At 40.0% G+C, this 57,671-nt stretch carries 46 protein-coding genes and 1 other RNA gene (1 of these 47 running past the window's edge); 29 read left to right on the top strand and 18 right to left on the bottom strand.

The features are described 5' to 3' along the window. On the bottom strand, positions 1 to 555 hold a 555-nt coding region (locus PHY14_03490; GenBank protein ID MDD2693971.1), incomplete at its 3' end, for a hypothetical protein. 153 nt (positions 556 to 708) lie between these two features. Between PHY14_03490 and lgt the strand changes: the two genes are divergently transcribed. Beyond that, the gene (gene lgt / locus PHY14_03495; GenBank protein ID MDD2693972.1) at positions 709 to 1,473 is read left to right on the top strand and encodes a prolipoprotein diacylglyceryl transferase; all 765 of its coding nucleotides are present in this window, start codon (positions 709 to 711) and stop codon (positions 1,471 to 1,473) included. 2 nt (positions 1,474 to 1,475) lie between these two features. Here lgt and PHY14_03500 read toward each other — a convergent pair whose 3' ends face one another. Further along, positions 1,476 to 1,973 (bottom strand): hypothetical protein, encoded by a 498-nt coding sequence (locus PHY14_03500; GenBank protein ID MDD2693973.1) that lies wholly within the window; start codon positions 1,971 to 1,973, stop codon positions 1,476 to 1,478. 255 nt (positions 1,974 to 2,228) lie between these two features. Between PHY14_03500 and PHY14_03505 the strand changes: the two genes are divergently transcribed. After that, complete coding sequence (locus PHY14_03505; GenBank protein MDD2693974.1) at positions 2,229 to 3,662, top strand: exopolysaccharide biosynthesis polyprenyl glycosylphosphotransferase; 1,434 nt, start codon at positions 2,229 to 2,231, stop codon at positions 3,660 to 3,662. Between the two features lie 187 nt (positions 3,663 to 3,849). Continuing rightward, on the top strand, positions 3,850 to 6,654 hold the full coding sequence (locus PHY14_03510; protein ID MDD2693975.1) for a valine--tRNA ligase: 2,805 nt from the start codon (positions 3,850 to 3,852) through the stop codon (positions 6,652 to 6,654). Between the two features lie 39 nt (positions 6,655 to 6,693). Here PHY14_03510 and PHY14_03515 read toward each other — a convergent pair whose 3' ends face one another. Both PHY14_03515 and PHY14_03520 read right to left on the bottom strand, forming a co-directional pair. Beyond that, positions 6,694 to 8,673 carry a peptidoglycan DD-metalloendopeptidase family protein gene (locus PHY14_03515; protein ID MDD2693976.1) on the bottom strand — a complete coding sequence of 660 codons (1,980 nt, stop codon included), beginning with the start codon at positions 8,671 to 8,673 and terminating at the stop codon, positions 6,694 to 6,696. Between the two features lie 98 nt (positions 8,674 to 8,771). Then, positions 8,772 to 10,052, bottom strand: coding sequence for a Mur ligase family protein (locus PHY14_03520; protein MDD2693977.1), 1,281 nt, complete (start codon positions 10,050 to 10,052; stop codon positions 8,772 to 8,774). Between the two features lie 201 nt (positions 10,053 to 10,253). Here PHY14_03520 and PHY14_03525 point away from each other — a divergent pair, with 201 nt between their 5' ends. The 12 genes from PHY14_03525 to PHY14_03580 all read left to right on the top strand — a co-directional run bounded on the left by PHY14_03525 (position 10,254) and on the right by PHY14_03580 (position 27,857). After that, positions 10,254 to 10,631: a hypothetical protein gene (locus tag PHY14_03525; GenBank protein ID MDD2693978.1), complete on the top strand. Its 378-nt coding sequence runs from the start codon at positions 10,254 to 10,256 to the stop codon at positions 10,629 to 10,631. Between the two features lie 31 nt (positions 10,632 to 10,662). Next, positions 10,663 to 12,585 (top strand): hypothetical protein, encoded by a 1,923-nt coding sequence (locus PHY14_03530; protein MDD2693979.1) that lies wholly within the window; start codon positions 10,663 to 10,665, stop codon positions 12,583 to 12,585. A gap of 2 nt (positions 12,586 to 12,587) precedes the next feature. Next, positions 12,588 to 13,193, top strand: coding sequence for a hypothetical protein (locus tag PHY14_03535; GenBank protein ID MDD2693980.1), 606 nt, complete (start codon positions 12,588 to 12,590; stop codon positions 13,191 to 13,193). Positions 13,194 to 13,199: 6 nt separating this feature from the next. Beyond that, positions 13,200 to 14,153, top strand: a complete 954-nt coding sequence (locus tag PHY14_03540; protein MDD2693981.1) for a prepilin peptidase — start codon at positions 13,200 to 13,202, stop codon at positions 14,151 to 14,153. A gap of 136 nt (positions 14,154 to 14,289) precedes the next feature. Beyond that, positions 14,290 to 14,820 (top strand): hypothetical protein, encoded by a 531-nt coding sequence (locus tag PHY14_03545; GenBank protein MDD2693982.1) that lies wholly within the window; start codon positions 14,290 to 14,292, stop codon positions 14,818 to 14,820. Positions 14,821 to 14,845: 25 nt separating this feature from the next. After that, positions 14,846 to 16,255 carry a hypothetical protein gene (locus PHY14_03550; protein MDD2693983.1) on the top strand — a complete coding sequence of 470 codons (1,410 nt, stop codon included), beginning with the start codon at positions 14,846 to 14,848 and terminating at the stop codon, positions 16,253 to 16,255. A 38-nt stretch (positions 16,256 to 16,293) separates the two neighbouring features. Next, on the top strand, positions 16,294 to 16,932 hold the full coding sequence (locus PHY14_03555) for a type II secretion system protein (protein MDD2693984.1): 639 nt from the start codon (positions 16,294 to 16,296) through the stop codon (positions 16,930 to 16,932). 65 nt (positions 16,933 to 16,997) lie between these two features. After that, on the top strand, positions 16,998 to 18,476 hold the full coding sequence (locus PHY14_03560) for a M23 family metallopeptidase (protein ID MDD2693985.1): 1,479 nt from the start codon (positions 16,998 to 17,000) through the stop codon (positions 18,474 to 18,476). Positions 18,477 to 18,532: 56 nt separating this feature from the next. Next, the gene (locus tag PHY14_03565) at positions 18,533 to 19,888 is read left to right on the top strand and encodes an extracellular solute-binding protein (GenBank protein ID MDD2693986.1); all 1,356 of its coding nucleotides are present in this window, start codon (positions 18,533 to 18,535) and stop codon (positions 19,886 to 19,888) included. Positions 19,889 to 19,960: 72 nt separating this feature from the next. After that, positions 19,961 to 20,401, top strand: a complete 441-nt coding sequence (locus PHY14_03570) for a hypothetical protein (protein MDD2693987.1) — start codon at positions 19,961 to 19,963, stop codon at positions 20,399 to 20,401. Between the two features lie 47 nt (positions 20,402 to 20,448). Beyond that, complete coding sequence (locus PHY14_03575; protein MDD2693988.1) at positions 20,449 to 25,419, top strand: PKD domain-containing protein; 4,971 nt, start codon at positions 20,449 to 20,451, stop codon at positions 25,417 to 25,419. 92 nt (positions 25,420 to 25,511) lie between these two features. Then, a complete protein-coding gene (locus tag PHY14_03580; protein MDD2693989.1) occupies positions 25,512 to 27,857 on the top strand; it encodes a PKD domain-containing protein in 2,346 nt (781 codons plus the stop codon). Positions 27,858 to 27,894: 37 nt separating this feature from the next. Here the strand turns inward: PHY14_03580 and pyrH are convergent, their stop codons facing one another. The 8 genes from pyrH to PHY14_03620 form a co-directional block, all read right to left on the bottom strand. Continuing rightward, positions 27,895 to 28,626: a UMP kinase gene (gene pyrH / locus PHY14_03585; GenBank protein ID MDD2693990.1), complete on the bottom strand. Its 732-nt coding sequence runs from the start codon at positions 28,624 to 28,626 to the stop codon at positions 27,895 to 27,897. A gap of 8 nt (positions 28,627 to 28,634) precedes the next feature. Beyond that, positions 28,635 to 29,240, bottom strand: coding sequence for a hypothetical protein (locus PHY14_03590; GenBank protein MDD2693991.1), 606 nt, complete (start codon positions 29,238 to 29,240; stop codon positions 28,635 to 28,637). A gap of 74 nt (positions 29,241 to 29,314) precedes the next feature. Continuing rightward, on the bottom strand, positions 29,315 to 30,304 hold the full coding sequence (locus PHY14_03595) for a sodium:calcium antiporter (GenBank protein MDD2693992.1): 990 nt from the start codon (positions 30,302 to 30,304) through the stop codon (positions 29,315 to 29,317). A 12-nt stretch (positions 30,305 to 30,316) separates the two neighbouring features. After that, a complete protein-coding gene (locus tag PHY14_03600) occupies positions 30,317 to 31,297 on the bottom strand; it encodes an ATP-grasp domain-containing protein (GenBank protein ID MDD2693993.1) in 981 nt (326 codons plus the stop codon). 18 nt (positions 31,298 to 31,315) lie between these two features. Then, entirely contained in the window at positions 31,316 to 32,806 is a 1,491-nt protein-coding gene (locus tag PHY14_03605; GenBank protein MDD2693994.1) for a 7TM domain-containing protein, read from the bottom strand. Between the two features lie 10 nt (positions 32,807 to 32,816). Further along, a complete protein-coding gene (locus tag PHY14_03610; GenBank protein MDD2693995.1) occupies positions 32,817 to 35,141 on the bottom strand; it encodes a DUF1704 domain-containing protein in 2,325 nt (774 codons plus the stop codon). A 128-nt stretch (positions 35,142 to 35,269) separates the two neighbouring features. Next, positions 35,270 to 35,691, bottom strand: a transfer-messenger RNA (tmRNA) gene (ssrA, locus tag PHY14_03615). Between the two features lie 132 nt (positions 35,692 to 35,823). Further along, positions 35,824 to 36,297, bottom strand: a complete 474-nt coding sequence (locus PHY14_03620; protein ID MDD2693996.1) for a hypothetical protein — start codon at positions 36,295 to 36,297, stop codon at positions 35,824 to 35,826. Between the two features lie 288 nt (positions 36,298 to 36,585). Between PHY14_03620 and PHY14_03625 the strand changes: the two genes are divergently transcribed. The 11 genes from PHY14_03625 (at position 36,586) to PHY14_03675 (ending at position 47,716) form a co-directional block, all read left to right on the top strand. Continuing rightward, positions 36,586 to 38,217: a cysteine--tRNA ligase gene (locus PHY14_03625; GenBank protein MDD2693997.1), complete on the top strand. Its 1,632-nt coding sequence runs from the start codon at positions 36,586 to 36,588 to the stop codon at positions 38,215 to 38,217. A 7-nt stretch (positions 38,218 to 38,224) separates the two neighbouring features. Continuing rightward, positions 38,225 to 38,788 carry a class IV adenylate cyclase gene (locus PHY14_03630; protein ID MDD2693998.1) on the top strand — a complete coding sequence of 188 codons (564 nt, stop codon included), beginning with the start codon at positions 38,225 to 38,227 and terminating at the stop codon, positions 38,786 to 38,788. Between the two features lie 8 nt (positions 38,789 to 38,796). Continuing rightward, positions 38,797 to 40,575 (top strand): arginine--tRNA ligase, encoded by a 1,779-nt coding sequence (gene argS / locus PHY14_03635; protein ID MDD2693999.1) that lies wholly within the window; start codon positions 38,797 to 38,799, stop codon positions 40,573 to 40,575. A gap of 58 nt (positions 40,576 to 40,633) precedes the next feature. Then, positions 40,634 to 41,800, top strand: a complete 1,167-nt coding sequence (locus PHY14_03640; protein MDD2694000.1) for an S-layer homology domain-containing protein — start codon at positions 40,634 to 40,636, stop codon at positions 41,798 to 41,800. Positions 41,801 to 41,802: 2 nt separating this feature from the next. Next, the gene (locus PHY14_03645) at positions 41,803 to 42,489 is read left to right on the top strand and encodes a DUF58 domain-containing protein (protein ID MDD2694001.1); all 687 of its coding nucleotides are present in this window, start codon (positions 41,803 to 41,805) and stop codon (positions 42,487 to 42,489) included. Further along, the gene (dprA, locus tag PHY14_03650; protein MDD2694002.1) at positions 42,482 to 43,585 is read left to right on the top strand and encodes a DNA-processing protein DprA; all 1,104 of its coding nucleotides are present in this window, start codon (positions 42,482 to 42,484) and stop codon (positions 43,583 to 43,585) included. Before PHY14_03645 ends, dprA begins: the two co-directional genes overlap by 8 nt. A gap of 65 nt (positions 43,586 to 43,650) precedes the next feature. After that, positions 43,651 to 44,133, top strand: a complete 483-nt coding sequence (locus PHY14_03655) for an NUDIX hydrolase (protein MDD2694003.1) — start codon at positions 43,651 to 43,653, stop codon at positions 44,131 to 44,133. 5 nt (positions 44,134 to 44,138) lie between these two features. Then, positions 44,139 to 45,200, top strand: a complete 1,062-nt coding sequence (locus PHY14_03660) for a UDP-N-acetylglucosamine--N-acetylmuramyl-(pentapeptide) pyrophosphoryl-undecaprenol N-acetylglucosamine transferase (protein MDD2694004.1) — start codon at positions 44,139 to 44,141, stop codon at positions 45,198 to 45,200. Next, a complete protein-coding gene (locus PHY14_03665; protein MDD2694005.1) occupies positions 45,193 to 46,968 on the top strand; it encodes an ABC transporter ATP-binding protein in 1,776 nt (591 codons plus the stop codon). The genes PHY14_03660 and PHY14_03665 overlap by 8 nt, the downstream gene beginning before the upstream one ends. Positions 46,969 to 46,980: 12 nt before the next feature. Further along, on the top strand, positions 46,981 to 47,403 hold the full coding sequence (locus tag PHY14_03670; GenBank protein MDD2694006.1) for an NUDIX hydrolase: 423 nt from the start codon (positions 46,981 to 46,983) through the stop codon (positions 47,401 to 47,403). Then, complete coding sequence (locus PHY14_03675; GenBank protein ID MDD2694007.1) at positions 47,390 to 47,716, top strand: TfoX/Sxy family protein; 327 nt, start codon at positions 47,390 to 47,392, stop codon at positions 47,714 to 47,716. Before PHY14_03670 ends, PHY14_03675 begins: the two co-directional genes overlap by 14 nt. On the opposite strand, the gene PHY14_03680 is transcribed toward PHY14_03675, so the two are convergent. The 5 genes from PHY14_03680 to PHY14_03700 form a co-directional block, all read right to left on the bottom strand. Continuing rightward, positions 47,713 to 49,032: a deoxyribodipyrimidine photo-lyase gene (locus PHY14_03680; GenBank protein MDD2694008.1), complete on the bottom strand. Its 1,320-nt coding sequence runs from the start codon at positions 49,030 to 49,032 to the stop codon at positions 47,713 to 47,715. The genes PHY14_03675 and PHY14_03680 overlap by 4 nt on opposite strands. Positions 49,033 to 49,073: 41 nt before the next feature. Further along, complete coding sequence (locus tag PHY14_03685; protein MDD2694009.1) at positions 49,074 to 49,547, bottom strand: peptidylprolyl isomerase; 474 nt, start codon at positions 49,545 to 49,547, stop codon at positions 49,074 to 49,076. A gap of 332 nt (positions 49,548 to 49,879) precedes the next feature. Further along, positions 49,880 to 50,179: a YbaB/EbfC family nucleoid-associated protein gene (locus tag PHY14_03690; protein MDD2694010.1), complete on the bottom strand. Its 300-nt coding sequence runs from the start codon at positions 50,177 to 50,179 to the stop codon at positions 49,880 to 49,882. Positions 50,180 to 50,244: 65 nt separating this feature from the next. Then, positions 50,245 to 50,952, bottom strand: coding sequence for a tryptophan-rich sensory protein (locus tag PHY14_03695; GenBank protein ID MDD2694011.1), 708 nt, complete (start codon positions 50,950 to 50,952; stop codon positions 50,245 to 50,247). A gap of 27 nt (positions 50,953 to 50,979) precedes the next feature. After that, positions 50,980 to 52,473 (bottom strand): MiaB/RimO family radical SAM methylthiotransferase, encoded by a 1,494-nt coding sequence (locus PHY14_03700; GenBank protein MDD2694012.1) that lies wholly within the window; start codon positions 52,471 to 52,473, stop codon positions 50,980 to 50,982. 226 nt (positions 52,474 to 52,699) lie between these two features. Between PHY14_03700 and ftsA the strand changes: the two genes are divergently transcribed. Both ftsA and ftsZ read left to right on the top strand, forming a co-directional pair. After that, positions 52,700 to 53,938 carry a cell division protein FtsA gene (gene ftsA / locus PHY14_03705; protein MDD2694013.1) on the top strand — a complete coding sequence of 413 codons (1,239 nt, stop codon included), beginning with the start codon at positions 52,700 to 52,702 and terminating at the stop codon, positions 53,936 to 53,938. A gap of 36 nt (positions 53,939 to 53,974) precedes the next feature. Then, the gene (gene ftsZ / locus PHY14_03710; protein ID MDD2694014.1) at positions 53,975 to 55,285 is read left to right on the top strand and encodes a cell division protein FtsZ; all 1,311 of its coding nucleotides are present in this window, start codon (positions 53,975 to 53,977) and stop codon (positions 55,283 to 55,285) included. 75 nt (positions 55,286 to 55,360) lie between these two features. On the opposite strand, the gene PHY14_03715 is transcribed toward ftsZ, so the two are convergent. Further along, positions 55,361 to 55,789, bottom strand: coding sequence for a hypothetical protein (locus PHY14_03715; GenBank protein ID MDD2694015.1), 429 nt, complete (start codon positions 55,787 to 55,789; stop codon positions 55,361 to 55,363). 156 nt (positions 55,790 to 55,945) lie between these two features. Here PHY14_03715 and PHY14_03720 point away from each other — a divergent pair, with 156 nt between their 5' ends. Further along, positions 55,946 to 57,671: the 5' portion of an exonuclease domain-containing protein gene (locus PHY14_03720; protein ID MDD2694016.1), read on the top strand. Its footprint extends 584 nt past the window's final position; only the first 1,726 of its 2,310 coding nucleotides appear in the window; it begins with the start codon at positions 55,946 to 55,948; the stop codon falls past the right edge of the window.

Below are 57,671 nucleotides of genomic sequence, written 5' to 3' on the forward strand. Positions count from 1 at the left end.
CACATTGATTCCATCGATAGTGATACCTGTCTGACTCGTTGTGCCTGTGTCTACAGGAGATCCAGCATACCCATAGAATGGGATATATCCGAGAGCACTACTATGCCCAAATCCCTCGAGAAGTCCTTTCGCAGGATTGTAGTAGACTCATGAACCACCATCGATGAATGCGCCAGAAAGAGCTATCCAGCCTGCATTTTGGCTCCATGCATATCCGCTCACTGGACATGTAAGAGTTGTATTCCTGAATACTTCCTCAGAACAAAGAATACGTGGGCGTTCGACACCACCAACTTCATGATTAAATATTGCCCAACCGACATTTCCGAACCAAAAAGTACCAGAAAGATAGCCATCTTGGTCAATACCAGCTGCGAATCCACTATACGTCTCACCAATATCGAATGTTACCTTACCAGGATGTCCACCCGTCCAGCTTTCGTTGGGAATAAAATATCCACGAATACGAAAAAATTGTCCTTCTCCAAATACTTCAAAAAGGAAGAATACACCGAAAAGTACCGATAGGATCGCAAAGAAAATTTTACGATTCATAGAAATTGAATACTATCTGGATAAAAAAATGACTAAAAGAATGGGCAAAAAGTACAGAAACTCGGCTTATCATATAGGAAATGTGCGGAAAATACAAAGAGAAAAGTCTTCCAAAAACCAAAATCTATTTTATCGTATAATTATTGTGCACATATGAGTATATTTGACTTCTCATTTCTTGGCATCCACATCGCACCAACATGGTATTGATTGATGTATGCCATTGGCTTCATCGCATGCTACGAATATATCAAAAAAAATGGATACATTTCCACAAAAGATACTGATTCACTTCTTCTTTTTGTCTTCCTCGGTGTCATACTGGGTGGACGTATTGGCTATGTGATACTGTATGATTTCTCATATTTCCTCGAGCATCCTATGGAAATATTCGCAACATGGAATGGTGGAATGAGCTTCCATGGTGGAGCTATCGGCGTTATTATCGCGATATTTCTTTTTGCTTGGAAGAAGAAATATAACGTATTCGACGTGTCCGATCCAATTGTAACGATACTTCCGCTTGCACTCGGACTCGGGAGAATCGGTAACTATATCAATCAAGAGCTTCTCGGATTTTTCCCATATAGCTGACCTCTTGCTATCGAGAAAAATGGAATTTCCTATTTCCCGAGCACGCTTCTAGAAGCCTCTCTCGAAGGATGACTTCTTCTCATCGTCATGCTCGTTTGGAAGTATTTCGAGACGAAAACAGGCAGAAAACGATGATACGCTTCTGCCCTATTTCTTGGATGATATGGAATATTTCGACTTTTCGCAGAGCTCTTCCGACTTCCTGATGTACAGATCGGATACCTCTTCTCGACGGATTGGATCACACTCGGGATGATGTATACGATTCCGATGATGCTCGGAAGTCTCGTAGTATTTTTCTTCGCACGGAATCTCCAACGATAAGCTTATTGAACTTCTTGGTGTTTTTCTCCAGGAAAAAGAAGTCCGATAACGGTCATATTTTTTATTTTTATGAACGTATTCCAGTATCGGATAGCCTTATTGAGTCCAGAAAAATGCGAGCGCATCATGCGTTCATATTCGATGACAAAATTGCGAATATAGACAAAATATTCATTTTTCTGAAGTGTGGGAATCCGTACAGAAAGCTGCATCAGAAAGAGAAAATCATTCTGAAGTTTCGCGTTGAGCCCAAGAATATCATAGATAGAATGACATTCCTGAATCATGGCCTCTGTATGGAGCTCAATAATCGAATCAAATGCTTCTTCTTTCGCAACAAATGGACGCATAACTTCGATGAGTGCAGGAATTTTGGAAGTTTTCTGGAGAAAAATAGCAATCACCATTCATTCTTCAGATTTGAGATATCTCAAGAGGAAAAAGGCAACAAAGAGAAATATGACAACAATCAATGCAATGATGCCGAGAAAGATATTCATAGAAATAAGATTTTATAATATATTGATTTTACCTGTCGCTCCTGAAATTCCTGTCATTCCTGACTTGTTCAGGAATCTAGTCTTTCTACTGTTCTCTTGCTTTATCTTTCCTGAGATTCCCATCATTCCGAGCAACGTCGAGAAATCCAATTTCCCAATTCTGTTCTTCACTATAAAAAGAAATTCCCTTTTTTCAAGAATGTTCTTGAAAAAAGTCCTACTCTCCATATGCTGTAGGGAATAATTTTATTTTCCATGAAACGGAGCGACATCAGCATATCAGCCATCACTCTCGTTGCCGAACTTTCAGGAATTACTGGACTTTTTTTCATCAGCTACAAGCTCCGATCTATCACTGACGGAATCCCATTCGTACAATTGCGGATACCATATATCAGCGAATCTCAGTTCTTGCCTTTTGTATTTTTCGGTGTACTACTCTGGTGTATCATATTCGCGAGTGGCAAACTCTACAACTATACTCCCGACAAACCTGTGCTCGAGACGGTACGAGAAGTTATCAGTCGGAGTTTTCTCTGGTTTCTGATTTATATTGGATTTGTCTATCTTTCGACGGGTTTCCTTTTCGAGAAAGAAATTCCGCGACTGATTATCTTCTATGTTTGGTTTTTCTCGACACTCTACTCGATACTCATCCGACTCACATGAATCGGGATTCTCAATACCTTGTATCAGAAAAATATTCTCTCGAAAAAAAGAATTCTCGTCATCGAAACAAAAGAAGAAAATCCATATCAGCTCACTCCTCATCCATCAATCGAATATATATCCATAGACGCGAGTCGCTATGCAGATATTTATAGTATGATTCGTGAGAAAAAAGTCGATGCAGTTCTCTCTATGCTCGGGAAAAGAGAAACGAAGAATACCATCGAGATAATAAAACTCTGCGAAATATATGGTATCAGTTACGCATATCCGAAGATACTCCCACATGTATATGAACTTCCTCGACAAGATGCATTCATCGGCTGAATTCCAGTGGTAGAGAGTATTTCTGTTTCGATATCTGGATGGGAAAGGATTATCAAGAGAATTTTCGATATTGTTATTTCATTTTTTGGGATAGTATTTCTTTCTCCTCTTTTTCTCATCATCGCGATTCTCATCAAACTCGAAGATCCCTCATGACCGATACTCTACAAGAATCGACGTGTTGGCATCGGAAAATCGGAATTCTATCTCTACAAATTCCGCTACATGTACTGGAAATATAGTGTGAAGGATGCCTACGGAATCAATGAAAAAGAAGATAACGCACTCAAATTCGAAGAATCACTGAAGCAATCCAACGATACTCGTTCATGACCACTCTACAAGATCGCCGATGATCCTCGTCGCATGAAGATCGGAAAATTCCTCGAGCGTCTCTCTCTCGATGAACTTCCGCAACTCATCAATGTCCTCATCGGAAATATGTCCCTCATAGGACCACGCCCACACCAACCGCGCGAAGTACGTGAATATGCGGAACGTCATTACCAAGTCCTCACTATCAAGCCTGGAATTACGGGAATGGCACAAGTCTACGGACGAGAGAAAAATACGTTCGAAGAAGAAGTTGCCCTCGATACCTACTACATCGAACATTATTCTCTGATTCTTGACTTTGTCATATTCCTTCGCACCATTCTCGTAGTATTCACACGAGCTTTTACGAAGAAATAATTTGCAAAAACGCAGAAAAGCATATAATCCAACTATGTTCTATAAAAATACAACATCTGTGGTGGTGAAGGCATAATCTCGAGAGAGCTTGCTTTTATCATGACAGAGCGCTTCCTCTCGAGATTTTCGGGAGGATTTTTATGAGAAATCCATCCTCACTTTTTTCTAACTCCTAACTCATTCGTCTATGTCCGATTTCCCAAAACAATACAATCCGAAAGATGCAGAAAAATCGATGCAAGACCTCTGGGAGGCGAATGATTGTTTTTCTCCACGCGAATCCACAACAGGAGAAAAATTCTACATTCCCATTCCCCCTCCGAATGTGACGGGAAACCTCCATCTCGGACACGCGCTCACTCTCACGCTCGAGGATATCATGACTCGTTATCATCGAATGCGCGGAGATAGTACACTCTGGGTTCCAGGAACGGATCATGCAGGTATTGCTACACAGGCAAAGGTAGAAGAAAAACTCATGAAAAATGGAATCCGTCGCCAAGACTTGGGACGTGAGAAGTTCCTTGAAGAGATGTGGAAATGGATGGAAGAATACCAATCAAATATTTCAAACCAGATACGAAAGATGGGTGCCTCTGTGAGCTGGAAGAATGAACGATTCACACTCGATACAGGGAGCAATAAACTCGTGGAAGGAATATTTGTCGACCTCTACAACAAGTGACTCATATACCGCGGTGAGTATATGGTGAATTACTCTCCTGCTCTTGAATCTGTGATTTCTGATATCGAAGTCGACTATCAGGAAATCGAAGAGAAAATGTACTATATCAATTATTTCGTGTCAGGAAGTGACAAGGAGCTCCTCGTTGCAACCACTCGTCCAGAGACACTTCTCGCTGACCAAGCAGTTGCGGTTCACCCGAAAGACAAACGCTACAAGAAACTCATCGGAAAATCAGTCATCCTCCCAATCGTGAATCGTGAGATTCCTATCATCGCCGATGAAATGGTCGATATGGAATTCGGAACTGGAGTAGTGAAGATCACTCCAGCGCATGATCCAGCGGATTTCGAAACAGCGAAACGTCATGGACTCAAGGTCGACTATCGTGTGATTGACAAGAATGGTATCATGACCAAAGAAGCGGGGATTTTTGCTGGACTTCCTGCGAATGGAGAAGCGAGATCCAACGTCGTCGAGCTCCTCAAGAGCAAAGGAAATCTCGTGAAGATAGAACCATACACCCATAAAGTCGGATTTTGTTCTCGTGGAAAATGTCGTATCGAATCCGTCGTCTCAACCCAATGGTTCGTCCGTGCTTCGAAGATGGCAGAAAAAGTGATTGCCGGATACAAGAACAAGGAATTCGAGATTATCCCAGAACGATTCAATAAAACGTTTGAGGATTGGATTTTCAATCTTCGCGATTGGTGTATCTCCCGTCAGCTCTGGTGGGGACATCAGATTCCTGCATACTATGATCTCAATACTGGTGAACTTCTTGGTGTTACTCTAGATCCAACCGAATTGATCCAGAATCAATGTGAGAAATATAATATTACCTATACGGAAAACTGGAAAAATACTCAAAATGGAAGGAATTCGAGCGAAAATCGAGCACCGCAATGAGCTGTATCTAGTAATACAGCGAATAAGGAAGCGGAGATTTGAGCTTGAAGAACGACATTTTCAGAATTTTTCATGAGGAGGGATGATGATGTTCTCGATACGTGGTTTTCGAGTGCTCTTTGGCCTTTTTCAGTTCTCGATTGGGATTTCGAAGACCCTGCAGAACTCTTCCAGAAATTCTATCCTGCAGATGTCCTCGAAACGGGTCATGATATTATTTTCTTCTGGGTAATTCGCATGTTCCTCATGGGATATGAATATACAGGACAAACTCCATTCAAGAAAATATACCTCCATGGACTCATCCTCGATGAGAGTGGACGAAAAATGAGTAAAAGTTGGGGAAATGTGATCGATCCACTCGTGGTGATCGACCAGTATTCTACCGATGCACTTCGCCTCTCAGTTGTCCTCGGAAACACTCCTGGAAACAATCTGAATTTCTCGATGAAAACCGTGGAAGAATACAGCTTATTCTTGAATAAATTCTGGAATATTGTTCGTTTTTCTTGGATGAATGTCGGTGATATCACGGAAGAAAGAGCTGAACTCGAAACTCGCATCATCCAGTGAGAAAAAAATCTCCTCCCATATGAACGATGGATACTCTCACGACTTTCGAACATCATCGAAAAAATCACAACTGGAATGAACGAATATACATTTTCTTCGACTGGAAGCGAACTGCTCGCATTTATCCGTGATGAATTCGCAGACTTCGCTATCGAGGCATACAAGATCGAAAAAGATTCCAGTATCCTCGGAAAAGATGTCATGAAGCTCTGCATTCTGGATATCATCGCGCTCCTTCATCCATACACGCCACATATTACAGAATCCCTCTATGGATTCGTCACTGGTGGAAAAATCCTCATGACGAGTGTATGGCCAAAAACAGAACTCAAAGTCGAAAAAGAAAGTGAACACCTCATGACTCTCGTGTTCGATATCGTTCGTACGATTCGCAATATCCGCGCAGAGTCGAAGATTCCACCATCAGAACTGCGTGATATCCATATCGTTTCTCCTGAATGATACCGCGAATGAATCGAAGCAAATGCGCGTATCATCACTGGACTCACACGTGGAAGCTCTCTCGAAATCGGGAAAAAACCTGGAAAAGGACTCGGATTCGCCTATGGAGTTATTCACGGGGTCGACATCTATGTCGATGCACATATCGATGCATCGAAAATCGAAGAAGAAAAAGCTCGTCTCATGGAACAAATCGAAGACAAGAAGAATTATCTCCGAGCGCTCAATGCGAAACTCCAGAACAATTCCTTCGTCGCGAATGCTCCAGAGAAAATCGTCCGCGCAGAAATGGACAAAAAACACCAAGTAGAAAATGAACTCGCGAAACTCGAAGAGAAATATCATTCACTCGCTGGAGAATAGAAAATTTCTCCCAAACTAAAATCCCCAATTGGGGATTTTTTAGTCTGTCACACGGAAGTTATAATCATCTTCTACATATTTTCATTTCAGTGCGCCGAGACATCGGATAATATTATTATGCCAGTTTGCATTCGATGAAGCATAGATTGGTCATTTCTCATTTCCCCATCGAGAGAGATCACTGACGCGAGAGTATTTCGAGAGAAACTTATTATTGAAGGTTCTTCCCATCCAATCCAGTCCTTCTGATGGACTTCAGAAAACATAAACACTTCCACTATCAGTATTCCCGATATTTCCTATATTGTATGCTGTCTTGAGATGGTTTCCGAGAGTTGTCTCAGCAAGTCCGACACACATGAGAAAACTTGGGTCTACTTTATTTTCGAGAGCAGTATCAATCCACATATCCCAACTCTGAAAATCAGGTGTTGCATAGGTTTTGAGAAGATATTTCTGACGATCTTCTTCTGTAGTTCATTTGAGTGAGAATTTCACTTCATAACCACTCAGATCGGTTCCCGTTCAGAATGACTCCACCATATCAGAGAGAAACTTCTCTTGGTACTTCGAAGGCAGATTCTCATAATCAATCGGAGCAAGAGAAAGTACACGAAGTGGATCAATCACCTCATTTCTATGCCATACCTCGAAATGAAGGTGTGGACCACTCGTCATTGGACCAGCACCAGGAGTTCCTGGGGCGCCTCCACTTTTTGCAATTACCTGACCCTTCGTGACGAACTGATATGGAAGTACACTGATTTCTGAGAGATGCCCATAAACCGTCACATATCCATCAGGATGACGAAGTGCGAGATACGAGTAACCTCATTCGGTCGGAGGAAGAATATAGTAGACATATCCATCCAGGGCAGCATATACATCACTTCCTTGGTTCACAGGAATATCGATAGCATCGTGCTGACTCCCGAGTGTGCCAAAATATGAACTGTCGCGAAAATGAGTACTGATACGATTCGAGACCACTGGCCATTGCATAATATTCGTTGTACCCGTGAGAACATCTATATTTCTGAGAGCATGTTCATTTCGATAGAACGCCTGCATCATAGAGCATTTCTCAGAAATACTGGCTCATGAGGCATGCAAATCACATCCACTCTTCTTCAGAATCATCTCAAGAGAATCACTATATGCCTTACTCGCATCTTGCCATGCTGACTCCACTTCCAGAGTTGCCTGAACTTGTGAATCAATATATTTTTGGAAAAGATCTTCCTGTCATTTTGTGATTTCGAGCAGTTTCTCACGTTCATTTTTTTGATTGAGAAGATTTGTTTTCTGTCTCTCAAGTATTGACTGTATGTCTTGAAGTTCAGCGATTTCTTCTTTATTTCTGAGAGTGATACGATAATATTCCTTGATCAAGGATTTGTATTCATCGACGAATTTCTGTCCGAGCTGACTCACGAGCGACTTGTAGGTAATGTCAGCAACAATGGTATCCGTACTAGAATCGGACAGAATCAAGCCCTGGAACATGTCGATCGAATCATTATTATCATAGATCAGGGAACCCTCGGAATGAATATTCGCAAGGTAGGAAAAAATAATAGTACGATTTTTGAGGATTCTTCGTTTGAGCTGAAGTGAGGTAGATTGATATTCTTGGATTTTTCCCTGTTTTTCGAGGATAGAATTCTCACTATTTGTGATATCACTTTGTGTTTTTTCGATGGCAGAATCGAGAGATTCGATAGCATCTTCCAGTGATGTTCTTTTTTCTGTGACAAAAGACTTTTTCGTCTCGTATGTTTGCTGCATACTCGCAAGTTTATTTTTGAGTCATTCCAGACCATTCATACGATATTCGTGTTCGAGAAGTGCTTCCGAACCAGTCTGATTGATAGGAAGAGTCTCAAAAAGAATCTTGTATTCACTTTCTTTGAAGTTATCGAGGATTCGACCTGAAGTTGTCGTATCGATCGCAGTAACCAGAAGTGGAGACAGGGCAGAAAAAACCAAACACGAGATGAAAATATTTTTGTACTGCATGAACCAATGGTATCATGTTCCTGGAGAGGAAACAACAAAACGCTCATAAAATATACAAAAATACCCTTGCACAATGACAAGAGTATTTTCTATTATTTTTATTCATCGGAAATACTGGAGAAAAATACTTCTTTTTTCTTCATCCATTCTCCCGACTGACGACAGAGAAGTTTCTCATCTACAGGTTTATTCAAGAATTTCTTGATTCCTTCTTCGAGAAAAATGGTATTCTGACTTCACTTCACATAGACAATAGTCGGTTTTTTTTCACCATCCGACAGAATCTTTCTGATAGTTTCCCCCATCTTCCGACTAGAGAGAGAATAGTATGTCGGATATCTTTTCTGAAGCGAAGGAACAATATATTTCTCCATATATGGACCAACGAGAAAAAACTCTACGTCATGCTGTTCGTCCACATGTTCGGTGATATACGCCACAAGAGAATGGTGCATACTCTCTGTATGCTCACCGAGTTCCCGCATATCCCCGAGGAGAAAAAAAATCCGATGCGTCGCACAAAAAGGAAGAACCGAATCAATCCCACGACAAATCGATTCGTATCATCCATTGTAACTTCCATCGATAATAATAGCGCTTCATTTCCCAGCAAGAATGCTAGACCTTCCTGCTTCTGGGATAAACTTATGAGAACAATTCCCGATACACGACGGATCGACACCAAGAATATGCGCTACACCATATACCGGAAGGACATTTTCTATCTGATATGCCCCAAATGCTGGAACAAAAATATCGTATACCAATTCCTTGAGTGAGACCTGAGCACGAATGCCATCGACCGACATATGAAGGTGAAAAGCATCAATATCTGACATTCATCCCATACTATAATACAGAGCTTCACGGTCGATATATTGTCGCAATCCTTCATATGCAATCAGTCTTTTTGCAGATTGTCCGAGAAGAAGCTTCTCATTGCGATAATTATCGAGTGTTCAGAATTGTTCGAGATGATTCGGAGCAATCGGAGAAATAATTCCAATATCTGGAACAGCGATAGAGAGAAGAAAGTCCATCTCTCACGGATGATCGATTCCGTATTCGAGAATGAGATATTTCGGATAAGAACGAAACCAGCGAGAGAATGCTACTCAGAAAATATATAACCAACGAAATGGATTTTTTCATCCTGTTTTTGTACCAATAATAGAGAGTGGAAGCCCGAATTCTCCATTGTAATGATATGGCGAAATCATCACATTCGCTTCTCCGAATTGGGATGCAAGAAATGTTGCTATATGAGTCGAGATAGTTGTCTTCCCTACTGTTCCAGTAACGCCGATAATATACGGCCTTTTCAATCGAATAATCGTACGAGCGAAGAATCCGAGAAAGAAGAGAAAAAATGTTTGCATAAGAGTTTTTGGAGAAAATACTAGGAAAAAGAGACAAGAAATCAAGAAAAAATAGAAAAGCAAACCTTCATAGAAAGATTTTTCAGAGAAATTCCAATTCAAAAAGTTCGTTTTCAGAAAGCCATAATCTCCTCGAAACTTTCATTTGCATAAAAACTAAACTTCCATACAATTTCTCTATCATTTTTTCTCTATTTACTTATGGCACAAGTTACTCGCAATGACTTCACATTCACGATTCTCGATGAGATACAGGCTCAATATCCAGAACTGGTTGATCTCGTTCTCGGAAGTGAATCGATCGACAACAATGAGAAACAATATTGGTTCGATATTATGCCATCTATGACGGATGATCAGATTGATCGACTTTTCAATATTCTCATGACGGAACGTCGCCAACTCGAAGAACTCAATGTGAAATACCAAGAAGAAATCAAAACTCTGAATGAGAAACACCTTATCCAATGGCAAAGTCTCCAGTCTCAAAAGACAAAAGAGAAAATAGAACAGGCAGAAAAATCTGACACTTCCAAGAAAGATGCAGATGACGCACTCGGCATGCTCGATGCTATTTAGTTTTTCTTAGATCTTAATCTTCTATCAGCCTGTGCTTTCTTCTCAAAATATTGACATCATCCGGCATATTGATCCAGAAAGTACTCATGCGATCCGATCGCATGTTCTCCATCCACATGACGATATTACGGTTATCTGTATGGTGGGATCGCCGAGAGAAAATATCGTAAGTGTTCTCGAGGATCATCTTCTCGAATCTATTTCTTCCACGGGTTGGAATCACGGTGATGAAGAAGCAGATTTCGCATATATTACTGAGAAATATAATCATTTTCAGAGAAATCTAGCAGCAACAGATATTCGCGATATGAGTGCACTTTTTGCAATCATTTTCGAGAATGAGATGATGATCTCTGTTATCGGAAGCATGTGTGCTGTTCTGAGAGAGAAAAATGGAGACCTCAATACTATCGCTGAAAATCAAGAAGAAGATACAGAATTCACATCAGTTTCTAGTGGGAAGATTCCAACTGGTGCGCAATTTTTTCTGAGTTCACAACCACTTTCTTCATTTCTTTCAGATGATTTTTTCGATGAATGTACCGAATTATCACATGATTCATTCACGGAAACACTCGAATGAATCCTCAAAAGAGAAACGCATGAAACAATTCATATCATACGCATCACGGGACCAAAGATACCAGAAAAAACATCTCGTCCTTTTTTTCAATCTTCTCAGAAAGTGAGCAAACAGATCGATATTGCGCGTGGATTCCTAGAGAACGCTCGGGAATCTATCAGATATAATCGTCGTATTGAGCGAGTATTCGATGAGATACGACTATTCATCAGCAAGAAAAATACACATATTTTGATTCTATTTCTTCTGGTAGGCGCGACTCTTTTTTTCGGACTGATTTATGTTCTTGTTAGTGCACTTTTCCATGTCAGCAACAATCCATCAGTAGATACCAAGAACCAGATTATCCAAGCAAAAACACTCATCGAGGAGAGTCAGAAGCTCACATCCAATTCCGAAGCATTCAATAATAACATTAGGCAAGCCGAAGATATTCTCTTCAAGATACGTGACAAGCAAGAATACATGAAAGATACTCAACAATTGTTGCAGCGTATCGAAGCGATGAAAAAAGAAATGTACGATATACAAACAGTGGATCTGACGAAACATACAAGCATTGTTCCATTCGATTCGACACAATTCTCTCCACTATGAGTCTTTGAATTCAACAAAAAACTGAACCTCATAGGGAAAGATTCTGCTATTCTTGGGTATATCCAAGGAAATAGTCTACCAACTCCTTCGACATATCCACCTGGTGAAGAAGTTACTGACTTTGATATGACAGATGATGGTACTTTCTACTTTCTGACGAAGAATAATAGAATCCTTTCGACCAAGAGAAATGAAGTCACATATGCCAATGTGACCGGACAAGATTCTTGGGAAAATGCCTCAGGAATCCAAACATTTAATAATAATATTTATCTGACTAATAATTCATGAGGTCAGATCTATAAACACAAACCTGGAACAAATGGATTTTCCCAAAAAATTGAAGTACTCCCAAGTACATTGTCTGGAATTCTCGATATTGGAATTGATGGTGGTTTTTATATTCTGACAGATGAACCGAAAATATACCGCATGATCTCGAAGGACAATGGATCTCCAAGTGGTATTATTCTCAATAAAATACCTGGTGAATATACTGCGGGCAAGAATGGTGATGTTCAGATAGTTGTCCGATCGAATCTGAATCTCATCTATCTTTTGAGTGGCAATAGAATCTGGATCTTCGAACCTGATTCGAAACGCTTCCAGGATGTACGATCTTGGACATATCTCGCACAACTCGAAATATCAACTGCAGAAGAAATACGAACTATATCTGTTCCAAGAGATGGACTGATTTATATCACTACCAATTTGGGAGTTTATAGTGTACCATTCGAGTTCGTCGATAAGAATATCATACTAAAAAACTAAACATGTTTCGAACTCATGCTATCGTCTTGTACATTCAGAAGATTCGAGATAATCAGAAACGCATAATTCTTTTTTCCCGAGATTATGGGAAAATCACCTGTTGGAGTAAAAAAAATGTATTACCAGATATAGGGAATGTTGTCTCTGTTGTCATCGAACGAAGAGGAAATGAGAATCATGTTAAGACTATTGATACCATAGATTCGCTTGGTGATACATTCGAGAATTATGAACAAGTATACAACTTTCTCACACTGATTGAGACACTCTATAGACTTCTACCAGATGCACTAGAGCATCGGAATATCTATGATGATATTCTCGAACTTGTACAATGTATGAGCCAGAGGTATAAAAAAGAATGAAAAAATCCAGAAATATGAAAAATACAACTATTCATACTCATAAATATTCGTATTCTGAAAAGACTTTGATTTTTGAGACAGGAGGTTTTCTTGGAATCCAATATTTTGGATTATATCTATAGAAATATAGAGAAAAAAAGTATCTCCGACATTGCCCAGTGAAAACACCTAAGTAATGATGTAATAACATCACTCCGAGAAATTATTCTTCATACACACTACAATTTTCATTACTGACTCTAATCAACTATGACTCTTTATTTTGTTATTCTTTTTATTCTAGGAACGGTTTTCTGAAGCTTCTCAACGGTACTCATAGAACGCTGGAAAAATGGTAAATCCGGGATTATAATGGGGCGAAGTGAGTGCCCGAAGTGCAATCACACACTTTCAGCATGGGAACTTATTCCTCTTTTTTCATATATATTCCAGCATGGGAAGTGTCATAATTGTCACTCGAAGATTTCGCCATTTTATCCGATTGCAGAAATCTCTATCGGCATTATATTTGTCATCATGTGATATGCGGGGATGAACCTCGAACTGGAGCCACTCTCCGTAGAGATGCTTATTTTTCTCATTCTTGGTTTTATCACAGGTATCTACATTCTCTATGATGCTCGTTATATGGAGATTCCTGATCAGATAATGATTCCATGAATTGTATGATATATCTTACTTATCATACTTTGATACTTTTCTCCAGAAATGAGAACACTGATTTTTGATAGCAATACGTACACAGATTATTCGACACTGATTTTTGATCACATTCGTGCGGCTGTGATTATATATTCATTTTTCTATTTGCAGATACTTATACCTTGAGGATTCTATCTCTTGAGAAAGAAAAAAAGTCGAGAATTCGTGGAACTACTGGTGTCTTATTTCCTATTTCCATTGAGCCTGATTTTCGGAAGAATAGGGAAAAACGAAACAAAAGAATCTAATGAAATAGATATTCCAACATGGGTTGGTGGTGGAGATTTGAGAATTGCACTTTTTATCGGACTCACTCTCGGTAGTATCCATACTGTTAGCACGCTTCTATTTGCCTATATACTTGGTTCTCTTATTGGAGTGATTCTCATTGTGAAACGAGGAAGAAAAAATTCACAAATTGCATTCTGACCGTTCCTTGGAATGGGGTGGTTTCTCTCCATTGTTTTTTATTCTGATATACTAAATATCTTTAATATATAAATATTAATTAAGTCAATTCTTTTTCCTCTTCTTTCGGGGTTTTATCTCGACAGATACGAAAAGAAACATATAATTCGTGGACTCAAATCTTACAAAAGTCAGATTGAGCATTTCTATATTTTTTCGATATACACATATGGACGAACAAAAAATAAAAGCTCTCCGAGATCTCATTCATTCCGCTCAGAATTCTATCCATTCAGCAAAAAAGATTCTCAATTCTCTTTTGGGAGAAGATGAATCTACTGATACTTTCGATCTCAATACCGAAGGGCTCACTTCGTATAATTCATGAAATGACAAAATTATTGAAGGTGTTTTTACGGGTGAATCTATGCTTGGGTCCGACGGCAATATCTATCCTGTGCCCCAGAATTATGCATCAAAATCCCTCCTCGTCCAATGAAGCAAACTCAAAGCACTCATCAATCCAAATGGAAAAATCGTCTACAAAATTATCGGAGAAATTCCATTCGAAAGTGCTGTGGGAATTATTACAAAAAATGGTGAAAAATATCAAATCGCCACTGATACAAAAGTCTATAATGTCCTATTGGCTGCCATAACTTTTCATCACTGTAATGTCGGAGATACCGTGAGTATCCGTATCCCCGAAGGAAAAGATGCAACCTATGCCGTCATCGAAACTGTAATTCCAAAAAAATAAATTTATCTCTTATCTTCCGAATTCTATGCGAACTGCTTCCAATCACAGAATGCCTCGATCACAATTCCAGATTCCTTGGAAATGGATTATTATCATTGCAACTCTTATTGGGATACTTTTCTTGAGTTCTGCACTTTCGAAGAAAAATACATGAACATGAGATGGATCTGCACTAAAGGTTGTAGTACAGTCATGAAGCGAGGCATACATCACACCAGCAAATGGATCACAAAAACAAATTACTGGAGAACAGAGTCTGTATACTTCTGATAATTCCCTTTCAGTATCAAATGGTACCGTACAACTTACTTCTTCATTGATTGATGCCTATATTGTCGCCTCTTCTGACCAATCATATAGAACAACTGAGATTGCCTACAAAGAGCACACAATCGAGAGTGAGAAATTGGAACTGATTCGTGGACAAATATGGATCGAATCACATGGACAGATTACTCTTCAGGCGAAGAATTTTGAGGCAAGTATTATGGATGGGAATATCGTACTCGTAGAACAAAATCCAATAGTGAGCACTCTCTACGCACTAAAATGAGACATACCTCTCACTACCGAAGGAAGAAGCTATACACTCACAGCAGGCAAGAAAATCATGATATCCAAGTCTGATCTCTCCAATCCAGGAACAACACTTGATATGCTTTCGATTGCTATTGGTGATTCTCTCGCGCAGAATCCTCTTTTTCTCATGAGAAATGGCTCCACACTCCTCCAGAATACAGGAATTGATAGCAATCAATGAACTCTATCAGGTGATGTATTATCCAACTCTGGTGGTACTCTCATAGGATCAAGTATTCGCTATATAGAAATCACTACCCCGACCGATCTCGCAACTGTCTCAACTGCTACTATTGATATTGCATGAAAGATTCTCTCGAAAGACGTGACTCGTGTGACAATCGATGATGTTGATGCTATAGTAAGTCCAGTTGATGAATCATTTATCCTGAGAAATATACCTATGAGTGGTGATATCATGAATATCGTCTACAAAGCATACTCAAAAGATTCGACTATTCTGGAACGCTGAGTCTTGACACTCTATCCGAAAAATAAACAATCTGGAACCGATAAGCTCACACCGAACAATTTTCCTGTCAATGATAAAGATTACCATATCAATAGTCCAGTCGAAAATCCATACAAAACCACTGATTCTACTGTGACAGTGAGTGGAACTGTTCCACGAAATACAGTTCAATATATCATGGTCAATAATTTTCGTCTCAAAAAGTTTGTACCAAATTCAACGACATGGTATTACTATGCCAGTACTGACTATGATACTATGAAAGATGGAATAAATCTCTACGAAATTGTTTTCTATGGAAGCAATAACCAAATCCTCTACAAACAACTCTTTACTATTGTAAAAGAAGCAAAGGGTTCCGTCTCAGGAGAAACCATTCAATAATTCATCATTCCATTCCGCAAAAAAGATTCTCAATATTTATGGCTTTTTCTCAATCTCTCTGGAAACATCGGTGAGCAACAATGATAGAACTGATGGGTGTTCTCGCAATTATGGGACTCGGAATTGCAGCACTCCTTGAGACTATTGGATGAGGTATTTATTTCGCGAAAGATACAGAAAATAATATCAAAGCGATCAATCTCGCACGTGAATGAATAGAGTGAATGACGAATATTCGAGATACGAATTGGATGCGGTTTTCGAGTGATAGATGAAATTGTTGGAAGACGAAAGATTACAACGGACTCTGTATCAATGATACCTCATTCGCTTGAATTATCTGAGACTGATCATACATCCTCTATATAAGGAATGGGGCATGGTATCTCTCTGGGATTTCTACTACACCATATACTACCAATTGGACAGCATATTCCAAAGCATTCAAAGTAGGCCTCGATGATAAAGGATTCTGGACACAGACGGGAGTAACTACCACGACGTTGTGTAATTCACAAACACAGACAGGATGCTTATCTCCCTTCACGAGAGAAATCACTGTCAAACTCGTTGGAACTGGAACAATGAATATCCAGAGCATTGTCAGATGGCAAGGAAAACGCATGAGAAACGTCACCCTTGAAACAGTTTTGACGAATTGGAAGTCGAACTTCTAAATATTTGCGAGAAATATAACTTTGTGTTATGCTAAGGTGGAATACCAATATAAATTCCACCTTTTATGTTCAAATACTCACAATGGCTCTCATGAACTGTGACGTTCATATGGATATGTAACTGTCTTCTTGCCAGTATGATTGCTGTGCGCGAAATATGGATTCCATATATGGATGCTGGGGGTGATTCATATACGAAAATCACCAGTGACCCCTTCGATGGCACAACGATGCCTATTGCCTATGTTCCTGACTGGACAAAGACAGAAAACCAAGACAAATCAAAACGATTCGAAGATATTTCTATCAGCGATTATGTATCCATTCCTCTATACAACCAACTCGCACTTCTCAATGATATAGAAAATACCTCAAAGGCATCAACCATCCTTCATTATACATATACCGTACCATATATGGGAAGTTATAGCCTCAATTATAAGGAAAATGATGGGAGTCATCTTGGTGTTGATATTCGCGCACCTATAGGAACTCCCGTACTCTCTATGGCAAATGGGGTAGTGATTCGTACGGTTGAAGCTGATGCAACTGGGAACAAATTCATCGTCGTTCGGCATGATAATGTTCCTCTGAATGGAGTGAACCAAACTCTGTATTCATCTTACCTTCACCTCTCAGAGATTCTGATTCCAGAAGGAACAAAAGTGAAGAAAGGCGATATGATAGGACGAGTCGGCATGACAGGAATTGCCACAACACCACATCTTCATTTCCAGATCGATAATACGAATGCACCATTTCATCCGTATTGGCCATTCACAACATCGGATTCACAAAAAGCAGGATTAAGTTTTTATGAATCAGTAAATGCTGGTCTCGGAAAAGAAAATGCACTGAAATACACAATAAATCCTATGAATTTTGTGAACACGTATCTTGGCGGCCTCCAACAAGATACATTTTCTAGTGCACCAACTCAAACTTCTACCAGTACATCTTCGACTTCTACTGCACAATCTAATTCTCCACAAACAGTCATAGCATCATATGTATCGACGAATCTCGAGGCATGCTCCCAAAAACGATACAATGATGTCAGTACAAAAAGTACTCTCGGAAAGATGCTCTATACACTCATAGATGATAAATGTCTATTCCAAGGATATGGATGAAATTTCTCAGCCAAAACAACAGTCACGAAAAAAGAAGCACTGGTGGCGATTATGAAATACTACGGAATCCAACCATCGAATGGAACCAGTCCATTTCTCGATATTGCCATCGGAGATAACTTCCAGGGATATGCTGTGATCGCATACCAACGATGAATCATCGAGGGAAACTACGCGTATCCTGATAAAATCATCACAAAAGGAGAATTCATAGATCTCCTCGTCAAGGTAGCTCGACCAACAAAAAATACCTCCGGGATAGCTATATTCCGAGATATCAATAGTACGAATATATACTATCAGAGCGCTCAAGATTATGGTTATATGATTCATGTAAATGGAGGAAAACTCTATCCAAACACTCTCATGACTCGGTCGAATCTCGTACAGATTCTCTACAGACTTCAATAATAAAGTAGATTTTTCTATGAAAATAAATACAGTGTCAAAGTTATTCATTCTTATGTATGTCATCAAGTAAAATCATATTCCTTTCTCTTGTTGGAACAATAATCATCTGAATTTTGATTGCTTTCTGGATGCTCAGTAGGAATTCGGATTCGACGAGTACAGTAGAGAAATGATCTCTGACTGTCTGGATTGTGTGAGATACAACAGAATGATATGATACCCTCACGACTGGATTTCATGAATATGCACCAGAATACAAGAATATCAGTATTACATTCAAGAAGTTCAGTGACTATGCATCATACCAAAAAATACTTCTCAGTACTCTTGCAGATCAAAAATGACCAGACATATTCATGGTCGATGCAGGAGCAGACAATATTCTCCGTGATAAAGTCGAACCCATTCCTTCTGAATACATAAATACATCCGACTTTGCCAAAAGATTCGATGATATATTTCTCCCTCTTCTCGAGAGCTCAGGAAGCACTAAATCTGCGACCACATATTTGCGATGAGTGCCACTTGGATATGAGACGCTTGGGATTTTCTACAACAAGTCGCTTCTCGTGAATATTCCAAGAACATGGAATGATATTAGTGCTATGTATACCGATGGAGCAAGTCCAGATATTTTTCCAGTGAATATCGGAATGACTCCACGATATACTCCCTATGCCACCGATATTATTGGACTTTTTCTCTTGCAGGATGGATCCGAGAGTTATACAGAGCTATGATCATATGAAAAATCAATTCGAGACTATCTCTCATATGGATATAGCTCTATTCTCTGATCCCAAGAATGAGATGCAAAAACCCTGAATGAGATGGAGAATACTCTTTCTGCATCAAAATTCACAACCCTTGATCTCTTTATACGTGGACAGATTGCATTCGTTATCGGATATCCGAGCATGATACAGGAATTAGAAGATGCAAAAAAACGTGCAGGAACAGAGGCGATAAATAGTATTGTTCTCACGGAAAAAATCCCACAAAAATCAAACGGTAGCAATGGGACGAATATCGCAAAATATCGATATTTCTGACTCTCAAAAACCTCCCAAAATTCTCTTCTCTGAGCGAAGTTCCTAGACTATCTACTCACGGAAGATGCCGAGAAACGCTTTCTCGAAGCGTTTCCTCTCTATATTCCCGCCCAACGAGCATTCTACGAAAGTGCACAAGATACCGTACTCTCGAATATATTTTCGCGAGCCAAACTCGATAGTTTTATCCCATCTGTCAATCAAACACTCCAGACATTCGACTACGGGAACAAGATAGAATTCGAAAAGATTCTCTGGGATAATATTGACAGAAATGGAAAAATAGATACAAATAACATTATTAAGCTTTTTGAATCCTCTATCTGATGTGAAATCACGACTGAAAAATGTGAGAAGTAGGCTTTTGTTCGAAGAATTGCAAAATATAAAAGAATCTGCTACAATCTCTTTGTTATCACCTCTTTCAAAAATATGCAGAAAAGAATTCTCACATATGTACTTCATAGTATTGTTATTTTTCTCGGACTAGTTATGAGTCCTTTCGTTTTCGCAGACTGTAGTGGATGGTTCAGCTTCGGAAGTTGCGAAGTCAAGCCACCAATATGCAACGACAATAGTTGTAGTCTCAGTGGCGGTGTCGAAGCTGTGGGAAACGCCGTGAGCGGATTTGTCACGAAAAAAACACTCACAGCATACGTACAAGATATTATCGTATACCTTCTTGGTTTTATCTCTTTGATTGGAGTGATTTATATCATGTACGCTGGGTTCCAGGTTATGACTGGAGCTGGAGATGAAGAAAAACTCAAAAAAGCAAGAAATATTATTATCTACGTCATTCTCGGTATAGTACTCATGTGGATTGCTTATTCTCTAGTGAATTGGAGTATCAACTTCGTGAATGGAAAATAACATCCAATTCATACTCAACTAAAAATACATTTCGAAATTAACTCTCTATGCACCCTATCTCTACACGAATCATTTCTCTCATTACCCTCTCTCTTCTTGTTTTCTCAAGTACAAATATTATTTTTCTTGGGAATCTTTCTATAGAAACTGTTTCTGCCTACACCGAAAGTGATGCGAATACATTCGCATACTATCAGAGAATTCTTCAGGGATCTATGGAGGAATTAGAGAGTGAATTTCGAATCAACTCAACCGTCAGTACGAGCACACTCCAGAATATCAAGAATCTTGTCCAATCAGCATACGATAGACTTCCTGATTCATCTGATGTTGCTACAGAAAATGCGAGTGCCAAAAGAGGGACTGATCTCGCGATCGACCTCGCTATGAAAAATCCTTCTACACAAACTCATGTTAGCAATGCAGTAACCGCCATCCAGAAATTTATCACGAGCAGTAAGATTGGGAAGATCACTGGGTCTATCAGTGCGAATCCTTCTTCAGGAAATGCTCCACTCACTGTGTCATTTCTCGCTACTAATGTCAGTGATCCTTCTGGAGTGAGCCCAACTGCGAGCAATTACGTCTGGTGGATACGTGAAGATGGTGGATATCGTCGAGAAATCGGCCGTGGAGCGAGTCTCACATACACTTTCAACCAAGAAGGAAGCTATCAGGTTTTTCTCGATGTTATTTCTGGAAGTCGAAATAAGAAAGGATATACTGATGTTCTTCCGCTTTCTATATCCCAAAATATCCAAGTCAAACCACGACTCGGAGAAATCACACTTCTCGTAAATGGGGTCAATGTGAGCACTCTCTCGAAACTCAAAGTCAACCCTAGCGTTGGAAAGATAGGAATCATTCTCGATGCTACAGCATCACGCGCTGTGAGCAATGGTACTATTCTGAGAACCAAATGGGATTTCGGAAATGGAAACACTATCGAGTACAATGGATCCCCTGTTATCGAGAGACAAATATATGCCAATGAAGGAACGTATACAGTATCTCTAGAATTGACGACGAATGAAGGAACATCATTCAGAAAGGAAATCCAACTCAATATCGTTGATCCTGCCGCTGTAATATCGAGTGATAAGAATATTGGATTCGTAGGAGAAAACTTCCAGATGAAGGCACAGACGTATTTCAGTAATACGAAAAATGTGGACTACACATGGACTGTTCAATCAGTAGATTCCACAAATTCGAGCCCACTGTATACACAAGAATGACAAGCGTTCAGTTACAAATTTCCACAAGTAGGAGATTATATTGTCACATTGATGACAAAAAATCCAAATGGATCCGAAGATCGAGATAGTAAAACTATCACTATAGAATCCCATGAACCAATTGTGAATCTGGATGCACCAAGACCAGTTTCATCTGAGAGACCAAATACGATACTTTTTGACGCATCCAAGAGTATGGATGCTGATACAAATACTTCAAAAGACCTCACATACAAATGGTCTATCGACGGTAATCTCATTGCACTCGATAATTCTGAAAAGAATGGTGCTATTGGAACACATGTTTTCAGTGAAAAAGGAACTCATACCGTTTCTCTGACGGTCGCGAATAAATATGGAAAAGTAAAAACTGTAGACAAAACATTTGATGTCGCATCAACTCTTGCAGTCAATGTAAATATTGTTCCTCGTGCGGCTCCAATTGGAACACTCGTCAGCTTCCAGGCAATTGCACCAAGAGCAGCATTTTTCGAGTGGAATCCTGGAGATGGATCTGCACCAGTCAATGGTCAGATGGATAATATCGATCATATCTATAAGAAGACTGGCATTTATTCTGCAACACTGACAGTGAAAAATGTCGATGGAAGTGAGACGAATTCCATAACTCGAAAGGTATATGTCACAGATGCAAGCACACCTTTTGCTCTGATTGATGTAAAAAATGCTTCGAATTCCGTGATAGAAGATGAGAACGCATGTGGAGCAGGTGGAGCATATCTCGTCAATCGTTCTGAATGAACTACACTCGATGGATCAAATTCGATTAATATCGACGGAAATAATACAGGACTTTCGTATACATGGAAATATCTCGACCGTGTCAAGACGGGACCAACTCTTTCTGAGAAGTTCACAGAACTCGGATGCTTCCCAGTAACACTCACCGTAAAAAGTGCGACAAATGGCGCAAGTTATACGAGCAAACGATATATCCAAATAAAAAATATTGTACCAAAACTTACTTCTATTTCTACAAATATTGACCAAAACAAGCAAAGTAGCCAAAAAGTTATTGTAAATGTGACGGCTGATGGCGCGAGTGATCCTGATGGAGTCATCACAACTTATATTTGGTATTACAAGACAGCGAGCGATGATGAACCACAGAATATAAAAATAACTCAGAGTCCAACAACCACTTTCGTTCTTCCAAATGTTACCGAAAAATATACATTCTGAGTGATTCTGGAGGATAATGACGGTGCTCAGACCAATTCCATCGATGTCATAAAAGATCAAGCTCCTCTCCTTATCAGCAATGAAGATGGAAATTTGAGTATGCCTCTTATTACTCTCACGATTCCAAAAAGTCAGGTACTGGCCGGAGAAAGTGTGGACTTTGTCGCGAGTGCCAAGACGATCGTATGAATGGATATAACAAGCAAGAGTGAATATCAGTGGGATTTCGACGGTGATGGAAAAATCGACAAAAAAACGACAGAGGCTCGTACCAATTACACCTATAAAAATGCTGGAACATATACAGCGAAAGTAAAAGTGACCTACAACGGTGTCAGCAACTCGAAATACCAGACTATCATCGTGAAAAATGAACTGAAAGCGAAAGTAATAGGATATCGATCTGATGATGCTGTATATCTCATCAATACGAGTGCTGGAGTATACGATACTACTTCATGGCAAGTCGGAGAAATCCGATCTGATGCGTTGTATAGTATTTCTGTTCCTACAGATATATTCAATGCCGGTAATCAATCATCCAAGATACTCACTGTCTCAGCAAATGGAAACGAAAGCTCTAGTGTAGAGATTACACTGAGTGCAATTCAGGATATCAATAATACGCTTTCTGGTGGTATATATCTTCAGTCATACCCTGTTATCGAAAATGATACGATTCATGTGGCATCGAGGGGAGAGAATGTATTACTTTCACTCTATGGAAATGCTGGAACAAACTATGCCATCGATACGAATACGAATATCGATTCTGACACCAATGGCACACCGAATGATGATATTGATAACAAGGACTTCCCTTCTTATATTGATGGTTCTGTCTTTGTTTTTGATAGCACGAACATGAAGACTCATTCACAGAAAATGAAACTTTCTGTACTAAAAAATGGAACAATTATCGGAAGTCGAGAAGTAGAAATTATTGCCGACTTCATCGCTGATACTTCAGACAGCACAACACGCGATATTTCTGGAACTGGATCTGAAGGATTTTCTCAGAAAGATAAAAATAATCTCGAAAATCTCCAGGCAAAAATCCGAAATCTCGAGTCCGATGATCGTATTATTCTCACCCAAGAATACAATAGCCTGATAGAAAACTGGGATGATGAACTCGAACGTACGAAAAATCTGATCGGTATCCAAGAAGAAGTCGAATCAAGCGCTGGCATGACCGATAGTCAAAAGAAAGAATTTGCTACTCTTATTGATACGATTCTCGTAGGTGATGCGACTGCGACTGATGAGGTCACTGTAGCAACAAAAGTGATCGAGAGTTTGATTCCTGCAGATAATCCGAACAAAACAATCATCACGGAAAAGCTCGAAGCCATAAAATCTCACCCTGGAAATCTCACAGAAAATAAGACACTCGGAACAGCGATTCTCGAACTCATCAAGGATGACACGTCTATCGAAGATAAGTATAAACTCATCATCCGAAGTCAGCTACAGATTATCGTGAATGGTGGACAAGAAAGTGTCCCAACAAATGAAATCACAACCACAGATTCTGGAAGTAGTGGCATTATGGGATTCATAGTAGGAATAGTGAAAGTGTTTGGATTTATTATGCTTATCATTCTTGTGATTGTTTTGGTTGGATTTATTTTCTACCGAGTCACGAAGAAAAAAGATGATATTGGTTTCCAAGATTTTCTGATTGATTCTATTTTTCACTCAAGAAATAGAGAAAAAATAGTCACAACAGGAATCACTCAGAATCAGAACAAAGCGGAAATAAAAGAGTTTTCTGTAGAAGTTGATCCACTTTCAGCGATAAAACCTGAAGAAACCAAAGTATCAGAAAAAGTTGATCCAATGGCATCTTTTAGTCAAGATGTTCCATCGATAGCTACTACTACATCTCCTGAATGAGAAAATAATCTATGAACTCCTCTTCTACCCGAAGAGCAGGCAAATATTCCTGATTGGCTCAAGCCACAAGATAGTGCAAATACACTGCCAGAAACAACAACTCTAGCGGAAAGTTCTGAAACAAAATCACAATCAGAAGAACCAATAGAAATAGATCCTCTACCCACAGAAGTAGATCCTCTGTCTATGGAAAATGGTAGTGTTCCAGATTGGCTCAAAACGCCTTCAGAAACACTCTCAGAAACAATTCCTGAAGCTCCTGAGACTCCAGAAAATTCTGAAACAACTCCAGAAAATTCTGAAACTCCGAATATACCAGAAGAAAGTTCAGATTCAGAAATTCCGACATCGGATGAAAATATTCTCTCAGAAGAGACTCTCACTCCTGATGGAGAGACTGAAAAAAATCGGGCACAGGAAAAAAAAGAAGATGTCTCAGAAACTCCGCTCACCACCAACACAACTCCATGAGAGACACTTCCCGATTGGCTCATAGATTCTGTGTCGAACTCTGAACCAGAGAAGAAACTCGATGAAAAACCAGAAAAAAGTAAACAACCTCCACAAAAACAGAAGAAACCAAAAGAAAAAAGTGAAAAAAAGAATGAAGTCACAAAAGAAACTCCGAATACTACTCCCAATACAGATGCATCAGATCTTCCCGATTGGCTCAAGTAAAACGAAATCCTCTAAGAATATTTTCTTCTTAGAGGATTTTTTTGACGGGAAGAGCCATTCTCTGTATACTGTCGACAATTAACTTTTTTTCTATGACAGAACGAGCTCCAACCGATTCAGAATGAATGCCAGAAGAAAATACAGAATCTCTTCTCGCTGAGATTCTTGCATCACAAGAACAGAAACAAGATATCACGAATAATGATACTCTTTGATGAGAGCAGACCAATATTTCTCCTATATCTCCAGATACTGAGAATTGAAACAAGACTCCAGCTCCGAAAAAACCACAAGAACCGATTTCTCTTGGAACTTTTCTGAAGCTCGTAGTATCTATATTTTTTGTAGCTATAGTATTCCTCGGAAGTATTGGAGCATATATTGTTCTCAATCCAGAAGATGCTGTTTTTCTCATAAAAAATCTGAACATTAACCCGAATGATGTTGCAATTCGACTGAAACAACTCATAAACGGAACTTTTGGGTCGGTGATGTTCGTTCTATCCATTATATGGATTATTTCACTTTTCCGAGCGTTCTGGACCCCGAAGGACCTCAAGAGAAAAAGAATATTCGCATGGCTCATAGCAGGAATACTAGCTGTTGTTTTCTTTTCTACACTTACTTTCTGGATATATATATACGGGAAAATCCAGACTATTGACTTCATCAATCTCTCTGGAAATATACTCATGTACGACAATGACCTCTATAATCATGAAGAAAGTCGAGACAACGCACAAATAACGAGTGGAACAAATATCATTGGTCCAATAACTATAATGTTCGATATTCGAGCCAATGCTAAAGCTATAAGCAAAGAATATCTCGTAGATATTCAGAGTTATTCGATAGATAGCGATGGATGAGTATGTAATGATGGAACATCAGTAGTTATAGGTAACAATGCACTGGAAGAAAAAAGTATCGTTTGTTCATTCAATCAGGTGAAAACATACAATGTAAAAGGAATTTATAATACTATTTCTCAGATTGGAGAACGACAAAAACAAGCAATCCCAATGCGGATCGATCCTATAGAAATCCGAGGAATTGTCTCTATCAAACAGGGGGTAAATATACAAGGAAATAAAATTATCACGCTCGATGCGAGCGGTCTGAAAAAACTCGGAACACCACGATGGATATATACACAATCGAACATCATTGCAGAGGGTATGAGTATCACAGAAACCCTTTCTGATATTCCACAATATGTTTGTTTCCGGTTATTTAGTGACGTTTGTGATAGAATCTTTGTTCTCGAAGATGCTGAGCAGAAAGATATACAATGAAGCATTACGAGCGTTCAAGATGAAGTAGATCCTCTTTTATTTCATCTCTCACTTTCTGGAACAAACATCAATCAGAATCAGATTACCCAAGTACAGTGGCTGACTATCAACGAACTCTGATGAAAAACATCTATTTGTACGAAATGAAGCTATGCTTGTGAGTATCATTCTTCATCATATGGAACTCAAAATATCCAGGCGATTGTCGAAATGGCTGACGGACAAAAATATACGTTCGAAACTACTATTCAGATACAAGAACCACTTCGTCTCATGAATAATATGAAAGTCCTCGATGCAAAGGGTAATCTCCTGAATACAAAAGACACGTACCAAAGTACCCTAAAAGCGTATGTTATAGAGAATGTTCTCACTCCTCCAGCTGTTCTCACACTCGATGGACGAAATATCGGGATCACAAACCCATGATATTCACTCGAGAATATATCATGGAAAATAGAAAGTCAGAAAGGAATTGAAGAAAAACAAGGTGATCTTGTCAGCATCACACTCGACAAACCTATCCGATATACCATCAAGTGAACATATAGTTTTCGAAAACTAAGCACCAATACTCTGGAAGAAGCACGAGATATTGTGATTATCGATATAGAAAAGAAAAACCTCGTGCCAAGAATCGATATAACAACTTCTTCTGACTATATTCCATCTGTTGTGACCGTTGATGCCTCTCAGTCAGAATCGACAAATGGTGAAATCAAGAAATTCATTTTTGATTTCTGAGAAGGAAAAACACCAATCGAATGAGATGCTATCCAACAATACGAATATATCACCTCCGGTGACAAGGAAATTTCTGTGACTATTGTCTCAGCGAGCGGCGAACGAGCCACTACAAAAAAAACAGTAGTACTCAAAGATGCTGTCAAAACTGTGGGATTCACACCAAGTATTACTCCTGGAATTATGAATATGCCTGTCGATTTTGAAGCGACTGGAACAAATGGGCAAGTACAAGACTATATATGGAATTTCTGAGATAATACCCAAACAACCCGTTGATATAGCACAACACATACATTCACGCAAACAGGAGCGTATTCTGTTTCTCTCACTGTGATATACACAGATGGAACGAGAAAAACAGACACAAAAAGATACGAAGTAACGAGTGAAATATAGACTTGCTTATTCGAGGGATTTCTGCATTGGTATAGGATTATATTTTTCTCTCGTCTTTCGCATGGACAAAAGTTCCGACAATATCTTCGGAACATATTTTATCGATATCCTCAATACGACAGACATATATTGGCATTGCCTCATCCTTCGCTAGAGCAATAGCTGCCTGATCCATAACACGAATATCATTCTGGATAACTTCATGCAGATAGAGTGAATCATGGCGAACAGCGTCATGATGTTTTTTTGGGTCCTTATCATAGATTCCATCTACTTTCGTCGCCTTCACGACCACATCACACTGGAGTTCAAGAGCACGGAGAACCGCACAAGAATCAGTAGAAAAATATGGATTCCCTGTTCACCCAACAGATATCACCACTCTTCATTTCTCCATATGACGCAGGGCTCTTCTTCGAATGAATTCCTCAGCAACACGTTGGGATGGAAGTGCACTCATCACACGAACATCTACTCACTCATCTTCGATAGCTTCCCCGATAGCAAGACCATTGATAATAGTCCCCATCATTCCCATATAATCCCCTGTTACACGATCGAATCCACCAGCCTCAAGCTCTATACCACGAAAAATATTCCCACCTCCTACTACAATAACGATTTCCAGATTCTCCACTTGCACGAGATGTACGATTTTTTTTGCGAGAAATGAGAGAAATTTTGGATCGATTCCATATCCTTGTTCACCTTGAAGTGCTTCACCAGAAAGCTTAAGAAGAATACGTTTTGGAGTGTGATATTTTTTCATGAGAAAGATTAATTAATGGTGAAGCCCCGAGTAAAAAGAAAGAATACTACAGAAAAAGCAAGTACGAGAATAAAGAGAATTGTAAGTCCGAGAATCATGGAATTTCGTTTGAGAATCTCTTTCTCAAGTGTAGTTACTTTTTCCGAGAGTCACTTCGTGTCTTCATCTCCTTTTGCCTTCGCACTTTCGAGAAGATATGTTGCCTTCTTGTATTCTGTGAGAGGAATGGAATTCTGAAGTTCTGTCTCACTCTTTCCGAGACGATATGAGAGATCTTGTATTATCTCATCTTTCTTGGTAATTATTGCTTGTGTCTCCTCGAAAAATCGAGCAAAATCAGGAAGATTCTGACGATTCCCCGGATGCACAATCTCATGAGAAAAATTACTTTTTCCCTCATCTTTCTCTTCTTCTTTATCGAGAATCACGATATAATCCTCTTCCCGTCTCGATGGATCCATCATACGAAGTGTCTCTACATCTGAATCTTCGAGAAACATTTTTTTCCCGATGCGACGAGTACGAATACGATTTGCCTGAATATGTCGGTCAATAGTACGTGTAGAAACCCCGAGGCGCTGTGCTGCCTCCACTCGATCAATAGCAAAAGCCATAGAAAAATATGCTAGATAAAAACGAGCTGTATTTTATAAAAAAACTGTGAAAAAACAAATTGCTTTCGGAAAATCTAAGTAAAACTATACAATAAGACGATTGTGGCAATATAGACGAGAAATATCGCTACCGCATCCCAAGCAAGAATGAGTTGCTTTATTTTTGACTTGTAAGTGAGACCAATGATGACAATTGCAGACATGATGACAATCCCGAAAACCGTGATAAGATTGGTATCACTCACATCCGAGAGAAAACGTCATTTTGTATAGAAAATGTCATCGATAAAGAGAATAAAGACGTTGAAAATATTGCTTCCGAGAAGATTCCCTACTGAGAGATCAATAGAGCCCATACGGATAGCCGCGAGTGATATAGCAATCTCTGGAAGTGACGTAGAGATAGCGAGAAATATCGAACCAACGAATGATTGTCCGAGTCCTGTCATGATAGATATTTTTTCTGCGAAGTGTGGGAGGAACAACGCTGCACCAACGATGATAGAAGCAAATCCGATATACCGAATAATTACCTGTCTGAGCGTGAATTTGTGTTCCTTGATCTCATCATGAATATCATCAGATTGTTCTCGCTTGGTATACTGATAGATGAGTCGCATCGAACCAAGATACATGATCATAAAAAGTACGCTGATTACCCCAATTCCTCAGATATTGAACTCTGTAGGGAGAAAGAGTCCAATCCCCACAATAGCTATCAGGATGAGTCCGAGAGCTGCTGCGAGTACGTGACTCTGAGAGGAATTTGCCAAAAGTGGCTTATCTTTCGGGAGAAATGCATCCATCACCGCAAGAATCCCGAGATTGACAAGACAACTTCCGAGAATGTCACCCGCAGCCAGATCAGCCGATTGTACGATAGCTGAAGAGCTAATTCCTACCATGAGCTCTGGAAGTGAGGTCACTCCCGCCATGAGAATGAGCCCAATCCACGCCTTCCCGAGACCAGTCATCTCCGCGAGGAGATCACCATAATAGGAGAGCTTTTTTCCAGCGAAAAATATGAGTGCCGCCGCGGTGAGAAATCAGAAAATATCAGACATGAGAAGAAGAAATTAGAGAGTAAAAAGTTTTTCGAGTATTCTCTTTCCTGTGTTAACCGAAGTGAGTTCACGGTCACCACCAAGACCCGGAGTTGCATTCACTTCGAGGATGACTCAACCTGTTTCAGAAAGTGATTTCGTAAAATCAGAGGATAAGATATCCACTCAGCAAATTCCGAGTCCGAGTTCTTTTGCTATACCTACACATACCTCCTTGATACTTGGATGAATAGTATCAGTAATATCTTCTAGTGTTCCACCTGTACCTAGATTGGAGTTTCATCGAAGTTGTAGTTGCACTCAGCTTGGAAGAATCTGATTGAGCTCATGTCATTGTTTAGCAACAAAATGTATAAGCTCTTCATTTTCTTCGATAAAAGCTAGTGGAGAATTATATCCTTCTCCCCGCAATGAATTGTTTTTATTCTCATAAGAAATAAGTTGGTGAATGGTTGATTCTCCATTTCACTTAATAACAGGAGGATTCCTCTGAATAGCAAGTGTCACTTCCCCAAGAACCACCAATACTCGACACTCATCTCATGAAATCTGTTCCTGAACAATCATTCTCGGATATTTTTCAAATGATTCTCAGAGCTTCTTTTGGAGCTCAGAGATAGAGGTGATATTCATCTTGACTCCATCACCGTGAGCCCCATCTATTGGCTTGATAACCAGAGGGAAATGAAAATCTCCAAATACTGTCCAATCGTATTTTGGAAAATCCTGTTCATCGATATATCGTGTCTTTGCTATCGGGAAATGATGTCTCTCCAAAAATGAATAACAGAGTTCCTTGTCATTGGATATCTTGAAGCCAAGAGATGAGTTCTGTCAAAAATCCGTACTCTTGAAAAGTATCTCTTTTCCATTTCCTTTCACGAGAAAGAAGTTCTTCTCAGGAATAAGGAGTTCTGTCTTGAGTCCGAGCTTTTCAGCTTCTTCGATGAGTACTTGAGATGAGACAGACCAATAGGTCATAGGTTTTGACATACAAGAAGTGTAAAGAAATTATTCTTCCTCGTTCAGCTTTCGCAGAAGTGGAGAGAACCGGAAGTATTCAAAAAGCTGGAGTCACATATATCGTCCGACGAGAATATTGAGAACCACTACGAGAATGATGATATCAGGATACGAAATCAGAAAATACTGAAGCGTCTTGTAATCCAGCAAGAGATAAATAATCCCTGTGATAATCACATATTGTACAAAATCAAAAATCCCCGCTCGGCTAAACATATCAATATCTTCCTGAAAAACCTTATCAGAAAAGACAATCGTAACAAAAAATGGAAAAATAATCAGTGAATTATCGAAGATAGCATAATTGATGAGAGAAAGCTCGAAGAAGTTGTCAATACCCAGAATAAAAAGAAATATGGCGATATAAAAACTAATAAGGAGAGCGCGTTTCGCATGGAGAAGAAGATGTATCTTTTTCGTGAATAAGTTCACCGCAATAATAGAAACAAGTCCAATAATAATAAATATCATCGAAGATGAAAAACCGAGCACTACCAGTGTAATAGCGAGAAGAATCGGATAATAAATCCCAAACACATTGAATCCGATAACTTGCTTCAATATATTCAGAATCAACACAGCAAATGTAATAGAAAGAAGAGAAGCGAGAAGCTGATAAGAAAATCCTGCATACGCGAGGAATTCGAGAAAACTACTCAGACTGTATATAGTTTTAGATTTTTCATACGAAATCTCTTGTCCGATGAGTATATCATCTTTTTCTCAGGATGATACGCGCGTCATCAATCCGTAAAACTGATCTTCCGAGATGAGAAACACTTTTGTTGCTCCAATCTGCGAAAGTGACGACGCGAGAACCTTCGAGAGAAGCGAACGAGAAAAACTCGAAATAATATAGATTTTCTTTTTCGTGAAACTGATAGGTTTTGTCTTCTGGAGCTTGGTGATATCCGAGAAAAAACCAAGCACATCAGAAGTTCCTACGACAAATATATCACTCTGATCGATATTTTCCCATATATTCTGACTCTCTTCCGAATTTGATATACTGACTTTTCCCGTGAAGCCTTTGTAGAGGATGTTATTTTTCTCGAAAACATCGCGAATCCCCGTCTCGATACCAGATCTCTCAGTTCCAACATATGTAAAAACACTATCATATACTCGAATCTTTTGACTCACAATGCCTTCGCAGGAATTATCCTGGGTTGTGACTTTTGCCTCAAGTGTTACTTCTCCTGGCGTTGTGAAATACCGGAGATATTTTTCCCTATCCTTGACGGTTTCCACCACTTTCTTGTCTCTCCGCAAGGTATATACGACACTTCCAGAAAAGTCAGAACCACTTCCAGAAGAAAGGATAAATTCATGAGTCGACCCGACTTTGACTTGATCGGGTCAAGTGATCGAATAGAGAGTACTACAAGAAATGGGCGCAACCTCAACTACATCCCCCGTCGCTGCGAAGGCAAAAACAGGAATAAAAAGGAAAAAAATGAAAACAAGTATACGAGTCATAAGGAAAAATTTAGAGAAATTCGATGATTTTTAAGTCTTGTATTTTTATTTTTCAGAAAAAGAGTTTCTCGGCATTCCCACCTTCTTTTTCTATCCAGTCCTTCACTCGCATATATCCATCGAGATACATTTTATCTTTTTGGTATGTAGTTCATGGAATTCCGCGAGTTCCAGAATGAATGATTCACCGCTTGAGTCTGACTGCATCAGAAAAAAGAGATTCGAGTGTTTTCTCAGGATACAGAGTTCTCAGAAGATCAATCGTCTCAGAAAATGAAAGTGTATCAGTCATTCCGAGAAGATAATATTTCACATACATTGCATTTTTCTCATATCATGCAGGAAGATGAGAAAAAGATCTATAAATGGCGAATCACTCTTCATCAGCAAGATAATACCCCGTACCGTATTGGAATAATTTGAGTCATTGTGTTTGTCCTGCGAGATATCTCTTGAAGTGTGTTCCTATCTCATGGGTGAGAATCGCATCGATTTCTTTTTCTCGTATAACTGCATTTCGAGAAATATGAATCTTCACATCTTTCCCGTATGAGACCGACATCCGCGAGAGGTTCCCGCTCTCGATACTTATAGGAATTTTCTTGATATTATGTGTCTCAAAATATGCATGAATAGCACTAATAATCTGATCCAGAGTCAGAATTCTTCATAAAATTGCATCATCAGTTTTGTTTTGTTGACCCAACAACACTTTCTCTGTGGCTATCTGGAGAAGTTCCGTGTTCGTTTCTCAGAAAAGAAGAGAATTATAACGAAGTATCTCTTCATGATTTTCTGTTTTATATGCTTGTACCAAGGAAAGTTTGTTCTGAATTTCCTCGATTTTTTCTCGATACAATTCCGCTATATCGAGTCATATTGACCGAAATCAGAGCGCTTTTTCCATGAGAAGATCGAGAGAACTCTTGAGAAATTCTATTTTTTTGTCATCAGGGAAACGGTAACGAAAGACAGGATTGAAACCAATAGGATTCGCAATGAATTCATCGAGAAGAGCAAAATAATTTTCTGGTTTCAGGAGAGAAGAAAGGTTTATTTTTCGCGAAACTCGATACACTGCATCATCGAAATCTATCAATTCTTTTGTCCATTTCACATCATTTTCGATTTTTCGATTGACGACGTATATGCTCGGATTAATCAGATAATCTTTCAGTATTTCTGTTCAGAGAATTATCGTGTTTTTTTCATCTGAAACAATATCGAACTGATCGAGAAGCACAGAAACATGAGAATCGGTGAAAATATGAACTGGATGGTTTCAGAGAAAATCTATAATATCTTTTGAAACAGTGGAATTCTTTTTTTGAATATCTATTTTTACGATTACCTCCCTATCTCCGACAATACTATTCTGTTCGAGGTACAATATTTTTTTTCATTTCTCAGAAAAAAGCGTTTCTGTATGAAACAGGGTTTTTGCGATTTCGACTCATTTTTCTGGAGAAAGCACTTTGAGTCAGTCGATTTTCTTGAGTCGATTTTCGAGTGGAACGCGATTCACATTTTGGATTTTGAGTCCTGCACGAGCATTAATCTCGAGCAACTTGGGACCATTTTTGGTGATCACCCAATCCATCCCAACAAATCCCAATCCAGAGAACATCTGAACTTGTGATGACAAAAGTAGAATATCATCCCAAAATGGAAGAGTCTTTCCTTTGAGTCCAGAGAATTCTGCAGGAAAAGCATGTGAATACGTTTTTTGATTCTGATAAAAACTCAAGATTTCTCCATTCGCAATATTGACACCAAGTCATATGGCTCACAAATCGAGATTTGCCTTATTCCCAGATTCTGGCGTCGGAATGCGCACCATGGCAATGACAGGAACATAGTTGTACACCACAACACGTATATCCGCGAGCCCATAGCGACAATACCACTGGAAATCTGATCCAGGTGCGAGAAGTTCTTCGATAATAATCGTATCTGAAGATCCATGAAGTGAAAAAGATCCATGAAGAATATCGATCATATGCAGTTTTATCTCCTCTTCGGTCCATATTTCATCCTGAATGAGAAAATTTCCTTTTTCTTTTTTTACTATCAATATTCCTCGTCCACGACTTCATTTGTTCGGTTTTATCACAAAACTCGTTGCAGAAATTGACTGCAAAGAAAATGCATGAAGTTCCTGCTGAGATGCAATAGTGAAATATGTCTCTGCGAACGGAATGCCCCGACTCGACAAAAAATTTTTGGTTTTGAGTTTGCTATCAGCCAAAGACATTGATTCGAGTGAATTCTTCGTTCGAATATACCGAAGATTTCGGGCATTCATCCCGAGAATGCCGTGAGAAAAAAATTTCATACCTTCAACCTTATGAAATAAGCTGTTTTTGTCAAAGTAAATCTATTTTTGAAAACACTTTTTAGAGCAATCAGAATACAAAAAATAACCCCAATTTCTTGGAGTTATTTTCGTTTTGTGTTCAGAACTGGTGGAGATGGCGAGAACTGCCCTCGCGTCTAAGAAGGTACCGACTTTGCATCTACTGTTCGTATTCTATTTTAGATACGATTCTGCGGCAGGAAAACAGACAAAAAAGCAGAAAAGCATTTATTCATATACTCACGCTCCTATGAAATAATGAGAACTTCAGAGAGTGGACTTATAAATACATTTTTATCTTATAAGTTTCAGATAAAAACGTTTGTAGCAGGCCATTTGGCACTCAGACAAGAGTCAGGCTACTATGACTACGCAACGTAAGCTGGAGTCATTGCTCCGCGAAATGCATTTTTAAGAGCAGTAAGTGGTGATTTTGCACCTATTGGTTTCCCCTTTGATAACGAGGCGAGGCGCCCCGGAACAGCACAAAGCAAGTACGAGTCTTCCTATCGAATACTATATCATCCCCAGAATGTTAAAGTTCCTGAACGGGGGAATTATATGGAAATCTTTGTTTTTTCCAAACCGATTCTCATTTTCTAGAACAAAAAACTCCCCCAATATACCAATAATTGGGGGAGAAACACTGATGATGGTGACACTAACGCGAATGCAGAGTAGAGAGAATGGTCTTGGCACTCGGAGAATTGAGGTCTCACTCGATGACAGCAATCCCATTTGAGAGGCGCGAATAAGCCCGGGGAGTGTCAGTAGGGAGTGAGGCTTCTATGGTGTCGATTGGAGTATCTTTGTAGAAAGTTACTCGCACTGTACCATCTTCCGAGGTCTTCATGCTCGATGGCTGAACCGTTACTTGGTCAGACTGAGCGTTTCCTGTACTTGTGTAGGAATCCCCTTCCACGGATCGGAATCCGTATGCGAGATTCTCATTCCAGTATGGAGCAGCGACAGTGATTTTCTTTTCTCATCCTCATTGAGGCTGTGCCACAAGTGCACTATAAGAATCGAAGTTATCCATGGAGCTGTATATACCGACAAGTACGAGGAGTGTGAAGATTGCTGAGATCCATTCCGTACCCTGATGACGTGTGTGTCGTTGGACAGGATGTTTCATATCTTTACAAAAAGAGCAAAATAATTATAGCACACTTTCTCCATGAGTCAATTATTTAATAATCTTTTTTATAATTGTCAAATATCATTTCTCGGAAAAAGTAGATTTTTGGCTTTTATTCGCTATATTGAGAACACCTTACTTTTGTCATTCCGTCGCGAAGCAGAGGAATCGCTTTTTTATTCGCTCAAGAGATTTGGTATATTTCCTTCTCAAACGTGATTTTGAAAGGGATCCCTTCGGGATGACAAGATTTCTCTTGTTAGACTTTTTTAGCCCTAGAAACCAATGTCGCTCCATCTCTACAATACCCTCACAAGAACACTCGAACCGTTCAAGCCACTGAAACAAGATGAAATGAAAGTCTATTATTGTGGGCCAACTCCGTACAATTTCGCCCATATCGGAAATCTTCGTTCATATCTTTTCGAAGATTTTGTAATCCGTACACTCAGATTTCTTGGATACAAGGCACGAACCGTTATGAATATCACCGATATCGATGATAAGACTATCCGTGACAGCCAGAAATCAGGAAAAAGCCTCCAAGAATTCACAGAATATTATACGAGTGAATTTCTCTCTGATCTCACGAAGCTCGGAATCCAGAAAGCTGATACTATAGCACCAATCTCAGGACTCATTCCTGAGATGGAGAAACTTATCCAAGGTCTCCTCGATAAATGATATGCCTATCTCGCGGAAGATGGAAGCATCTATTACCGTGTGGAGAAATTCAAGAAATACGGAGAACTCGCGCACCTCGATATGAGTGGCATGAAGTCGAGTGTCCGCATCAACAACGACGAATACGACAAGGATAATGTCGCGGATTTTGCTCTCTGGAAAGCGTATGATGAAGCGGCTGATGGCCCGAATCAGTGGAAGATTACACTCAATCTACCGATAGGTACTATCATTCCTGCGAATGCAGGAATCCAGAATCTGGATCCTGAAACAAGTTCAGGATGACAAAGGATTCAATTAAGTGGTCGCCCAGGATGGCATATCGAATGTTCCGCTTGTAACTATAGATTCTTCGGCGAACAGATAGATATCCACATGGGTGGCATTGACAACCTCTTTCCGCATCATCAGAATGAGGTCGCTCAGACCGAGGCATTCACTGGGAAACAATTCTCGAAATACTGGATGCACGGTGGACATCTTCTCGTAGATAACAAGAAAATGGCGAAAAGTGCAGGGAATTTCTATACACTTCGTGATATCGTAGATTCCGTCATCGCGAAGAATGAAGCGATCCAGGAAACAGGAAATGGATTGCTTCGTACCTCGCAATGACAGGAACAACAAGAAACTTTAATCTACCGCGGATTTCGTCTCATGGCATTACAAAACCAATACCGTGAGAACTTCAACTTCACATTCGAACGTCTCGCAGCTGCCATCAACACCATAAAAGGTCTCGATGAGATGATGAAGCGTCTCGGTCGATACAAGTCTGCGCTTCCTGAAGGTGATGATCTCAGAAATGCTCATGGAAAAATGAAGTTCCACAATATCTCCCGCGAGTTCCGCGAGAATCAACAATACTTCATGCAGGAATTCATCGAAAAACTCGAGAATGACTTCGATACCGTGAGTGCAATGACGATTGTGTTCGAGTTCCAGAGCTATATCAACAGTGGAATCGATGATGAGCTTTTTTCTCTCGAAGAGACGAAGTCGCTCATTTCCCTTCTCGAAAGCTGGAATGAAGTCCTCGCGATTCTCGATTTCTCACTTCTCGAATCCAATATCGCGATTCCGAAAGAGATCGAAGCACTCGCAGTTGCCCGCACAGAAGCGAAAATGGCAAAAAACTGGGCAGAAGCCGACAATCTCCGCGATGAGCTCACAAGTCTCGGATGGAAGATGATCGATGAGGCTGGAGGAAAATGGAGAGTGGAGAAGATATAAACACAATATGAACCTCGAAATCGAAGCAAAATTCATCAACATTGACCCTGAGACAATCCGAGAAAAACTCCTTTCTCTCGGATTTTTCCAAGTGTATCCAGAATTCTTCGTCGAACGAGCAACATTCATCTGCGCGGACCACAATATGTCTCTCAGAGTGAGAAAAGAATATGGAAAGACGACGATGACCTATAAGTATACAGATAAAGCAAAAGGAGCTCTCGGAACAGAAGAAATCGAGGTAGAAGTCAGCGATTTCGACCATGCGCTCGAGATATTGAGACAAGCAAATAATCCTGAGAGAATCCTCTTCCAAGAATCAAAACGCGAACTCTGGAGAAAATGAGATATAGAAGTCTCGATCGATGAGTGGCCTGGCACTGGAAAATATATCGAAATCGAAGCCCCAACAGAAGAATTCCTCATGGAAACGAGCGAAAGTCTGGAACTCGATTATCGAGATGCGCTCTTCGGACGTGTTGGAGTTATCTATGAAGAGCTCGGATACAGTCTCGATGATATCAACAAAATCGAGAAACTCACATTTGAAAATCCGCCAAAACTCATATAATCCATCCCATGCAAAATATCCAATCCTTCATCACAAACACGATAAAATCTCTCTACGGAGTGGATTTTTCACTAGAAATCTCCCCTGCGCCGAAAGCCGAACTCGGAGAATACTGTATCGGAGTCTTCCAGCTCGCGAAACCAGTCGGAAAAGCTCCGAATATGATTGCTGAAGAACTCGCAACTGAGCTTGCGAAAAATACGGAATTCTTCGTTTCTACGAATTCTATCGGCGGATATGTGAATTTTTTTCTCACGGATTCTGTCTGGCTTTTACTTTTTGCTGACCTGAATCAATCTGGAAATAAACCCACAAACCAACAAACCATCGTCGTCGACTATATTGGTGCAAACATCGGGAAACCTCTTCACATTGGTCACCTCTGTACTCCTTCCATCGGACAAGCAATTATCAATATATACCGTTATCTCGGATATAAAGTCATAGGCGATACGCATGTGGGTGATTGGGGACTTTTCGGGAAACTTATCGCTGCACACAAGCTTCTCGGACGAGCGAATGGACTCGAAGAAAAATGAGTGGAATACCTTCTCGAACTCTATATACAAATCACAGAAAAGTGTGAACAAGATCCAAATGTGGAAGAATATTGTCGCAATGAATTCAAGAAGCTCTCTGAATGAGACGAGGAAAATATGAGACTTTGGGGTGAATTTACAAGTACTTCATTGAAGGCTATGAATGCCATCCTTGCATTGATACATGTCGTTCCTGATTATGATATCGGTGAATCATTCTATGAGAATCTCCCACTTCCAAAAATTGGAAACCAACCAGCACTTCAGTACACGATGAATGATATTATCGAGGAACTTCTCGAGAAAAAAATCGCTACAAAGAATGAAGATGGAAGTGTGGCAGTCATATTTCCTGAGGAGACCAAGCTCCCATCGACAGTCATACAAAAGAAAAACGGAACGAATCTCTATATCACAGCGGATATTTGTGCCATCAAATATCGTCTCACCAACGGATGGAATCCTGCGAAAATCATATATTCGGTAGATCTTCGTCAGCAACTGCATTTCAAGCAATGTTTCGAAATCTGTCGAATGGCAGGTTGGATCGATGGAGTGGAACTTTTTCACGCAGGAAATGGACATATTTCTCTTCCTGATGGAGCCATGAGTACGCGAAAATGAAATATTATCCGACTCGAAGATCTGGTTTCAGAAGGATTCGTTCGAACCAAGAAGATTCTTGAGGAAAAATGACGAAATCTTTCTGATGATGATATCCGAGAAATCACGGTATGAGCTATAAAGTATAGCTATCTCATGCAAGACCGCGAAAGAAATATCATATTCGACTGGAATAAAGCTTTGAGTTTCGAGGGAAATAGTGGACCATATATCCAGTACGCATATGTCCGAGCCAAGAAAATAAGTGAAACTACTAGTGTTCGTCATCCTGAGCAAAGCGAAGGATCCAGGAATTATCCAGAAACACTGGATTCTTCAGCAAAGCCTCAGAATGACGGAACTAGATCTAATCTTTCATCTTTTGACAAATCCCTCATCCAAACACTTCGTCGCATGGAAACGATTGTGCAAGAAACCGCAGAGAAGTACAAACCACATATTCTCGCGCTCTATTGCTATGATCTCGCTGTAGCATTCAATAGCTTCTACGTCCATACTCCGAAGATTCTCGAAGAATCTGATGAGAACCTCAAACAATTCCGACTCGCACTCTGCGAACAATTCGTGAATCAGATTCGCACTGGATTCGAACTTCTTGGGATGAAAATGCCAAGCGAAATGTAATATTCCTGATTCGTATCGACTTCTTGCATTTCTCCGATTTCTCTCTAAAATCTTCCACATGCGACGTTTTCTCTTATTCATCTTATGAACTCTGTTCCTCTGGAATACCGTTTCCGCGAAGGAATTGCCTTTTACAGATGTTCAGAAAACCGATAACTTCTACGAATGAGTACAGAATCTCTATAATTTTGGGATTATTTCCGATGATGGAAGTCATCTCTTCAGGCCTGCTGATCCTATCAATCGTGATATACTCGTAAGTATAGCGACTCGTGTCTCGTGCGGAGATTGTCTCACACCAGAGGGTTCTGAGTATCGAGAGAGTTCGTTTGTTGATCTCGACAAATCGAATCCGTATTATTCTTGTATCGCTTATGCGAGTGAGAAAAATATTATCCAGTGATATAGTCTGAACGCTGATGGAAGCTTCACGTGTGAAAACGGAGAAAAATATACGAGTAGTCCTTTCTGTGAAACCAATAAAACTTCTCGCATCGAAGCAGCAGCAATACTCTTGCGCCAGGCACAACTCTGGGATGATGCGAAAAATACAGGATATATAAAGAAAATCAATATCACGGATGTTAGCGACTATTGGCAAGGATATGCTGAAAAGTGAATTGCCGCAGGAATCCTCACACTCTGATCTGACAATAGCATTCATCCAAACGATTTGATTTCTCGTGGAGAATTCGCGATGATGGCAGGGAAAATGCTCACGTTCAACCAATGTCGAGCACCAGAGAATCACGAAAATACAACCGATAGCGATGGCGATAGCATGAATGATGATGTTGACCTCTGTATCATGGTACAATGACCGGCAAGCAATAATGGATGTCCTGTGATAAAAATCGGATGATATGGAAATATCGTGGATACCTTGCTCAGATGAGAATGGTGAGGAGCTTCGGGATGAAATGATAGTGATGGCGATGGTATTATTGATAGCCAGGATTTCTGTATGAACTCTTCAGGAAGTACTCTGTATCATGGATGTTCGAGTGCCTCAATCCTCAGTGGAATCACGAAGAATAAATGTCTCAACAATCAACTCAACACAAGAGGACTCATGATCGCAACTCCTGTTTGCAATACGTGTCCGTGTGAGAATTCTATCGATATGGTGAGCCTCGCACGCACCTGTGATGTTCTCTTTCCTGCCATTCTCTCACCAGACCAGAGCAATATCTACGCTCGATGAGGATTCTATCAGATTCAATAACTATGAAGCATCTCATCTATTTTCGCTCCGCCCAAGAGTGAACACACATGAATGAAGTTGGCTCTCGCCGAATCCGCGGGCAATCCAGTGAGATTCGATGAATCCGATGATATAGCATCGGAGATGATCCGCGCGATATTGCCTGGAAAAAATGAACAGGAACAGAAAATCTCTACACCAAAGAACGAGAATCTTCTCTCCATCCGAAAGTCTATCTTATTTCCCTTCTCGATGAGAAATATTCAGATTTCTCAACACAAGAAAATTCTCAGACAAAACAAGATTTTCTCACACGAATGCGAGAAGAAATACAGGAAAGTGCTCAGGTATTACGATTCCCATTTTTAGAACTTTCTCCAGAAAATGATTCTCTCACAGAAATGAGAATCGAAAAAAGCATTATCTTGATTCTCGGTGATATCGATAGTATTCATGGCATAGAAAAATTCTCTCATGTATCGAGAAACAATGATGTTATTTTTCTTTTTCTTCTGCACCCAGAAGAGCTTTCTCCGAGTCATATTTTCGAGTCAAAAAAAGTAAAATCTTCATACCGCGAGGCACTCGAAAAACTTCAAGCTGAAACAGAAAAACAGGCAAGAAATCATAATATAGAATTCCTCCCTTGCACCACTGAAGATATGCCATCGCTTTTGTTGAATAATTTTTTCAAATACCGATATGTATAATGCTCAGAAATTGGCGCTCGTATGCCTTCTCCAATCTGGATTCACTCACAATGATCTGAAGAATCTCTTCCTCGAAGAATGAGAGAATACTCCAGAACTCGTCTGGGAATGAGTGAAAAATGAAGATATATCAGCTGATATTCCTGAGGAGAGAAAAAAGAAAATCCTCGAAAAATCGAAGAAAGTAAAAGTAGAAGAAATCGATGAAATTCTCATAAAAAGAGATATCCAAATCATTGATATGCACGATGCGGAATACCCAGATCGTCTCAAAACTATTGGACATGCCCCATTTTTTCTCTTTGTACGAGGAACTCTCCGTTCCGATATGCCGCTCATCGGCATTGTCGGATCACGAAAGAGTACGAACTATGCCGAACGGATTCTCGAAAAAATCATCCCAGATACTATACTTGCCAGGGTATGAGTGATTAGTGGATGAGCGACTGGTGTAGATAGTATGGCACATCATATCACGCTCGAGAATAACGGTTATACGATTGCTGTTTTTGGTACAGGAATTGATCGTTGTTATCCTGCAGGAAACAAGACTCTCTTCGAGAAGATTCTCTCTCATTGAGGCGCACTGATTTCGCATTTTCCACTCGGAACAGGACCAGAAGTATACAACTTCCCTATCCGCAATGAGATCGTCGCGGCACTCTCGAGTGGTATCCTGATTCCTGAAGCGGCACTCTCGAGTGGCACACTCATCACAGCACAACTCGCACTCGAGCACGGACGTGATGTATTCGCTGTTCCTGGAGATATCGACCGCGCAACCAGTGAGGGTTCCAATATGCTCATCGCGACAGGACAAGCGAAATGTGTCCGCTGTTCTGGAGATATTCTGGAAGAATATTTCGACCTCAAGAGTATCGGTGCCGGTATAACCCCAATCGTGAAGACACCACCGACATTCGAGAACGAGACGGAGAAAATCCTCTATGAAGCAATCGAAAATGGAAATGATTCGGTCGACCTCCTTCTCGCTCATACACAGATCCCAATGAGTGATATTCTCGTGAATCTCGCTATGCTCGAGATACGATGACATATCACACTGAGCCAGATGGGACGATATGAGATAGTCTAATATCTTCTCGCTTTTTTCTCATTTTTCGATATGATTCGAGAGATTTTATTCCTCACTTTCATATCATGTTATTCCCTGCTGTTGTCCGTGCTTTTATATTCAATCCTGAAGGTCAGATTCTCCTCACGCAACACCAGGAAAATACTCCATGGGTTCTTCCAGGTGGCCACGTCGAGAAAGATGAGTCGCTCCATGATGCTATGTTGCGAGAAGTTCGAGAAGAATTCAATATTGCAGCCCGATTTTTCGAAATCGATGATACAGAAATCCTCCACCACAAAGGAAAGAAACTCAACCACCATCCACTCCCCGTTGCCATCTATGACCTTGAGTACAAGAATGCGGAAGGAAAGGATAAATCCAGAACCGAATATATTTTTCTCATGGAAACAGATGATACTATCAATTCAACTCAAGTTGAGGAAATCCATGACTATAAATGGTTCGAAGTCGAAGATATCCTCTCCATGAAGCCGAATATCGAAGGATATGATTTCATGATAGAGATGCTCGAGAAAATCGTTGGAGATGAAGATGATGAAGAATAGAAACTATGCACCAAAAACTCTCAGAAACATTCGCGCAATACAATAAAATCATCCTCGTTGGATGAGGAACGGGTGGACATATCCAGCCGATTCTTTCGATTGCTCAGGAACTTGGGGGTCATGAGATTCTCTGGATCGGAGGAAAAGATTCGAATGAAGAAAAACAAGCAAAAGAAAATAAAACTCCTTTCGTATCGATTCCAACACTGAAGCTCGCAACTACAAAATCACCAAAAATATTACTCTACCCTTTTGTGCTTCTTCAAGGGATACTGGAAGCAAGAAAGATACTGAAGAAAGAGATTCTCGCTTCACAAGAATGACAAATAAATAATTCCAATCCACCAATCCACCAATCCACCAATCCACCACTTTGTATTTTCTCAAAAGGTGGACCTGGTTCTGTTGCTATTGGAATTGCTGCATGGACGCTCGGAATTCCTCTCTATATTCATGAATCTGATACGATTCCTGGTCGATCGAACGAGCTTCTCGGAAAAATAGCAACGAAAATTTTTCTCGGATTCGAAAGCGCGAAACAATACTTCGATACAAAGAAATGTGAAGTGGTCGGACAAATATTGGATCCTATATTCTCGAAGCAACCCACCAACTGACCAACTGACCAACCGACTATTTCTTGGAAGACCGATAAGAAACACATCCTTGTCATCTGTGGAAGCCAAGGTGCAAGATCGATTTTCGAGGCGATTCTTGAGCAATTCTCAGATGAGAATCCATATGAATGGATTATTTCTCTCGGAAAACTCAATGGCAGTATGAAATCCGATTTTGGAAATATTCAAAATATCCAAGCGCTCGAATGGATAGATCAAAAAGATATTGCTTCGCTTCTCGACAATACGGATATAGCCATCACCCGCTGAAGTGCAACGACACTTGCAGAGATTGATATATTTGGTGTCAGAAAAATCATCATCCCACTTCCCTCTGCAGCGAAGAATCATCAATATTGGAACGCTCGCGAATACGAGCAAAAATGAGATATCCTTCTCGAACAAAAAAACCTCACTTTCCTTTCTGAAACACTCAAAAATCATGTCTAAAAAAGAATCTTCGAAAATCAGCATATTCATCGAAATGACGAATCATCTCCAGAAACTCAAAAAAGACTGGAAGGTGCTTGGTTTTATGCTCATACTCCTCGTCGCATCCATCTCGAGCGAACCGTATTTTTATCGATGGCTCATCGGCAGTCTCGAACAACAGAAATGATTGAAGGATCTTTTTATTATTATCGGCATCTGGACGTGTGTGGGGATTTTTACAATATTCATCCGATATGCTTATGGGATGCGAATTCTGAATAAGGCTATGGAAGACTGGGGAATCTTTCTTATGCGTATCATGAAGAAGATGCACGGGCTTCCGATAGAATATCATCGCAATATCCAAGCGGGAGAAAAACAGAAAATCGTCGATCGTTCTGCAGAAGCAGTCTGGTCAGTCGCAGACAATCTCATCCTTGCGGTTCTACCACAGATTCTTGTATTTATCACACTTCTTATTTCTGGACTCGTCATCGATCCGTTTTTCACGCTTATTTGTCTTCTTTTTCTACCAGTCGGAATTCTCGGTGTTTTCTATTTCGGTCGTCAGGCTCATAGCAACCAGCGTATTGCGAACAAGAAATGGGATCGTATGTATGATCGGCTTGTAGATAGCATTATCAATCTTCCCGTTATCCGGATTTTTGCACGCAATGAGACAGAATACCATATCATGCAGGAACGGCTCGATGCTGGGAATCAAGCACAGATGTCCGTCCGAAAAAACTGGAGCCAATTCAATGCGTTCGGAAGATTTTTCACGATCCTTGCGAAACTTATCACTATCTCTGGTGGTGGAATTCTGATGTACATGGGAAAAACTGATTATGCGACTTTTTTCTTCTTCATCTCATTCACGGATCGCATCTATTCTCCGATAATGGAAATCTTCCAAGTGATTCAATGAAGCATGCGTGATATAGCCTACTATGAGAAAGCAAAGGAAGTGTTCGAGATGGAGAGCGAGAAAGATACTGGCACACGGATTCTCCAAAAGATAGAGAAAAGTGTAACCTTCCAGAATCTCTTTTTTTCCTATCCTTCCAATGATCGTGAAGTACTTTCAGATATTGATTTCGAGATCAAAAAATGACAACGCATCGCGCTCGTCGGACATACTGGAAGTGGAAAATCCACGATCATCCAGCTCCTCATGCGTTTCTATGAGCCAAGCAAAGGAAAGATTCTCATCGATGGAACGGATATTTATGATTTCTCACTCGAGAGTTATCGTCAGAAGTTCGCTGCCGTGTTCCAGGATACAACACTCTTCAATGAAACTATCCGACACAATCTCGAATACGTGCGCGATGGCATCACGGAGAAAGAGCTCGAAAAAGCAGCACGCCAAGCGAATATCTTGGAATTCATCGAATCTCTCCCAGAAAAATGGGAAACCCAAGTCGGTGAACGCGGACTCAAACTCTCTGGAGGGGAGAAACAACGTATCGCTATCGCTCGTGCGATTCTCGCCAATCCTGAGATCCTCATCCTCGATGAAGCAACCAGTGCACTCGATACCAAGACGGAGAAGCTCGTACAATGAGCTTTCGACAACCTCATGGAAGGCCGCACCAGTATCATCATAGCACATCGACTCTCGACGATCATGAATGCGGATATCATCTATCTCATGGAAAAGGGTCGCATCCTCGCGAAATGAACCCATGCAGAACTCTATAAAATCTCTCCAGAATACCGTGAGATGGTCGATCTCCAGCATGATGGAATCGTCGGAGAAGAAGATGAGGAAAATAATTCTTAGTACAAAAATATCATGGAACACAGTATCCCTCCTTGCTTTTACCGCATTTCTATAAAAGCACTCATTCTCAATGAGGAAAAGAAGTTCCTCCTCTCCAAGGAAAAGAACTGAATCTGGGATCTTCCTGGAGGATGACTGGATGAATGAGAAGATATATCAACTTGTTTGAAACGAGAATTACTTGAAGAAATGTGATTAGAAATTATTCAACATGAATCTCAACCCTGTTATTTCCTTAAATTTACAGGAAAGAGTTGAAAAGAAAAAGTGAATGCACTCTATGTAACTTCTGTAAAAGACCTCAATTTTATACCATCTGATGAATGTATAGAAATCGGATTTTATGACATTGAGGAAGCGAAGAGTCTCGAAACATATCCAAATGTGCAAGAATTTCTGAGTCTCTATAATCCGAACAATCATGGCAACCGATAAATCCACTCTCGAATACTTTCTCGAACTTCTCTCCGATATTCCTGATCTTCATGCGAAAGCAATGTTCGGGGAATATGGGATATATTCCTGAGAAAAAATGTTTGCACTTGCCTGTGACAATACCCTTTTCTTCAAGACTTTTCCAGAAACTGTAGGACTCTTCGAAGATACCGAGACAAAAGCCTATCCATGAAGTAAAAATACCGCGCCAATGAATGCTGACTGGATAGAAAATCGAGAAGAACTCACGAAAGTAGCACTTCTCACCATATCATTCGCACCGATCCCAAAGGCTAAAAAGAGAAAGTGTTAGACTCACTTATATCGTTCTCGTGCTTCCCTCGCACTCTCTTTTTGATCAATAATAGGAGGACAGTATCTTCCCTTCAGATTCAATGTATGAATATCTTTCGGAGTGACTCATTCAAGCTCTGGGAGATATCTTTTTATGAATTTCGCCTCTGGATCAAATTTCTCTGACTGCAAAAGAGGATTGAATATCCGCACTGGTTTCGGATCTGCACCAACCGATGCGCTCCACTGCCAGTTCCCAATATTCACCGCCTCATCATAATCGATGAGATATTTTTTGAACCATTTTTCCCCGATTCTCCAGTCTATACCGAGATTTTTCGTGAGAAATGATGCGACAACCATACGAAGTCGATTATGCATCCAATTCGTCTCGATAAGCTGTCTGATAGCGGCATCCACAAGGGGATATCCTGTCTTTCCAGCTTCGAATTGTTGCCATTCATAACTCGATGTATCATTTTCCCAGATGATATTTCTCTTCCGCTCCTGGAATTCGAGGTCATATGTCCATGGAAAATAATACGCAATATGATACCAGAATTCTCTCCAGATAATCTCAGATAATAACACGGGATTGTCACATACTTTGCTATATATCTCACGAATAGAAAATACCCCAAACCGTATATATGGAGAGAATTGAGTCGAACCATCTATCGATGGAATATTTCGCGTTTCCTCATAGGAAGAAAAATCCTTTTCTATGCGAGTTAATCAGAATGACATACCCCAATATGGATGATGCGGAATAGTTATAACCTCAGATATCTCCTTTCTCTCGGATGGTATGAACCACTTTGTACCACCTCACTGGAATTCTTTGATACCGAGTCTCTCTGGATGGGCAAGAAGGAATTTCTTCCACAACATCGAATACGGAGTGAATACTTTCCTCTGTTCGCATTCTTGAGGCTCTACCAGCAGAAAATCCTGAAAACTGTAAAAAACTACATTTTTCTGATCACAAATAGAAAGAATATTATCATCTCGTATCTTTCCACGAGGAGAATACGAAGTATTCGTATAGATAGCATTGATCGAATACCGTGCAATCAGTTCAGACACAATTTCTTCTGGTTTCCCAGAATATACTGTCACCCTCCCTCAGAATTTTTGAAGCTCCTGATCTATATATTCCAGTGCCTCACGGATGAATCCAAATCGAGAATCACTCCTTCAGAAATCCTCTATAGCTCGAATATCATGAATAAATATAGGAAATACCTCTTCTGAATTCTGCATGGCTGCAAGAAGAGCCGTATTATCTCTCGTACGAATATCCTGACGGAATATGAAGAGTGAACGCTTGTGCATAGGCATATAATATCCAAAAACAAAAAGTCCTCAATGGACTTTTATAAGAGAACAGTTGCTTTTTCGATTTTCGCTTCCATTTTTGGTCGATCATTCCCATCGACAGGAAGTCGTTCGATCTCATCCACCACATCCATCCCCTCGACCACTTGTCCGAAGATACTATGTTTCCCATCGAGAAAACTCGCATCCTCAGTCGTGACGATGAAGAACTGAGAACCATTCGTGTTACGACCAGCGTTCGCCATAGAAATCACACCACGTTTGTGAGTGAGATTGCGGTCAAATTCATCTTCGAAGGCACGATGCCAGAGGGATTTCCCACCACGACCTGTTCCTGTCGGATCCCCACCTTGGATCATGAAGTCACGAATCACACGATGAAAAATAATTCCATCGTAGTATCCTTGTTTTGCAAGCCCGATGAAGTTCTCCACCGCCTTTGGTGCTGACTGTGGAAAGAGTTCGATAGTGATATCTCCGAAGTTTGTGGAGAGAAGGATTTTTGGGTTCATAAGAAAAATATGTATTAATTAAGTTATTGCTTCTTTATTTTGTTGAATTTCTAGATTTTCTCATCGAGAATTTCCGTAAAAAATCGAAACTGCTTGAGCGACAGCGAGTTTTTCGATTTTAGGAAATCGAGATAAAAGAAAATCAGAAATGAGACAACGAAAGAAGGACTTTTGGTACTTTTGGTTACAAAAGTACAGATAGCAGAGGGAAAATAATCAAAAACAAGAAATTCGAGGAAGAAAAGTTTTTTCGATAGGAGTTTACTGATTTTGTAAATGACTGAGAAAATAATTTTTCTGACAATGAGGTTCGAAGTTTTTCAGTATTTCTATTACATTCCAGGAATGTTCAATCCCATCTGACCCATAACCCCACGCATTCGATCTGCAGCGATTTCTTGAGCCTTTTTCATACCCTTATTGATGGCTTCAGTGATTGCTTTTTCGAGTTTTGCTTTATCCTTGAGGATAGACTCATCTTCGATAACTGTAGATACAACCTTGAGCTGACCATCTATAGTCACAACCACACCATCCACTTCTGCTTCGATGTGAGTATTAGAGAGCTCTTCTTGAATCTTCTGAGCTTGTTGTTGGAGCTTCATGAGCTCTTGTGCTTGTTTGAAATCCATATGAAAATATTAGGTTTTAGGATGACGGAATCTTAGGGAAAAAATAAAAAAAAGCAATTTCTCTATTATTTTTTCCAGAATGAATAGAGTATACTCATACATATGAGACTGCTCCAAAAAGCCAGAATCACTTCAAGATTCGGATGAGCTATCCAGATACCATAAGCAGCCCAAAAAAAAACGAAAGAAATAATATACGCACGATACCGGAACTGATAATAAAACACAAAAAGAGAAATAGAACTCAATGCTCCAATAGTCCAATATTTCTCTGGAATACTATTGCCGATAAATCCAATAGAAATAAGCCAAATAGTCATATTCGCAAGTACTGCAATATTGATCCAACCAAACGTCAGTTCAATACTCCACTTCAATATTGGATGACTTTTTCGCGAAGACAAAAACACATCCATCATCAGTCCGAAAATCATCAATAAAATCATACACGCAATCCCCACCATGTTGAATCCCCATGGAATCAACCAGACGGCACTGAGAAAAATAGCAAATGCATACTTCGAAAGAATACGTTCCTCGGAAGAATTGCTCGCTTGAGCGAAGAACGCGAAATATATTCATACAAGAATCCATGATGCATATATCACTGACCAAATAGCAAATGTGATTCCAGCAGGCGTGATCTGAGTCGGATGCATCGCAGAAATATCTGCTTGTGTCATGCCTCAGATGAGATATGGAGAACCCGGAACACTCACCAAAGTACTGAATCCAATCACCAAGAGAGATGTGATAAGCAGAATATATTTCATACAAGAAAAATAATAGAAAACTAAAAGCTATTGAAGTACTTCTCCTCTGAGTGCCCATCCATCAAGTCGATCGATTTTCACTTTTACAATGTCGCCAACCTTTATCTCTCATCGTTCATCTCTCATCGTTCATCTCTCTATATACACTTCCTTCCAGTTCCGCGTCCGTCCGACGAGCATATCATCTTTTGCAGTTCCAGATATCAGGATATCTTCTTCTCGACCGACCATGAGGAGATTCCTCTCTCGCACAGTCTCACGGAGAATATCATTGAGAATATTCCATCTGCGAGCCTTCTCTGCTGGCGATATATCATCTGCATATTTATCAGTTGCGATGGTTCCAGAACGTGGAGAATAGCGCGCGATAAATGCGAAATCAAACTGACATTCTCGCATCGCCGTTGCAGTTGCCTGGAATTCTTCCTCAGTCTCTCATGGAAATCCGACAATAATATCCGTCGAGATGGAGAAAAGTGAATCACGACCTCGAAGATATTCTACCTGCGCCTTGAAATCAGCATAGGTATGCTTACGGTTCATTCGACGAAGCATCGTATCGGAACCAGATTGGAGCGCAAAATGGAGATAATTGCACATTTTCGGAAGTTCGAAGTGAGCATCGAGAATATCCTTCGTCATATCATGTGGATTCGACGAAGTGAAGCGAATACGATCGAGTCCATCGATAGTATTTATTTCTTCAAGCAGTTCACGGAATGGTGTTTTCACATCCTTGTTCGTCCATGTGAGTTCATCAGGATTCCAGAGCTTCGCCTTTGTCTCTTTTCCATAGCTATTCACATTCTGCCCGAGCAGTGTGATTTCTCGACTTCCGCCCTGCACTACCTCCCGAATCTCTGTGATAATGTCTTCTTGTGCACGACTCACTTCCCTTCCGCGTGTATGGGGCACGATACAATACGTACAGAAGTTATCACATCCCGTCTGGATGATGATATTCGCACTCGCAGGGTTCTCCTGAAGCTGTCTGACGGCGAGATATTCATTGAACTTCGCATCATTTCCGATATCTTCACTCGTTATGAGCGAGAGAATCTTGGTGAGAAATGATACTTCCTCAATACGAAATGTAAAATCTATAGAATCTGAACGGAGAAAGAGTTCATCATCATAATTCGTCAGTGAATCTGATGACTCAAGGAGTGTAATATGCTTTGTTCCATGCCGTTTATACTGTTCATCATTCATCGTTCATCGTTTATTCACCAGGTATCGCTTCGCCATTCCCGTCTTTCGTACCATACAACCCGTGATACCAAAAAGAACCTCCATTCCTGTCTTATGAGTCTTGTGATATCGTTCAATCTCGTGCATAAATCCAAAAACGCGATCTTCTCCCTTTTGACGGACAGAACACGTATTCATGATAACAATATCCGCCTTCACAGGATCAATCACCTTGCGCAATCCAGCAGACATAAGGATCATATTGATTTTCTCGCTATCAGCATAGTTCATCTGACACCCGAAGGTTTTGATGTGAAAGGTTTTGAGCATAAAAAGTTTTTGACATCGAAGTAGAGGCGAGTGTATCGAAAAACGTTATTTTGTAAACCTCGCATGAGTACAAAATGTGTATACGGGAGTAAAAAGAATAGCATTGTAAAATCAACTTGGGAACATATAATATGTCTAACAAATTCACACACAAATACACATATTCGCTTCAGGAATAGCATTCCTAAGAGTAAAGATTTTATACACCTAATTTTCTCTACAATATATGGTATCTGGAGAACAACTCGTAGCCATAGATATAGGCAGCTCGAAAATAAAAGCCGTGATAGGCGAATGGAATGATGAAAAGAAACTCCGAATCCTTGGTGTTGGTATTGCGGAATCCCGCGGTATCCGCAAAGGAAATATCCTCGATATGGAGGAATTCAAGAATAATCTCGATATCGCCCTTGGTGATGCTGAGAAAATGACAGGAGAACAAGTTTCTCATATCTGTCTCGGTGTTTCTGGTGTTCATATCGATATCACTCGTCGTTCTGGTATTGTCGCTGTCGCAGGACTCGACGTCACAGAAGATGACGTAAATCGTGCACTCGATATGAGTCAGAATGGTGTCGACCTCATGAATCGTAGTGTACTGAAGGTTATACCTGAGAGCTTTTCTCTCGATCTCGAGAGTGGTATCAAGAATCCTGTCGGAATGAGTGGAAAAAAACTCGAAGTTCGCAGTCATATTATTTCTATGGGAGCGAATATTCTCTCGAATATCAAGAAGTGAGTATTCGATGTTGGTGTAGAGATTATGGATATTTATCCGAATATTCTCGCAGTTGGCGAAGCAATGCTTTCTCGTCGTCAGAAAGAACTCGGTGCTGTGGCTATCGATATTGGTTCAAGTGCTACCAATATTGCCGTCTATGAAGAAGGTGCACTTATATATGCGGCCGTTGTACCTATCGGTGGTGAACATGTGACGAGTGATCTTGCTCTCGGACTTCGCATTTCTATCGATACTGCTGAACGTCTGAAGCTCGAATATGGAGATCTCAACTTCGGTGAAGGCATGAAGCCAGACTACGATGAAGAAATTGATCTCTCGAAACTCTCATCCATAGATACTACAACTGTATCTCGTCGATTCATGAATGATATCATCCGTGCACGATATGAGGAAATCTTCCATCATGTCATCATGGAACTCAAGCAAGTTGGTCGCGATGGAATGCTTCCTGAGGGTGCTGTTCTCACTGGAGGAGCTGCAAAAATGCGTGGGCTCGTGGATCTTGCTCGTGATTATCTCAGACTTCCGGCATGTATCGGCGTTCCGGAAGAAATCGACGGAGTCAGTGGAACATCTATCAGCGATCCAATCTATACCGCTGTTGTGGGCACATTGCTTCTCGCTCAGAAATACGGAGCAGCACGAAAACAATTCAAAATCAATTTTTCGTTTGGAAGTGCACTCACCTCACTGAAAAATCTTTTCAAAAAAATTATTCCATAAAAGCTCAAAATCTATAATCCCTAATCATTCCTTTCTATGTCTACTTCTTCCACTTCAAGTGAAGATCGTCTCAAGAAACTTCTTCGAACCAATATGAATCCTACTCCTACTCCCACTCCAACTCCTCAGACACATGTTGAAGTAAATGTTGGCTATATTTCTCCTGTTGCAAATATCAAGGTTGTTGGTATTGGCGGTGGTGGAAACAATGCCGTCAATCGTATGATTGATTCTGGTATTGAAGGTATCGAGTTTATCGCTGTCAATACTGATGCTCAGGCACTTTTCACATCGAAAGCTCCAACTCGCATCAATATCGGTCGAGCAACCACTCGTGGACTTGGTGCTGGTGCCAATCCTGATACAGGAAAAAAAGCTGCAGAAGAATCAAGCGAAGAAATCAAACAAGCACTCACTGGTGCTGACATGGTATTCATCACTTGTGGACTGGGTGGTGGAACTGGTACTGGTGCTGCGCCTATCGTAGCCGAGATTGCGAAATCTCTTGGCGCACTCGTTGTGGGTGTTGTGACTAAGCCATTCGCATTCGAAGGTCAACGTCGTAGTGCTCAGGCATTCGAAGGATTCGAGACACTCAAGGAAAAAGTAGATACACTTATCACGATTCCGAACGATAAGATTCTTTCTATCATCGACAAAAAAACTCCACTTCTCGAAGCATTCCATGTTGCTGATGAGATTCTCAAGCAAGGTGTACAAGGTGTTTCTGACCTCATTACCCATCCTGGACTCATCAATGTCGACTTCGCTGATGTACGTTCTGTCATGGAAAATGCTGGTTCTGCTCTCATGGGAATCGGATATGGAAGCGGTGAGAATCGTTCTATTGAGGCGGCTCGATCTGCTATCGAGTCTCCACTTCTCGAGCTCTCTATCAATGGTGCAAAGGGACTCCTCCTCAACATCACTGGTGGTACAGACCTTTCTATGTTCGAAGTGGACGAAGCATCCCGTCTCATCACAGAAGCATGTGACCCAAATGCAAATATCATCTTCGGTACTTCTATCGATGAGCAATACACAGGTGAAATCAAGATTACTGTGATTGCAACAGGATTCTCAGAAGAAACCAATGCACAACTCGGAAGCATGAATCGTGGTGGATTCGGACAATCTGGAATCTTCGGAAAGGCTCCAGCTCAATCACAACCAAATCGTACAGAACCATCATTTGGTGCAGCTCGACCTATTGGCGGAGGACAGACTTCGCTCATGGGAAACAACAATCATGGCAATAACTCTCATACTCCTCAGCAAGCCCAAGCTCCAGTACCAGAAAATGACTACGATGTTCCAGCATTTCTCAGAAATAAACTTCAGAAGTAATAGATAATCCCTCTCACATCTTGAGAGGGATTTTTTACTCATAGTTGTTCAAGACTTTCCTAAGTTAGATAAAAACTATTTCATTTCACCTTCTGAAGTCTGTTCTTGAATTATCCTATTTATAGTGTTCCATAAGTCACCAAGTCAATCGACTTTATCTAAATAACTATATACTCTCTGGTTTTGATTCGCACTCTCTGGAGGATTTGCAGTCAAAACAAGAATGACTATATCATGAAATTTCGTACCTAAAATTTCCACAGCTTTGTCAGCATTCCATTGTGCTCGTTCTCAAATCTGAGTTGGAAAATTACCGTCAAGTATTGCAATATCAATGTGTTTATCTCGTATTGCTTCTTGCATAGCATGCAATGTACTTACAGAAACAAGTGTAGATCATTGAGGCATTCTACGTGGGAAAAACATCTGAACTGGCTCTAACCAATCGCGCTCATCATCTTCGACATGTAATACCCTGACAGCCTTTCAAATAGTCTCTGACATAGTAAGATTAAGAATAAAGAATAAGTGCTTATGATTTTAATTGAGAGAGAGAATGTCAATTTTATTTTATAAATATAAGTATTGTCAACTCACACTTCCCATATAGCTCGACTTTCTTCATTTTTTCGATAGAGTATTTCGCATAATACACCTTCTATGATTTTTGTTGCACTCGATCTCGAAACCACATGACTCGACCCAAAAACAGATACGATTATCGAGATTGCTGCTATTCGTTTTGAACTCGAAAAGAGGGATGGAAAATTCCTCATCATCAATAGTGAAGAGCGAACCATGCTCATCGACCCTGATCGAGAGCTCAAGGAAGAAGTCACTATGATCACAGGAATCACGAGAGAGATGCTCGAATGACGTGAAAAATGGGGATCCGTCCGAGAACGTGTACGAAATTTTATTGGTGATGCAATTATCGTCGGACATAATGTTCTTTTCGATATAGCCATGCTCAAAACACATGGAATCGATATATCGAGAAATATTACAATTGATACTTTTGAACTCTCTGAGATATTTTCCCAAGATGTCGAAAGTCTCAATCTCCTCTTCCTTGCAACTCATTATGGAATACCTATAGAATGAGAACACCGCGCACTCGATGATACCAGACTATCAGTATGACTTTTCATACATTATTTGGAATCCATATTGACGATGGGTGAAGAAGGGAAAAAAATATTCTCGTTCTTTCTAGGGAAAGATTCACACAAAATCATAGAAACTCTGGTTCAGCTTTGTGAAATCGAGAATATTTCATGATATTGCATTGATAATCCCTCACAGATTTCTGAAAAAATAACTAGTAATACTTTTCATACTAGTAAAATTCCGGTCATGGAATATAGAAACTTATCTGGAAATATAGATGAAGAACTCGAGCTAATCAAAAAAACAAAGGAGGAATACGGAAAAATCCTTCTGGTAACGAATGGAAAAAAACAAAGCCTATTCTGGAAAGAGAAACTCAATACAGCTGGATATAAAGCGGAACTGATCATCGAAACAAAGAGATATTGTTCGTTGAATACACTAGAATCTTTCATACAAAAATCCCTCCTCCAGAGAAAAGAGTTGATATTTTGTATCAAAATGCTCTTCTGGCTCCAAAATACAAAAACAGGGCTTCTCGATGAACTCAAATACTACGGAGAAGAACGCGAATGGATAGAATTTTTTCGACTAGATGAATCCGAGTATTCACACTTCCAGAAGAAACAAAAAGAGAATGCGCTCACAGCCGATATTCTCATCGGAGATCCTTGGATAGAAGAACTCCAGAAAAAACCATTTTTCTGAGAAAAATCTTGTACCATCGTGCGTGATATTATCGAATTGGAAGACACATTCAGGAAATCTGGAAGCCGAAGGATTTCCTTTCTCGAGATAGAAAATGATATTGCATACTTGTATGGAAACTGAATTTTATCAGAAAATCTCAGAGAGAGAACACGGATGAGTATGGCATACTTCCAGTATCTCATCGAGAATCTCCAGGAACGTCCAGAATGACCTTCACCTATTCCTCCTGGAGATTATGGAGAGACCTATTATTTCGATCAAGAAGATCTCTGGAATCATGGAAATAAATGGATACTCCTGTTCATGAATAACCTTCGAGATGTATTTTCTCAAGAAGCAATTCTCAGCAAGAAGCTCACTGGAATCGACAAAAAGATACTCCAACGACTCCTCAGAAATATCCGAACAATACAAGAAATAACACATTTCCAAAATACAAATCTCTGAATGATTGTTTCTATTCTGGAGAATAATACTATTCTCACTATTATTCCTCGAGATACTTCTCCCATCATAGAAAATTTTCTCAATATCCAATCTGGAGAAAAAATTATTCTCACTGGAT

The organism is Candidatus Gracilibacteria bacterium (assembly GCA_028687475.1).
Lineage (GTDB): Bacteria > Patescibacteriota > Gracilibacteria > BD1-5 > UBA2023 > STC-74.